General features: G+C 55.5%; 50 protein-coding genes. 16 read left to right on the forward strand and 34 right to left on the reverse strand.

The features are described 5' to 3' along the window. Positions 1-118: 118 nt before the first annotated feature. On the reverse strand, positions 119-685 hold the full coding sequence (gene gmhB, locus ADJ24_RS18455) for a D-glycero-beta-D-manno-heptose 1,7-bisphosphate 7-phosphatase (RefSeq protein ID WP_023310476.1): 567 nt from the start codon (positions 683-685) through the stop codon (positions 119-121). Between the two features lie 188 nt (positions 686-873). Here gmhB and metN point away from each other — a divergent pair, with 188 nt between their 5' ends. From metN to proS, 6 genes are all read left to right on the forward strand, one after another. Then, complete coding sequence (gene metN, locus ADJ24_RS18460; protein WP_023310475.1) at positions 874-1,905, forward strand: methionine ABC transporter ATP-binding protein MetN; 1,032 nt, start codon at positions 874-876, stop codon at positions 1,903-1,905. Continuing rightward, positions 1,898-2,551, forward strand: coding sequence for a methionine ABC transporter permease MetI (locus tag ADJ24_RS18465; protein ID WP_003856130.1), 654 nt, complete (start codon positions 1,898-1,900; stop codon positions 2,549-2,551). The genes metN and ADJ24_RS18465 overlap by 8 nt, the downstream gene beginning before the upstream one ends. A gap of 40 nt (positions 2,552-2,591) precedes the next feature. Beyond that, complete coding sequence (metQ, locus tag ADJ24_RS18470; protein WP_014168729.1) at positions 2,592-3,407, forward strand: methionine ABC transporter substrate-binding lipoprotein MetQ; 816 nt, start codon at positions 2,592-2,594, stop codon at positions 3,405-3,407. A gap of 106 nt (positions 3,408-3,513) precedes the next feature. Further along, positions 3,514-3,918, forward strand: a complete 405-nt coding sequence (rcsF, locus tag ADJ24_RS18475; protein WP_008501883.1) for an Rcs stress response system protein RcsF — start codon at positions 3,514-3,516, stop codon at positions 3,916-3,918. Beyond that, positions 3,915-4,622, forward strand: a complete 708-nt coding sequence (gene tsaA / locus ADJ24_RS18480; protein ID WP_023310474.1) for a tRNA (N6-threonylcarbamoyladenosine(37)-N6)-methyltransferase TrmO — start codon at positions 3,915-3,917, stop codon at positions 4,620-4,622. The genes rcsF and tsaA overlap by 4 nt, the downstream gene beginning before the upstream one ends. Before the next feature lie 112 nt (positions 4,623-4,734). Continuing rightward, positions 4,735-6,453, forward strand: a complete 1,719-nt coding sequence (gene proS, locus ADJ24_RS18485; RefSeq protein WP_023310473.1) for a proline--tRNA ligase — start codon at positions 4,735-4,737, stop codon at positions 6,451-6,453. Between the two features lie 47 nt (positions 6,454-6,500). Here proS and nlpE read toward each other — a convergent pair whose 3' ends face one another. Genes nlpE through ADJ24_RS18500 form a run of 3 tightly spaced genes read right to left on the reverse strand, consistent with a single transcriptional unit; the run spans position 6,501 to position 8,198 of the window. Continuing rightward, positions 6,501-7,199, reverse strand: a complete 699-nt coding sequence (gene nlpE, locus ADJ24_RS18490; RefSeq protein ID WP_023310472.1) for an envelope stress response activation lipoprotein NlpE — start codon at positions 7,197-7,199, stop codon at positions 6,501-6,503. Between the two features lie 34 nt (positions 7,200-7,233). Continuing rightward, entirely contained in the window at positions 7,234-7,656 is a 423-nt protein-coding gene (gene arfB / locus ADJ24_RS18495; RefSeq protein ID WP_023310471.1) for an alternative ribosome rescue aminoacyl-tRNA hydrolase ArfB, read from the reverse strand. Then, on the reverse strand, positions 7,653-8,198 hold the full coding sequence (locus ADJ24_RS18500) for a YaeQ family protein (protein ID WP_023310470.1): 546 nt from the start codon (positions 8,196-8,198) through the stop codon (positions 7,653-7,655). The genes arfB and ADJ24_RS18500 overlap by 4 nt, the downstream gene beginning before the upstream one ends. A 196-nt stretch (positions 8,199-8,394) precedes the next feature. On the opposite strand from ADJ24_RS18500, the gene ADJ24_RS23650 reads away from it, so the two are divergent. Continuing rightward, a complete protein-coding gene (locus ADJ24_RS23650) occupies positions 8,395-8,595 on the forward strand; it encodes a YaeP family protein (protein WP_008501889.1) in 201 nt (66 codons plus the stop codon). Next, positions 8,582-8,842 carry a Rho-binding antiterminator gene (gene rof / locus ADJ24_RS18505; RefSeq protein ID WP_008501890.1) on the forward strand — a complete coding sequence of 87 codons (261 nt, stop codon included), beginning with the start codon at positions 8,582-8,584 and terminating at the stop codon, positions 8,840-8,842. The genes ADJ24_RS23650 and rof overlap by 14 nt, the downstream gene beginning before the upstream one ends. A gap of 28 nt (positions 8,843-8,870) precedes the next feature. On the opposite strand, the gene tilS is transcribed toward rof, so the two are convergent. From tilS to rpsB, 20 genes are all read right to left on the reverse strand, one after another. Further along, complete coding sequence (gene tilS / locus ADJ24_RS18510; RefSeq protein WP_023310469.1) at positions 8,871-10,160, reverse strand: tRNA lysidine(34) synthetase TilS; 1,290 nt, start codon at positions 10,158-10,160, stop codon at positions 8,871-8,873. 58 nt (positions 10,161-10,218) lie between these two features. Next, the gene (locus ADJ24_RS18515; protein WP_023310468.1) at positions 10,219-10,608 is read right to left on the reverse strand and encodes a VOC family protein; all 390 of its coding nucleotides are present in this window, start codon (positions 10,606-10,608) and stop codon (positions 10,219-10,221) included. A gap of 65 nt (positions 10,609-10,673) precedes the next feature. After that, positions 10,674-12,806, reverse strand: coding sequence for a lysine decarboxylase LdcC (locus tag ADJ24_RS18520; protein WP_023310467.1), 2,133 nt, complete (start codon positions 12,804-12,806; stop codon positions 10,674-10,676). A gap of 100 nt (positions 12,807-12,906) precedes the next feature. Continuing rightward, positions 12,907-13,866 (reverse strand): acetyl-CoA carboxylase carboxyl transferase subunit alpha, encoded by a 960-nt coding sequence (gene accA / locus ADJ24_RS18525; protein WP_023310466.1) that lies wholly within the window; start codon positions 13,864-13,866, stop codon positions 12,907-12,909. A 12-nt stretch (positions 13,867-13,878) separates the two neighbouring features. Beyond that, positions 13,879-17,361 (reverse strand): DNA polymerase III subunit alpha, encoded by a 3,483-nt coding sequence (gene dnaE / locus ADJ24_RS18530; protein ID WP_023310465.1) that lies wholly within the window; start codon positions 17,359-17,361, stop codon positions 13,879-13,881. A gap of 38 nt (positions 17,362-17,399) precedes the next feature. Beyond that, positions 17,400-17,996, reverse strand: coding sequence for a ribonuclease HII (rnhB, locus tag ADJ24_RS18535; RefSeq protein WP_023310464.1), 597 nt, complete (start codon positions 17,994-17,996; stop codon positions 17,400-17,402). Next, positions 17,993-19,141: a lipid-A-disaccharide synthase gene (lpxB, locus tag ADJ24_RS18540; RefSeq protein WP_023310463.1), complete on the reverse strand. Its 1,149-nt coding sequence runs from the start codon at positions 19,139-19,141 to the stop codon at positions 17,993-17,995. The genes rnhB and lpxB overlap by 4 nt, the downstream gene beginning before the upstream one ends. Next, positions 19,141-19,929: an acyl-ACP--UDP-N-acetylglucosamine O-acyltransferase gene (gene lpxA, locus ADJ24_RS18545; RefSeq protein ID WP_023310462.1), complete on the reverse strand. Its 789-nt coding sequence runs from the start codon at positions 19,927-19,929 to the stop codon at positions 19,141-19,143. The genes lpxB and lpxA overlap by 1 nt, the downstream gene beginning before the upstream one ends. 3 nt (positions 19,930-19,932) lie before the next feature. After that, positions 19,933-20,388: a 3-hydroxyacyl-ACP dehydratase FabZ gene (fabZ, locus tag ADJ24_RS18550; protein ID WP_010426706.1), complete on the reverse strand. Its 456-nt coding sequence runs from the start codon at positions 20,386-20,388 to the stop codon at positions 19,933-19,935. Positions 20,389-20,490: 102 nt separating this feature from the next. Then, positions 20,491-21,516, reverse strand: coding sequence for a UDP-3-O-(3-hydroxymyristoyl)glucosamine N-acyltransferase (gene lpxD, locus ADJ24_RS18555; protein WP_023310461.1), 1,026 nt, complete (start codon positions 21,514-21,516; stop codon positions 20,491-20,493). Positions 21,517-21,519: 3 nt separating this feature from the next. Further along, a complete protein-coding gene (gene skp, locus ADJ24_RS18560; RefSeq protein WP_023310460.1) occupies positions 21,520-22,014 on the reverse strand; it encodes a molecular chaperone Skp in 495 nt (164 codons plus the stop codon). Positions 22,015-22,136: 122 nt separating this feature from the next. Next, complete coding sequence (bamA, locus tag ADJ24_RS18565) at positions 22,137-24,554, reverse strand: outer membrane protein assembly factor BamA (protein WP_023310459.1); 2,418 nt, start codon at positions 24,552-24,554, stop codon at positions 22,137-22,139. Between the two features lie 29 nt (positions 24,555-24,583). Beyond that, entirely contained in the window at positions 24,584-25,936 is a 1,353-nt protein-coding gene (gene rseP, locus ADJ24_RS18570) for a sigma E protease regulator RseP (RefSeq protein ID WP_023310458.1), read from the reverse strand. A gap of 11 nt (positions 25,937-25,947) precedes the next feature. After that, positions 25,948-26,805, reverse strand: a complete 858-nt coding sequence (cdsA, locus tag ADJ24_RS18575; protein ID WP_023310457.1) for a phosphatidate cytidylyltransferase — start codon at positions 26,803-26,805, stop codon at positions 25,948-25,950. 12 nt (positions 26,806-26,817) lie between these two features. After that, on the reverse strand, positions 26,818-27,576 hold the full coding sequence (gene ispU, locus ADJ24_RS18580) for a (2E,6E)-farnesyl-diphosphate-specific ditrans,polycis-undecaprenyl-diphosphate synthase (protein ID WP_024907522.1): 759 nt from the start codon (positions 27,574-27,576) through the stop codon (positions 26,818-26,820). Between the two features lie 186 nt (positions 27,577-27,762). Beyond that, the gene (ispC, locus tag ADJ24_RS18585; RefSeq protein ID WP_023310455.1) at positions 27,763-28,962 is read right to left on the reverse strand and encodes a 1-deoxy-D-xylulose-5-phosphate reductoisomerase; all 1,200 of its coding nucleotides are present in this window, start codon (positions 28,960-28,962) and stop codon (positions 27,763-27,765) included. 95 nt (positions 28,963-29,057) lie between these two features. Further along, the gene (gene frr / locus ADJ24_RS18590) at positions 29,058-29,615 is read right to left on the reverse strand and encodes a ribosome recycling factor (RefSeq protein WP_003856180.1); all 558 of its coding nucleotides are present in this window, start codon (positions 29,613-29,615) and stop codon (positions 29,058-29,060) included. A gap of 167 nt (positions 29,616-29,782) precedes the next feature. After that, the gene (gene pyrH / locus ADJ24_RS18595) at positions 29,783-30,508 is read right to left on the reverse strand and encodes a UMP kinase (protein ID WP_008501910.1); all 726 of its coding nucleotides are present in this window, start codon (positions 30,506-30,508) and stop codon (positions 29,783-29,785) included. Between the two features lie 150 nt (positions 30,509-30,658). After that, on the reverse strand, positions 30,659-31,510 hold the full coding sequence (tsf, locus tag ADJ24_RS18600; protein ID WP_014882627.1) for a translation elongation factor Ts: 852 nt from the start codon (positions 31,508-31,510) through the stop codon (positions 30,659-30,661). 117 nt (positions 31,511-31,627) lie between these two features. After that, entirely contained in the window at positions 31,628-32,353 is a 726-nt protein-coding gene (rpsB, locus tag ADJ24_RS18605; RefSeq protein WP_003856207.1) for a 30S ribosomal protein S2, read from the reverse strand. A 321-nt stretch (positions 32,354-32,674) separates the two neighbouring features. Between rpsB and map the strand changes: the two genes are divergently transcribed. The 4 genes from map to ADJ24_RS18625 all read left to right on the forward strand — a co-directional run bounded on the left by map (position 32,675) and on the right by ADJ24_RS18625 (position 37,566). Beyond that, on the forward strand, positions 32,675-33,469 hold the full coding sequence (gene map, locus ADJ24_RS18610) for a type I methionyl aminopeptidase (protein ID WP_023310454.1): 795 nt from the start codon (positions 32,675-32,677) through the stop codon (positions 33,467-33,469). A 63-nt stretch (positions 33,470-33,532) separates the two neighbouring features. Then, a complete protein-coding gene (gene glnD, locus ADJ24_RS18615) occupies positions 33,533-36,208 on the forward strand; it encodes a bifunctional uridylyltransferase/uridylyl-removing protein GlnD (protein ID WP_023310453.1) in 2,676 nt (891 codons plus the stop codon). 32 nt (positions 36,209-36,240) lie between these two features. Then, the gene (dapD, locus tag ADJ24_RS18620) at positions 36,241-37,065 is read left to right on the forward strand and encodes a 2,3,4,5-tetrahydropyridine-2,6-dicarboxylate N-succinyltransferase (RefSeq protein WP_008501915.1); all 825 of its coding nucleotides are present in this window, start codon (positions 36,241-36,243) and stop codon (positions 37,063-37,065) included. A 111-nt stretch (positions 37,066-37,176) separates the two neighbouring features. Further along, entirely contained in the window at positions 37,177-37,566 is a 390-nt protein-coding gene (locus ADJ24_RS18625) for a DUF3461 family protein (protein WP_008501916.1), read from the forward strand. A 69-nt stretch (positions 37,567-37,635) separates the two neighbouring features. On the opposite strand, the gene cdaR is transcribed toward ADJ24_RS18625, so the two are convergent. From cdaR to dgt, 3 genes are all read right to left on the reverse strand, one after another. Continuing rightward, a complete protein-coding gene (gene cdaR, locus ADJ24_RS18630) occupies positions 37,636-38,793 on the reverse strand; it encodes a DNA-binding transcriptional regulator CdaR (RefSeq protein ID WP_023310452.1) in 1,158 nt (385 codons plus the stop codon). Between the two features lie 146 nt (positions 38,794-38,939). After that, complete coding sequence (gene degP, locus ADJ24_RS18635; RefSeq protein ID WP_023310451.1) at positions 38,940-40,376, reverse strand: serine endoprotease DegP; 1,437 nt, start codon at positions 40,374-40,376, stop codon at positions 38,940-38,942. A gap of 131 nt (positions 40,377-40,507) precedes the next feature. After that, the gene (gene dgt / locus ADJ24_RS18640; RefSeq protein ID WP_023310450.1) at positions 40,508-42,022 is read right to left on the reverse strand and encodes a dGTPase; all 1,515 of its coding nucleotides are present in this window, start codon (positions 42,020-42,022) and stop codon (positions 40,508-40,510) included. A gap of 82 nt (positions 42,023-42,104) precedes the next feature. On the opposite strand from dgt, the gene mtnN reads away from it, so the two are divergent. The 3 genes from mtnN to ADJ24_RS18655 are packed head-to-tail and all read left to right on the forward strand — an operon-like array spanning position 42,105 to position 44,247. After that, positions 42,105-42,803 carry a 5'-methylthioadenosine/S-adenosylhomocysteine nucleosidase gene (gene mtnN / locus ADJ24_RS18645; protein WP_014882620.1) on the forward strand — a complete coding sequence of 233 codons (699 nt, stop codon included), beginning with the start codon at positions 42,105-42,107 and terminating at the stop codon, positions 42,801-42,803. Beyond that, positions 42,796-43,596 (forward strand): vitamin B12 ABC transporter substrate-binding protein BtuF, encoded by an 801-nt coding sequence (btuF, locus tag ADJ24_RS18650; protein WP_023310448.1) that lies wholly within the window; start codon positions 42,796-42,798, stop codon positions 43,594-43,596. Before mtnN ends, btuF begins: the two co-directional genes overlap by 8 nt. Before the next feature lie 27 nt (positions 43,597-43,623). Next, positions 43,624-44,247 (forward strand): TRIC cation channel family protein, encoded by a 624-nt coding sequence (locus ADJ24_RS18655; RefSeq protein WP_023310447.1) that lies wholly within the window; start codon positions 43,624-43,626, stop codon positions 44,245-44,247. Positions 44,248-44,340: 93 nt separating this feature from the next. Here the strand turns inward: ADJ24_RS18655 and erpA are convergent, their stop codons facing one another. Together erpA and clcA are read right to left on the reverse strand one after the other, a co-directional pair. Next, positions 44,341-44,688 carry an iron-sulfur cluster insertion protein ErpA gene (erpA, locus tag ADJ24_RS18660; protein WP_023310446.1) on the reverse strand — a complete coding sequence of 116 codons (348 nt, stop codon included), beginning with the start codon at positions 44,686-44,688 and terminating at the stop codon, positions 44,341-44,343. Between the two features lie 79 nt (positions 44,689-44,767). Further along, on the reverse strand, positions 44,768-46,168 hold the full coding sequence (clcA, locus tag ADJ24_RS18665) for a H(+)/Cl(-) exchange transporter ClcA (protein ID WP_023310445.1): 1,401 nt from the start codon (positions 46,166-46,168) through the stop codon (positions 44,768-44,770). Between the two features lie 177 nt (positions 46,169-46,345). Here clcA and hemL point away from each other — a divergent pair, with 177 nt between their 5' ends. Beyond that, positions 46,346-47,626: a glutamate-1-semialdehyde 2,1-aminomutase gene (gene hemL / locus ADJ24_RS18670; RefSeq protein WP_023310444.1), complete on the forward strand. Its 1,281-nt coding sequence runs from the start codon at positions 46,346-46,348 to the stop codon at positions 47,624-47,626. Positions 47,627-47,719: 93 nt separating this feature from the next. Here the strand turns inward: hemL and fhuB are convergent, their stop codons facing one another. The 5 genes from fhuB to mrcB all read right to left on the reverse strand — a co-directional run bounded on the left by fhuB (position 47,720) and on the right by mrcB (position 56,447). Then, positions 47,720-49,702, reverse strand: coding sequence for a Fe(3+)-hydroxamate ABC transporter permease FhuB (fhuB, locus tag ADJ24_RS18675; protein WP_023310443.1), 1,983 nt, complete (start codon positions 49,700-49,702; stop codon positions 47,720-47,722). After that, on the reverse strand, positions 49,699-50,589 hold the full coding sequence (gene fhuD, locus ADJ24_RS18680) for a Fe(3+)-hydroxamate ABC transporter substrate-binding protein FhuD (protein WP_023310442.1): 891 nt from the start codon (positions 50,587-50,589) through the stop codon (positions 49,699-49,701). The genes fhuB and fhuD overlap by 4 nt, the downstream gene beginning before the upstream one ends. Beyond that, positions 50,589-51,386, reverse strand: coding sequence for a Fe3+-hydroxamate ABC transporter ATP-binding protein FhuC (gene fhuC / locus ADJ24_RS18685; RefSeq protein ID WP_023310441.1), 798 nt, complete (start codon positions 51,384-51,386; stop codon positions 50,589-50,591). Before fhuC ends, fhuD begins: the two co-directional genes overlap by 1 nt. A 50-nt stretch (positions 51,387-51,436) precedes the next feature. Continuing rightward, positions 51,437-53,686, reverse strand: coding sequence for a ferrichrome porin FhuA (gene fhuA, locus ADJ24_RS18690; RefSeq protein ID WP_023310440.1), 2,250 nt, complete (start codon positions 53,684-53,686; stop codon positions 51,437-51,439). A gap of 235 nt (positions 53,687-53,921) precedes the next feature. Further along, the gene (gene mrcB / locus ADJ24_RS18695) at positions 53,922-56,447 is read right to left on the reverse strand and encodes a bifunctional glycosyl transferase/transpeptidase (protein WP_023310439.1); all 2,526 of its coding nucleotides are present in this window, start codon (positions 56,445-56,447) and stop codon (positions 53,922-53,924) included. Positions 56,448-56,578: the final 131 nt, after the last annotated feature.

The raw sequence follows: 56,578 nt of genomic DNA on the forward strand, positions 1-56,578 counted from the left end.
GTTTGTGAAGTGATTCACATCCGCCGTGTCGATGGAGGCGCATTATAGGGGGCCGCCGAGGAATGACAAGCGGAAAAATGCATTTTTATTTCAACCGCTCACCTTTTCACCAAAAAGGCTATTTTTGGTGCTTTTTAATCTCTTTTGGCAGGTCGGCCAGACTATTAATTACCCAATCCGCTGCATTTTCTGCATCTGGCGTCACTGGCTTGCCGGTGCGTACTAATATTTTGGTTCCTACACCCGCTGCCGCTGCTGCCTGCATATCTTCCAGTTTATCGCCCACCATATAAGAAGCAGACATATCAATGTGCAGGAACTCCTGCGCAGAGATGAACATCCCCGGATGCGGCTTACGGCAGTCACAGGTCTGGCGATACGCTTCTACCGTTCCCTGCGGGTGGTGCGGACAATAGTAGATGCCGTCGAGATCCACGCCTCGGTCGGCCAGCGACCAGTCCATCCATTCCGTCAGCGTTTCGAACTGCGCTTCGGTGAATTTACCGCGTGCAATACCGGACTGGTTCGTTACCACCACCAGCGCATAGCCCATCTCTTTCAGCTGGCGCATGGCATCTATTACGCCCTCGATAAACTCGAACTCATCAATCTCATGGACATAACCGTGATCCACATTAATAGTGCCGTCACGATCGAGAAAAATTGCGGGTACTGATTTTGCCACCGGTTTGCTCCTGAAAAAGGCATGTTCGACTAGTATCTCATGAATCGCAGCGCAATAAAGTGCTCATCGTACAGAGTTGGATTGATTTAGACGTCTGGATGCCTTAACATCCGTTTTGTTTACGGTCATCACCCGTATCTGGCAGAAGAAAATGCCACGGCTAACTTACATACGATAAAAATAATCTAATGATTAAACTTTCCAATATCACCAAAGTGTTCCAGCAGGGGAACCGAACCATTCAGGCACTGAACAACGTCAGCCTGCATGTTCCTGCTGGTCAAATTTATGGCGTCATTGGCGCATCGGGTGCAGGTAAAAGCACGCTGATTCGTTGTGTTAACCTGCTTGAGCGCCCAACCCAGGGCAGCGTAGAAGTTGGCGGCCAGGAACTTACCGCCCTCTCAGAGAAAGAACTCACCAAAGCGCGTCGTCAGATTGGCATGATCTTCCAGCACTTTAACCTGCTGGCTTCCCGCACCGTGTTCGGCAACGTTGCCCTGCCGCTTGAGCTGGATAACACGCCGAAAGAAGAAGTGAAGCGTCGCGTTACCGAGCTGCTCGACCTCGTGGGTCTGGGCGACAAACATGATAGCTACCCGGCAAATCTGTCCGGTGGGCAAAAACAGCGTGTGGCCATTGCCCGCGCGCTGGCAAGCAACCCTAAGGTACTTCTGTGTGATGAAGCCACCAGCGCACTGGATCCGGCAACCACGCGTTCGATTCTGGAACTGCTGAAAGACATTAACCGTCGCCTGGGCCTGACGATCCTCCTTATTACACATGAGATGGACGTGGTGAAACGCATCTGCGACTGCGTGGCGGTCATCAGCAACGGTGAACTGATCGAGCAGGACACGGTAAGTGAAGTGTTTTCGCATCCGAAGACGCCTCTGGCACAGCAGTTCATCCAGTCCACGCTACATCTGGATATTCCGGAAGATTATCTGGAGCGTTTGAAAACCGAACCCGCAGCAGACAGCGTCCCGATGCTGCGCATGGAGTTCACCGGTCAGTCCGTTGACGCTCCCCTGCTTTCCGAAACCGCGCGTCGCTTTAACGTGAACAACAACATCATCAGCGCGCAGATGGATTACGCCGGCGGCGTGAAGTTCGGCATCATGCTGACAGAAATGCACGGCACACAAGAAGAAACCCAGGCCGCGATTGCCTGGCTGCAAGAACACCATGTAAAAGTAGAGGTACTGGGTTATGTCTGAGCCGATGATGTGGCTGCTGGTTCGCGGCGTTTGGGAAACGCTGGCAATGACCTTTGTCTCTGGCTTCTTTGGTTTTGTGATTGGCCTGCCGGTCGGCGTATTGCTGTACGTGACGCGTCCGGGGCAAATCATTGAGAACGCGAAACTGTACCGTACGCTCTCCGCGCTGGTGAATATCTTCCGTTCTATCCCGTTCATTATTCTGCTGGTGTGGATGATTCCATTTACCCGCGTGATCGTCGGAACGTCTATCGGCCTGCAGGCAGCTATCGTTCCGCTGACCGTTGGCGCTGCGCCGTTTATTGCCCGTATGGTGGAAAACGCCCTGCTGGAGATCCCAACCGGTTTGATCGAAGCATCACGCGCGATGGGCGCAACGCCGATGCAGATCGTCCGCAAGGTTCTGCTGCCTGAGGCGCTGCCTGGGCTGGTGAATGCGGCAACTATTACGCTTATCACCCTGGTCGGTTATTCCGCGATGGGCGGTGCCGTTGGTGCCGGCGGTTTAGGTCAAATTGGTTACCAGTACGGCTATATTGGATATAACGCTACCGTGATGAATACCGTTCTGGTATTGCTGGTTGTTCTGGTTTACTTAATCCAGTTCTCTGGCGATCGCATCGTCCGGGCTGTTACGCATAAATAACGTTACACACAACACAAACTCTACGAGTTAAGGATAAAACATGGCGTTTAAATTAAAGACCTTCGCAGCAGTAGGCGCGCTGATCGGCTCTCTGGCACTGGTGGGTTGCGGTCAGGACGAAAAGGATCCAAACCACATTAAAGTGGGCGTTATCGTGGGTGCAGAACAGCAGGTTGCGGAAGTTGCTCAGAAAGTGGCAAAAGAGAAGTATGGCCTGGACGTGGAGCTGGTGACCTTCAACGATTACGTTCTGCCGAACGAAGCGCTGAGCAAAGGCGATATCGACGCGAATGCCTTCCAGCATAAGCCATACCTGGATCAGCAGATTAAAGATCGCGGCTATAAACTGGTGGGCGTGGGTAACACCTTCGTTTATCCAATTGCCGGTTATTCTAAGAAAATTAAATCTCTGGACGAGCTGCAGCCAGGCTCTCAGGTTGCCGTGCCTAACGACCCGACTAACCTTGGTCGTTCCCTGCTGCTGCTGCAGAAAGTGGGCCTGATCAAACTGAAAGACGGTGTTGGCCTGCTGCCAACCGTTCTGGACGTCACCGAAAACCCGAAAAATCTGAAAATTGTTGAACTGGAAGCACCGCAGCTGCCACGTTCCCTGGACGATGCGCAGATTGCCCTGGCCGTTATCAACACCACGTACGCCAGCCAGATTGGCCTGACGCCAGCCAAAGACGGTATCTTCGTTGAAGATAAAGACTCCCCGTACGTTAACCTGATCGTGACTCGCGAAGACAACAAGGACGCGGAAAACGTGAAGAAATTCGTTCAGGCCTATCAGTCAGATGAAGTTTACCAGGAAGCCAACAAAGTGTTTAACGGCGGCGCTGTTAAAGGCTGGTAATCTCACCTCAGTGTAATATCATCAGGACGGGCTTATGCCCGTCTTGTCATTTGTGCAGTCAACTGATTCAATATCTGACGTTTTGATTATCCATTGAGGAAATATTATGCGTGCTTTACCGATCTGTCTTTTAGCACTCATGCTGAGCGGCTGTTCTATGCTAAGCAGATCTCCCGTTGAACCTGTTCAAAGCACGGCAACCCCGCCAAAGACCGAACCTGCGAAACCGAAAGTGGTTCGCCCTGCGCCGGTTCGTATTATCACGAAAGCGGACGAACTCGTCGGTAAACCGTTCCGTGAACTGGGCGAAGTGAGCGGCGAATCCTGTCAGGCGACCAATCAGGACTCACCACCGAATATTCCGACAGCGCGTAAACGTATGCAGATTAATGCCGCAAAAATGAAAGCTAACGCGGTTCTGCTGCACAGCTGTGAAGTCACCAGCGGCACGCCGGGCTGCTATCGTCAGGCGGTTTGCATCGGTTCTGCGCTGAACATCACGGCGAAATGAGTGCATTTCAGTTCGAGCAGATAGGCGTTATCCACTCTCCTTATAAAGAGAAGTTCGCCGTCCCCCGCCAGCCCGGTCTGGTCACCAGCGGAAGCGGTGAGCTACACCTGATTGCGCCTTACAATCAGGCCGATGCGGTACGCGGGCTCGAGGCTTTCAGCCATTTATGGGTGGTGTTCGTGTTTCACCAGACGATGGAAGGCGGCTGGCGTCCCACCGTGCGTCCTCCTCGTCTTGGCGGAAATGCGAGAATGGGCGTGTTTGCGACTCGCTCGACCTTTCGCCCAAACCCGGTTGGAATGTCGCTGGTTGAACTGAAAGGCATACGCTGCCAGAAAGATCGGGTGATACTGGAGTTAGGTAGTCTGGACCTGGTCGACGGCACGCCGGTAATCGACATCAAACCCTATTTGCCCTTCGCCGAAGCGCTCCCGGACGCGCGCGCAAGCTATGCTCAGGACGCGCCGCAGGCGGACATGCCTGTTTATTTTACGCCAGAGATAACCGCGCAGCTCGGTCAGCTGGAGAAACGCTATCCTCGCTTACGGGATTTCATCACTGAAGTTCTGGCACAGGACCCGCGTCCGGCCTACCGTAAAGAAGAGGAAGAAGGAAAAACGTACGCCGTCTGGCTGCTTGATTTCAACGTTCGCTGGCGCGTCACCGGGGCAGGTTTTGAAGTGTTTGCCCTTGAACCCAGGTAATTTTGTTCTCCTCTCTTTTGGCATCTTTGCCACACTGGTAAACTAAACCACTTTTTTTGTGTCAGGCTGGTGTTTCAGCCTGTTCCAATCGTCGAAATGGAACCGTAACAACATGCGTACTAGCCAATATCTGCTCTCCACTCTGAAGGAGACGCCTGCCGACGCCGAAGTGATCAGCCATCAGCTGATGCTGCGCGCCGGGATGATCCGCAAGCTGGCCTCCGGGTTATACACCTGGCTGCCGACCGGCGTGCGCGTCCTGAAAAAAGTCGAAAACATCGTGCGTGAAGAGATGAACAACGCCGGTGCTATCGAGGTGTCCATGCCTGTGGTTCAGCCCGCTGACCTGTGGCAGGAGAGCGGCCGTTGGGAGCAATATGGTCCTGAACTGCTGCGCTTTGTCGATCGCGGCGAGCGTCCTTTCGTTCTCGGCCCAACGCATGAAGAAGTCATTACCGACCTGATTCGTAACGAGCTGAGCTCTTACAAACAGCTGCCGCTGAACTTCTTCCAGATCCAGACCAAGTTCCGTGACGAAGTTCGCCCACGTTTCGGCGTCATGCGCTCTCGCGAATTCCTGATGAAAGATGCTTACTCTTTCCATACCTCTCAGGAATCACTGCAAGAGACTTACGACGCAATGTACGCGGCGTACAGCAAGATCTTCTCCCGCATGGGTCTGGATTTCCGCGCTGTGCAGGCTGATACCGGCTCCATCGGCGGTAGCGCATCCCATGAGTTCCAGGTACTGGCGCAGAGCGGTGAAGACGATGTGATCTTCTCTGACTCTTCAGACTACGCGGCGAATATCGAATTTGCAGAAGCGCTGGCGCCAAAAGAACCGCGCGGCGCGGCAACGCAAGAGATGACGCTGGTTGATACGCCAAATGCGAAAACCATTGCCGAGCTGGTTGAACAGTTCAGTCTGCCTGTCGAAAAAACCGTGAAAACCCTGCTGGTGAAATCCACCGAAGGTAGCGCTTATCCGCTGGTTGCCCTGCTGGTGCGTGGCGATCATGAGCTGAACGAAGTGAAAGCCGAGAAGCTGCCGCAGGTAGCCAGCCCGCTGACCTTCGCAACGGAAGCGGAAATCCGCGCCGTGGTGAATGCGGGTCCAGGTTCACTGGGTCCAGTCAATCTGCCGGTGCCGGTTGTTATTGACCGCACGGTTGCTGCAATGAGCGACTTCTCTGCAGGTGCGAACATCGACGGTAAACACTACTTCGGCATCAACTGGGATCGCGACGTGGCGACGCCGGAAGTGGCTGACATCCGTAACGTGGTTGCAGGCGATCCAAGCCCGGACGGTCAGGGTACCCTGATGATTAAGCGCGGCATCGAAGTCGGTCACATCTTCCAGCTGGGCGATAAATACTCTCGGGCGCTGAACGCCGCTGTTCAGGGTGAAGATGGCCGTAACCAGATCCTGACCATGGGTTGCTACGGTATCGGGGTGACGCGCGTGGTGGCTGCGGCGATTGAGCAGAACTACGACGAACGCGGCATCGTCTGGCCGGACAATATCGCGCCGTTCCAGGTGGCCATTCTGCCAATGAACATGCACAAGTCTTACCGCGTGCAGGAGCTGGCCGAGAAGCTGTATGCCGAGCTGCGCGCTCAGGGTATCGAAGTGCTGATGGATGACCGAAAAGAGCGTCCAGGCGTGATGTTTGCCGATATGGAACTGATCGGTATCCCGCACACCGTCGTCATCGGCGACCGTAACCTCGACAGCGATGAGATTGAATACAAATACCGTCGCAGCGGCGAAAAACAGATGATCAAGACCGGCGACATTCTTGATTACCTGGTGAAAGCCATCAAAGGCTAAACAAAAAACCCCGCTCAGGCGGGGTTTTTTAATGGCTCAGCGTCAGCTCATTTACTGTTACAGTCTTTACCCGCAACAAACTTCGCGTCTTTATCTGCCACCAGCGTTTTCACCATCTCCCCGCTATCCGGGTTTGGCTCCAGCGTAAAGTGACCGTCAACCGTCAGCAATACCGGCTTGCTGTCATTGCCGCGTGCCACAGCGTAATCACGTTCAAGCTGCGCATTGTTTGCCACGCTGACCTTCCTGCCGGTTGCGCAGTCGGTAAAGATCGCCGCATCCGCCCTATAGAAGTACATTCCCCGCATTGCCATCGGCGTGGCAGGCAGAGCCGCTTTTACCGGCGCAAGCGTGTAGTTGAACTGGGATTCAATCGGGTTGCCTTCGCGGTCAAGCATCTCCATCCCCTCACCTTTGGCACGGAAAAAGGTTTTCTCACCGGTGGTGTCCGTCAGGACCAGCTTCTCGGCCGTACGCGCCCATGTTCCATAAGTTGCAAAAGAAGAAGGCTCTTTTGCGCCCTGATAGCGCTGGTTCATCACCCAGGTGCCGTCTTTTTGCAGGAACAGAGACGTTTCAATGCCTTCGCAGTCCGCACAAGGCAATACGCCGCGCCAGCTCTGCTGCATTGGTTTTAATTCTTCCGTTTGCGTGGGTTGTAAAACCTGCGTTTCGGAGCGGTTGTTACACCCAAAAAGCGCAAAAAGCGTACTCGCTGCCAGCGCTGACCATAATACTTTTTTCACAATGAATTCCTTATGAAAAGTGTGTTCCCTTTCGTCACTCTGTCGGGCGACGAACTTTACCGCGTAGTGCTTTCACTGTGGATTTTTGGGCCTTCGAGGACAACCGACGCTCTTTCGATGCGCGGGTTGGCCGCGTTGCCCGGCGGCTTTTTTGTACCGTCGTTAACTCTTTGATGACCGCCACCAGCCTGGCTATCGCCGCTTCCCGGTTGAGCTCCTGGCTGCGGTACTCCTGGGCTTTGATCACAATCACGCCATCGCTGGTGATCAGGTGATGGCTGGCGGCAAGCAGGCTTTCTTTATAATACTCTGGCAGGCTTGAGGCCCGAATGTCAAAACGCAAATGGATAGCCGTCGACGCCTTGTTGACGTGCTGCCCGCCAGCCCCCTGCGCACGGATGGCGGTGATCTCCAGCTCGTTGTCAGGGATGCTGACGTTTCGGGACAAGACGATCATGACGCGGGTTGCCACGCCGTTAAATGAATTTCCAGATTATTCTGAGAATCAGAGAGCCAGATGGCGCCATCCTGAATCGTCGCCTGCAAAACCATGGTCCGGCTGGCAAATTCGCTCAACTGCGCCAGCTGCTCATCGTCCAGATACCAGACCGTGAGATTTTTAAACTGTCCGCACTTGCTCTTGTTTTGCTGCCACCAGATCTCCGCAGCGCGCTGATTATACGCGAATAAGGCCACTTCAGCGGACTGGGTGCAGGCCTTCTTAATTCTGCGCTCGTCAGGCAGGCCGAGTTCGATCCACAAATCGATACCCAGATGATCGTTGCGCAGCCAGGCTTCAGGCTCGTCTTCTGCGCTTAATCCACGGGTAAACTGCAGACGCTCGTCGGCATACTTAATCCACGCCAACAGGCGCAGCATCATGCGCTCCTGGGTTTCGGAGGGGTGGCGTGCCAGCGTAAGCGACGCGTCGAGGAACTGGTTGCGATCCAGATCGGCCACATTGACCACTGCTTTATAAATTGTCGCTTTCAGCGCCATGAGAGAACTCCATTCGAATCAGGCGCACATTGTAGCGAAAACCGCGGCAAAAGGCTGTTACAGGGTGTTAAATACACCGCTATCAAGGCTCTGATATTGCTTAAATGAGTATGGTATAGTCACCTTGCTAAACCGAGTTTATCTTCGTAGGCTTAATGATATCTCACAGTAAGTCAGTGCGCTGGCGGGAGGGGATGTGAATAATTATTGTGAGTTAATTCGCAAACGGTATGCGGAAATCGCCAGCGGAGATCTGGGGTATGTCCCGGACGCGTTGGGCTGTGTATTGAAGGTGCTTAATGAAGTGGCCTCTGATGAGAGCCTTTCAGAGTCGGTCAGGGAAAAAGCAGCGTATGCTGCGGCGAATTTACTGGTGAGCGATTATGTCGATGAATGATACTTATCAACCCATCAATTGTGATGACTATGACAACCTCGAACTCGCCTGCCAGCATCATTTATTACTGACGCTGGAGCTAAAAGATGGCGAAGTGTTGAAGGCGAAAGCCAGCGATCTGGTTTCACGAAAGAATGTGGAATACCTGATAGTGGAAGACGCCGGTGCGACGCGTGAGCTGCGTCTGGACAAAATAGCCAGCTTCAGCCACCCGCAAATCGGCACCGTCGTGGTGAGCGAATCCTGATGACACTAACGGGCAGCCTGGCTGCCCGTTACGCTTTTTGCCACTCAAAACGGACACCCTCTTCTGACCACCCCTCTTCCGTGATGAAAACCCCTGCCGCAGCGATAAGCGTTTCACCGTAGAACAGCAGCGGCGTGGTGTCGCGCAGCCATGGCGGCACGTTACACTCCTGCCATATTTTCTTCAGCTTCCGTCCCCCGTTGCGCCCGACGATATGCAGCATGCCGCCAGCCTTAAAGCGCACGGTGACAGGTTCTCCGGGCTTCGGCAGCCGCACATGACCAGACGACAGAAGAGAAACGCGTCCTGCCTCACAGGGCAATATCAGGGGCGCGTCAGGAGAAAGCCAGTCGAGCACCACATCGGTCAGCGAGGGCATGGATTTTATCCACCAGAGCTCCCCCTTATAGCGTCTAACCTCAAAACCGTTCAGGTGGACGCTCGGGGAAGCATCATCCCGCGCCAGAGCGACTTCTTCCCAGATACGGCTCAGCATTGTCCTCGACGGCATCGCGGCGCGATGAAAGGCCAGCCAGCGTCGTAGCAGCGCGGCGCGACGTACCGGACTCATCGCTTTCATCGGTGCGATCGCCAGCGCCCCGTCGGCAGAAATCAGCCCAGCCAGCTCGTCGCTCAACAGCTCATCCAGCAACAACTCCTGTTCGGCGCACAGCATGGCGCTTCTTGCCGCCGCGTCGGCGAAATGCGGCCAGCGCTCGCCCAAAAGCGGGAGGACGCGCAGGCGCAGGAAGTTACGGTCATAGCCGTCATCCTGGTTACTCTCATCTTCGATCCAGTTCAGCTGATGTTCTCGCGCCCAGGCTTCCAGTGAGGCACGCGTCTCGCCAAGCAGCGGACGCAGTAACGTTGTGCCGGCAAATTCAGAACGCGCCGGCATGGCAGAAAGTCCCGCCGGCCCGCTACCCCGCTTAAGCGCCAGCAGAAAGGTTTCACACTGATCGTCCAGATGCTGGGCCGTGACCAGCGCTTCTCCAGCACGTAATGCCCCGGCAAACGCGGCATAGCGGGCTTTCCGCGCCTGCGCCTCGATGCCCAGCCCTTCCTCCGCAAGCGTCACTCGCTCAACGATGAGCGGGATCGCCCAGGCCGCACATAAGGCTTCGCAGTGCGCCACCCACGCCTCTGCGTGAGGACTCAATCCGTGGTGAATATGCATCGCCCGAAGCTGGACGTCAGGTTCCCGATCGCGCCAAAGCTTTAGACGATGCAGCAACACGGTAGAATCCAGGCCACCGCTAAACCCCACCAGCAGCTGGCGGTACGGTGAAACGGCTTGTGCGATAGCGGGTAAGGTCATAGGAGATTACACATAAAAAATGCCCGAACTGAGCGGGCATTATCACACAGGACAACCATTACTGCTGATAAAGCTCCAGGGGCAGGCCGTCCGGGTCGTTGAAAAAGGTAAAACGCTTGTCGGTGAACGGATCGACGCGTATCGCTTCGCACGTCACGCCGTGCGCCTCCAGATGTTTTACCGCGCTATCCAGGTCATCGACGCTGAAGGCAAGATGACGCAGTCCACAGGCTTCCGGGCGGGACGGACGCGCAGGCGGAAAAGGAAAAGAGAACAGCTCAATCACATATTGCCCGTTTAACGCCAGGTCGCCCTTCCAGGAGTCACGCTCCTCGCGGTAGGCCTCGCTTATGAGCGTAAAGCCCAGGATGTCGCAGTAGAAGGCCTTACTTTTCGCGTAGTCGGTCGCAATGATCGCAATATGATGAACCTGTTTTAAACCCAGCATAGCTTCTCCTTTTTATGATGCCTGAACGTTACAACCGAAAACCCGCACCTGGCAAGCGGTCACCCTTATTTTAGGACTCGCACCCAGTAAACGCCGTTCTCGTCGCGCTTCGCACCGTGGATATCCGTCTCAAAACCGGGATAGTGCCGCCCAACCGAGCAGAGCATCAGCAGGAAATCGAGCACGGCCCGACTCTCTTCGGTAATCATCTCTCCCGGCATCAGGAGCGGAACGCCCGGCGGGTATGGCAGGATCATGTTAGCCGATACGCGCCCGACCAGGTTTTCCAGCTCGACGGTTTCGACCTCCCCTTTCACCTGGCGCTGCCATGCTTTGTGCGGGGTAAACTTCATCTCCGGTAAGACATCAAACGCCTGAAGCATCAGACGCGGCAGATCGTGCTGACGGATCAGCCTGTGGATCCCCTGGGCCAGATCCTGAATGCGCATATTTCGATAGAAGTCAGGATCCTCCGCGTAGAGATCCGGCAGCATGTTTTTCACCCGCAGGTTGAGATCGTAGGCGCGCTTAAACTCCATCAGGCCGCGCAACAGCCCCATCGCCCGGGTTTTATCGATACCAATACTGAACAGGAACAGCAGGTTATAGGGGCCGGTTTTCTCCACCACTACGCCACGTTCATCAAGGAATTTCGCGACCAGCGCGGCCGGAATACCTTCATCACTCATCTTGCCCTGCTCATCCATACCCGGCGTCAGGATCGTCACTTTTACCGGGTCGAGGAACATATGGTCGCTATCGGCATCCCGGAAGCCATGCCAGTCTTCTCCGGGCGAGACGGGCCAGCATTCTGCTTCATCAATCTCTTCCGGCTGCCAGATATCAAAGAACCAGCCGTCGGCTTCATCTTTCAGTCGCTGAACCTCTTTGCGGAAATGCAGCGCGCGTTCTACCGAACGGTTGATGAGTCGTTTGCCCGGATTGCCGCGCAGCATCGCTGCGGCCGTTTCTATGGAGGCTACCAGCGGATAGCTCGGTGAGGTGGTGGTATGCATCATAAAGGCTTCGTTGAACGTGTCTTCGTCGTATTCGCCTTTGATGTGAATAAGCGAAGCCTGGGAAAACGCCGCGAGCATTTTATGGGTCGACTGCGTTTCGAAGAACACTTTCCCCGGCACGCGTTCACCGCTCATACCGCTTTTTCCGGCGTAAATCGGATGGAAATTAGTGTACGGCACCCATGCGGAATCGAAGTGGATCGACGGCACGTCCAGCGTCTTTTTGATCCAGTTCGTGTTGTACAGCAGACCGTCGTAGGTGGAGTTGGTGATCACCGCATGGACAGGCCAGCTTGCGCCAGGAATTGCCGCAACCTTACGTTCAATGGCGTCATGGGTGAACTCCCGGCGCGGAATACCGCCAAGAATACCGAGCGCGTTACGCGTGGGCGACAGCCAGAGCGGTACGACGTCGCTCATCATCAGCAGATGTGCCAGCGATTTATGGCAGTTACGGTCAATCAGCAAGGTGCTGCCAGCAGGCGCAGCGTACATCCCGACGATTTTGTTCGAGGTCGAAGTGCCGTTGGTCACCATATAGCTCTGCTCGGCGCCAAAGGTGCGGGCGATATACTCTTCGGCTTCCAGATGCGGGCCGGTGTGATCCAGCAGAGAGCCTAGTTCGGTGACTGAAATCGACACGTCCGCTTTCAGCGTGTTGCCACCGAAGAAATCATAGAACAGGCAGCCCACCGGGCTTTTTTGATAGGCCGTTCCCGCCATATGACCTGGCGTACAGAAGGTATATTTCCCCTCCTTCACGTAGGTGAAGAGCGCGCGGGTAAAGGGCGGAGTGATGTTATCGAGATATTCATTCGTGTATTGCTGAATTCGGGTCGCAATGTCTTCCGCCACGCCGAGTGAATATTCAAAGAACCACAGCGCCATACGCATATCATTGGCGCTGACGTCCATGGTTGAGTGGGTATTAATAAAGGCGTACAGCGGGAGATATTCGTTCAGCCTGTTGATATCGCTGCACAGTTCAAGATCATATTCGTCCCAGTCGAAGATCACGCCGCAGATACGCGGGTTATGCTCGATGAACTTCAGCAGATCGGCGCTGTTGTGCGGCCAGATTAGCTGATACCCGCGCGACTGCAGGGCTTGCTCCAGCTCCTTAATCGGCTCATCTTTATAAAAGACGCCGTGTGGCCCCATAACGGCAATGATATTCATGGGCTTCCTCCTTAAAAAACATTAGCTAAGCATAGTCCGGCTAAACCGCAGGTATAAAAAAAGCCGCAACAGTGTGCGGCTTTTCAGATAATTGTGAAGCTTACGCGTAACCGTAGGTCATCAGACGCTGGTAACGACGGTTGAGCAGATCGTCTTTGCTCAGCACGTCCAGGTCTGCCAGGTCAGCCAGCAGCTGCGCTTTCAGGGACGCTGCCATCACTTCCGGCTTACGATGTGCACCACCCAGTGGTTCCGGGATGATGGAGTCGATCAGCTTAAGCTCTTTCAGGCGTGGCGCAATGATGCCCATTGCTTCCGCAGCCAGCGGCGCTTTGTCGGCGCTTTTCCACAGAATGGACGCGCAGCCTTCCGGAGAGATAACGGAATAGGTGCTGTACTGCAGCATATTCACTTTATCGCCCACGCCAATCGCCAGCGCACCGCCGGAACCACCCTCACCGATAACGGTACAGATGACCGGTACCTTCAGACGAGACATCTCGCGCAGGTTGCGCGCGATAGCTTCAGACTGACCGCGCTCTTCCGCGCCCACGCCAGGGTATGCACCCGGGGTGTCGATGAAGGTGATGATTGGCATGTTGAAACGCTCAGCCATCTCCATCAGACGCAGGGCTTTACGGTAGCCTTCTGGTGCTGGCATACCGAAGTTACGACGGATTTTCTCTTTGGTTTCACGACCTTTCTGATGACCAATGATCATCACCGGGCGTCCGTCCAGACGCGCGATACCGCCAACGATAGCTTTATCGTCAGCGTATGCGCGATCGCCTGCCAGTTCGTCAAATTCGTCAAACGCCAGGCGGACATAATCCAGGGTGTACGGACGCTGTGGATGGCGGGCCAACTGGGCCACCTGCCATGCGCCGAGATCGGCAAAGATTTTGCGCGTCAGCTCTACGCTTTTCTCGCGCAGACGATGCACTTCTTCGTCGATGTTAATATCCAGTTTTTCATCCTGACGGCTTACCGCTGTCAGAGAATCGATTTTCGCTTCCAGCTCAGCAATCGGCTGTTCGAAATCAAGGAAATTCAGACTCATAGTATTCCTGTATTAGTCAAACTCCAGTTCCACCTGCTCCGAACCAATGAGGCCACGGAGATCGTTCAGTAAACGATCGCTCGGAGAGACACGCCACGTTGCACCAAAGCGCAACCGCGCGCGTGCATCCGCCCTCTGATAGTAGAGATGTACTGGAATTGTCCCCGAGCGGTGGGGTTCCAGAGACTGACGGAGTCGGTTTAAAAGCTGGTCATCAATTTGCCTGTCCGTCAGCGAGATAGCAAGCCCGCGAGCATATTTTTCCCGGGCTTCGTCAATGTCCATCACTTCGCGGGCGGTCATTTTAAGCCCCCCACTGAAGTCATCAAAGCTGACCTGTCCGCTGACGATAAGTATGCGGTCTTTTTCCAGCAATTGCTGGTATTTATCCAGCGCGTCGGTGAACAACATCACCTCCAGACGCCCGGAACGGTCATCCAGCGTACAGATGCCGATACGATTGCCGCGCTTGGTGACCATAACCCTTGCGGCAATCACGAGCCCCGCAGCCGTGGTGATTTTACCACGTTCTGTCGGATGCATGTCTTTAAGCCTGTGGCCGCCGACATAGCGCTCAATTTCTTTGATGTACTGGTTGATCGGGTGCCCCGTCAGGTACAAGCCTAACGTCTCACGCTCCCCATCCAGTACTACCTGTTCTGGCCACGGCTGGCAGTTGGAATAAGATTGCTCGATCTGCTCTGGCTCTTCCGCCAGCACCCCGAACATATCCGCCTGACCAATGGCTTCCGCTTTTGCATGCTGATCCGCCGCTTTCAGCGCGTCGCCGAGGGAATTCATCAGCGCGGCGCGATGCGGCCCGAGTCTGTCAAACGCGCCGGACATGATCAGTTTTTCCAGCACGCGACGGTTCAGTTTTCTGGTGTCGGTACGAGCGCAAAGATCGAACAGCTCGCGGAAATACCCGCCGTTGTTACGCGCTTCGATGATCGCCTCGATCGGACCTTCGCCCACGCCTTTGATCGCGCCGATCCCGTAAACGATCTCTCCGTCGTCGTTGACGTGGAAGTGGTAGAGCCCTGAGTTAATATCCGGCGGCAGGATCTTCAGCCCCATGCGCCAGCACTCGTCCACCAGGCCAACCACCTTCTCGGTGTTGTCCATATCGGCCGTCATTACCGCCGCCATAAATTCAGCAGGATAGTGCGCTTTCAGCCACAGCGTTTGATACGACACCAAAGCATAGGCGGCGGAGTGGGATTTGTTAAACCCGTACCCGGCGAATTTCTCCACCAGGTCGAAGATTTTCATCGCCAGCTCGCCGTCAACGCCGTTTTTCTTCGCCCCGTCTTCAAAGATGGAACGCTGCTTGGCCATCTCTTCCGGCTTTTTCTTACCCATCGCACGACGCAGCATGTCCGCGCCGCCGAGCGTATAGCCGGAAAGCACCTGAGCAATCTGCATGACCTGTTCCTGATACAGGATAATGCCGTAGGTGGGCTCCAGCACCGGCTTCAGGCTTTCGTGCTGCCACTGAACGTCCGGGTAAGAAATCTCTTCGCGACCGTGCTTACGGTCAATAAAGTTATCTACCATCCCTGACTGCAGCGGGCCCGGACGGAACAGGGCGACCAGTGCGATCATATCTTCGAAGCAGTCGGGCTGCAGACGTTTAATCAGGTCTTTCATGCCGCGGGATTCAAGCTGGAAGACGGCGGTGGTCTCCGAGCGCTGCAGCATATCGAAACTTTTCTTGTCATCCAGCGGGATGGCCGCGATATCCAGCGGCGGTTCGCCGTTCTTCTCGCGGCGGGCGTTAATCATCTCCAGCGCCCAGTTGATGATGGTCAACGTACGCAGGCCCAGGAAGTCAAACTTCACCAGCCCGGCGTATTCTACGTCGTTCTTGTCAAACTGGGTTACCGGGTGTTGGCCCGCTTCGTCACAGTAAAGCGGTGCAAAATCCGTAATTTTAGTTGGGGCGATAACCACGCCCCCCGCATGCTTACCGGCGTTACGCGTGACGCCTTCCAGCTTGCGCGCCATGTCGATCAGCGCTTTGACCTCTTCGTCAGCTTCGTAGATTTCCGGCAGCTGAGGTTCGGCTTCAAACGCTTTTGCCAGCGTCATGCCCGGATCGGGCGGCACCAGCTTAGAAATACGATCGACAAACCCGTACGGGTGGCCCAGCACGCGTCCCACGTCGCGGATAACCGCTTTCGCCGCCATCGTACCGAAGGTAATAATCTGCGATACCGCATCACGGCCGTACATATCGGCCACGTGCTCAATGACCTGATCGCGTTTCTCCATGCAGAAGTCGACGTCGAAGTCGGGCATCGAGACACGTTCCGGGTTAAGGAAACGTTCGAACAGCAGGTCGAATTCCAGCGGATCGAGGTCGGTAATTTTCAGCGCGTACGCCACCAGCGAGCCCGCACCGGAGCCACGGCCCGGTCCAACCGGCACGCCGTTATCCTTCGACCACTGGATGAACTCCATAACGATCAGGAAGTAGCCCGGGAAGCCCATCTGGTTGATTACCTGGAGTTCAATGTCCAGGCGTTCGTCATACTCAGGGCGACGCTTTTTACGCTCTTCTTCATCCGGGAACAGGAATTCCAGACGCTCTTCCAGGCCTTCTTTTGATTTCGCGACCAGGAAATCTTCCGTGGTCATGTCACCCGTCGGGAACTGCGGCAGGAAGTATTCGCCGAGGCGAACGGTGACGTTGCAGCGCTTGGCAATCTCTACGCTGTTTTCCAGCGCTTCGGGGATATCGGAGAAGAGCTCACACATCTCCTCCTCGCTGCGCATGTACTGTTGCGCGGAGTAATTACGCGGCCGCTTCGGATCGTCGAGCGTGAAGCCATCGTGGATCGCCACGCGAATCTCATGCGCGTCGAAATCACCCGCCTCAAGGAACCGCACGTCGTTGGTGGCCACCACGGGCAAACCGCGCTCCTCTGCGAGCGCCACCGCGGCATGAAGATAGCTCTCTTCATCCTGACGGCCGGTACGGATCAACTCCAGGTAATAACGATTCGGGAAATATTCTTCATAGAACGAGACGCATTGATCCACCAGCGCGCTATTGCCGCGCAGCAGACATTTGCCGACGTCACCCATACGGCCACCCGAGATCAGCAGCAGCCCTTCGTTCAGTTCAGCCAGCCAGTCACGGTCGATCCACGGCCCCAGCGCGCCATAGCCGCGCTGATAGGCTTTTGAGATCAGCAGCGTAAGGTTTTGATAGCCCGTGTTGTTCATCGCCAGCACGGAGATTTGCGTCATTTCATCGCCGATGAGATCGCTTTGCACGTGAAAATCTGCGCCGACGATGGGCTTCATCCCCGCGCCGTGCGCCGTTCCGTAGAACTTCACCAGGCCACACAGGTTGGTAAAATCGGTGATCGCCAGCGCGGGCATGCCAAGGGAGGCCGCCTTTTTTACCAGCGGCCCGGTCTTCGCCAGCCCATCGATCATGGAGTAGTCGCTATGCACCCGCAGGTGTACGAAACGTGGTTCAGCCATCTTCAGATTCCGCGTTACTTAATTGCTTGCGTATTGATTCAGGACACCCGTCCCAGCGCGCGCTTCACCGGGCCAAAACTGCGCCGGTGATGTTCGGTTGCGCCATGTTCAGCCAGCCTTTCCAGGTGGAAAGGTGTGGGATACCCCTTATGCTGGGCGAAACCATACTGAGGATAAGTGAGGTCCAGCGCGGCCATTTCGGCGTCGCGCGTCACTTTGGCAATGATAGAAGCTGCGCTAATTTCTGCGACCCGGCTATCGCCTTTAACGACCGCCATTGATGGCATGGGCAATGCCGGACAGCGGTTGCCGTCAATCAGAACATATTCCGGGGAAATTTTCAGACCTGCAACCGCACGCTGCATCGCCAGCATCGTGGCATGCAAAATATTCAGCTCGTCTATTTCATGCGGTTCAGCGCGCCCCAGGCTCCAGGCCAGCGCCTTCTCCTGGATCTCACTAAACAGCGCCAGACGGCGCTTTTCTGACAATTTTTTAGAGTCGTTCAGCCCGATAATCGGGCGATCCGGATCGAGGATCACCGCGGCGGTCACCACTGCCCCGACCAACGGGCCGCGACCCACTTCGTCCACGCCCGCCACAAGGCGAGTGTGAGGATAAACAAATTCCATCATTTTGCTAGCTCCAGCACCGCATCAGCCGCTTGCTCATCAGCATTACAGCGGATCAGTTGATGCAGTTCGCGGAAGGTATCGTGCATCTGGTGGCTGGTCTTGCCGTTGGCGAGCAGCGGCAGCAGCGCATCGGCAAGCGCCTGCGGCTGGCACTCGTCCTGCAACAGCTCTTTCACCAGCTCGCGCCCGGCAAGCAGGTTTGGCAGGGAGACATAATCCGTTTTCACCAGACGTTTTGCCAGCCAGAAGGTGAACGGCTTCATGCGATAGCCGACCACCATAGGGCATTTCGCCAGCATACATTCCAGCGCAGCCGTACCGGAGGCCAGCAGCGCGGCATCGCTCGCATACATCGCTTCCCGCCCTTTCCCGTCCAGAAGACGGACGTGAAGATCCGGGGCGACTTCCGCTTTGATGCGCTCAAACTGCTCGCGGCGCTTGGCATTTACCAGCGGAACAACCACTTCAAGATCCGGATAGGTCTGGCGAAGAATTTGCGCTGTTTTGAGGAAATCGGCGCTCAGCATCTCAACTTCTGCACCACGGCTGCCTGGCAGCAGTGCCAGACAGTGCACATCATGCGGGATGCCCAGCGCGTCGCGCGCCGCGTTTTTATCCGGATCCAATGGCATCGCATCCGCCATGGTATGACCGATAAAACGGCACGGAACATTAAATCTGTCGTAAAACGCTTTTTCGAAAGGCAGGAAAGCCAGCACCAGGTTGGTGGACCGTCCGATTTTGAAAACGCGTTTCTGTCGCCACGCCCAGACGGACGGACTGACGTAGTGAATCGTTTTGATACCCTGCTTTTTCAGATTCCCTTCGAGGGTAATGTTGAAATCAGGCGCATCGATACCGACAAACACATCGGGTTTGAGTTCGGTAAAACGACGGGTGAGATCGGCGCGGATGTGCAGCAAACGGCGTAGCCGTCCCAGCACCTCAACGATGCCCATCACGGCGAGCTCTTCCATTTCATACCAGGCTTCACAGCCTTCGGCCTGCATCAGCGGGCCAGCAACGCCGACAAAGCGAGCATTGGGTACACGCGCCTTAAGCGCGCGGATGAGACCGGCACCAAGAATATCGCCGGAGGTTTCTCCGGCGACCAGGGCTATCGTAAGCGGACGACTGTCGGCCATTAACGAATCAGACCCCTTGTTGAACGGTCAAAGAATTCCATGAACGCGTTCACTTCCGGGTGCTTATTCGCCAGCTCGGCAATTTCCGGCTTCGCCTCTTCCAGCGTTTTACCGCTACGGTACAGCAGTTTGTACGCGTTGCGAATGGCAGTAATCGCTTCGCGACTAAAACCACGACGCTTGAGGCCTTCGATGTTCACGCCAAACGGCGTGGCATGGTTGCCCTGCGCAATCACATACGGTGGAACGTCCTGCGCCACACCGGAGCATCCGCCTACCATCACGTGCGCACCAATGATGCAGAACTGATGGACTGCGGTCATGCCGCCAATAATTGCGAAGTCATCAACCGATACGTGTCCTGCCAGCGTTGCGTTGTTGGCAAGAATACAGCGGTCACCCACGGTACAGTCGTGCGCGATATGCGCATTAACCATAAACAGGTTATCGCTGCCCACCTTCGTCAACCCACCACCCTGTACTGTTCCACGATGAATAGTGACGCTTTCGCGAATACGGTTACGATCGCCAATTTCCAGACGGGTCGACTCACCAGCATATTTCAGATCCTGGTTAACTTCGCCGATGGAAGCGAACTGATAGATCTCGTTATTGCAGCCAATGGTCGTGTGACCATTCACGACAACGTGAGATTTCAGTACTGTACCCTCACCAATTTCGACATGGGGTCCAACAATACAAAACGGGCCAATGTGGACGTTAGCGCCAATGATGGCACCGGTTTCCACAATAGCGGTAGGATGAATAAAGGCGGATTTATCAATCACGTATCAGGACTCCCGGCTACGAGCACACATCATCGTCGCTTCGCAAACAACTTTGCCGTCAACCAGCGCTACGCCTTTGAAGCGAGTCAGGCCACGACGCGTTTTTTCAAAAGTGACTTCCATGATCATCTGATCACCAGGCACGACAGGGCGCTTAAAGCGCGCTTCATCAATACCCGCGAAGTAATACAGCTCACCTGGCTCCAGTTTGCCGACGCTTTTAAACGCCAGAATACCGGTAGCCTGAGCCATCGCTTCCAGAATCAACACACCCGGGAAGATAGGCTTACCAGGGAAGTGCCCCTGGAAGAACGGCTCGTTCACGGAAACATTTTTCACTGCGCGCAGAAAACGACCTTCTTCAAAATCCAGCACACGGTCTACCAGCAGAAACGGGTAGCGGTGCGGCAGAAGTTCTAAAATCTCTTCAATATGCAGAGTATGAGTGTCAGTAGTCAAAATACTCTTCCTGTCAAAATGTACTGATAACAATAATAACACGGCCTGCCGGTTTATTAGAAAGCCGACAGGCCGGGAAAAATAGCGTTAAACGGATGACGCTTAATCTTGTTGATCGATCTTACGCTCAAGAGACTTGAGGCGCTTGCTCATATCATCAATGTTCATCACCAGAGCTGCTGTTTTACGCCATACCTTGTTGGGTTGTAGCGGAATACCTGAGGAGTACACGCCAGGTTCCGTGATAGGACGCATTACCATGCCCATTCCCGTCACAGTCACCTTGTCGCATATTTCCATATGGCCATTAATCACGCTCGCGCCGCCAATCATGCAATAACGGCCAATTTTCAGGCTGCCTGCCATGATGACGCCACCCGCAACCGCGGTATTGTCGCCAATCACAACGTTATGCGCAATCTGGCACTGGTTATCGATGATAACACCATTGCCAATGATCGTGTCGTCAAGCGCGCCACGGTCAATGGTGGTACAGGCGCCGATCTCCACGCGATCGCCAACAATAACGCGACCAAGCTGCGGGATCTTAACCCAGTTACCGCGATCGTTAGCGTAACCAAAGCCATCAGAACCAATGACGGTGCTGGACTGGACGAGGCAATTTTCGCCAATTTCAACGTCATGATAAACGGACACGTTGGCCCATAAACGGGTCCCGGCGCCGATTTTCGTATTTTTCCCAACGAAGCAACCCGGGCCAATGACGGCGTTATCGCCCAGTACAACGCCGGATTCGATAACCGCATTCGCGCCAACGGCGACGTTGTTACCCAGCTTAGCCGTCGGATCAATCGCTGCGCTGGCAGCAATGTTCTGGGCCGGCTGCGGCGTGGTATCAAGAATTTGAGCCATGCGTGCATACGTCAGGTAGGGGTTTTTCACTACCAGCGCGCTTACAGTGGCAAATGGAAGATCGTCCTGCGTCAGAACAACAGCTGACGCCTGGCATTGAGCCAGTTGCTCACGGTACTTAGGGCTTACCATGAAGGTAATCGTGCCAGCTTTAGCAGATTGCATGGACGCAACAGCGGTGATGACGAGATCGCCATCACCGTGTAATTCTGCATCCAACTGCTGAGCTAAATCAGCCAGTCGAATTGAAGGCATTACTTATTTAACCTGTTTCAGAACATCAGCGGTGATGTCTTTAACATCTTTGCTGTTGAAAGCGACGGCGTTCGCATCAACAACCAGATCGATGCTCTGATCGGCAGCTACTGCTTTAACAGCAGTCTGAATGCGAGTCACCAGCTTGCCGCGTTCTTCGTTAGAACGACGCTGACGATCCTGCTCGAAAGCCTGAGCTTTCTGGGAGAATGTCTGACGCTGAGCCATTACGTCTTTTTCCAGTTTGCTGCGCTCGCTTGCTTTCATGGTAGAACCATCACGCTGCAGACGCTGCATTTTGGACTGAAGATCGTTTTCCATACCCTGCAGTTCGCTTGCACGGCCTTTGAATTCGTTTTCCAGAGTCGCAGAAACACCCGTTTTCTGTGCAACCTGCTGGAACAAATTACCCATGTTGACGATTGCAATTTTGTCTGCTGCCTGAGCAGAAGTTGCCATCGCTAAACCGAGACCTGCAGCTAATAACCACTTTTTCACAATTAACTCCTTACCATCCCATTGGCACCAGAAGGTACCGTTCTTTGCGTGGCAAGGCGACCGAGTTACCGATCGCCAGTTGTCAGCGCTACACTGCCAACGCATTCCTTTGCAGCGGATTATTACCAGGTTTTACCAATGTTAAACTGGAATTGCTCCGACTTATCTCCATCATATTTCTTAAACGGCTGGGCGTAAGAGAAGACCAACGGCCCCAGCGGTGACATCCATTGTAATGCGATACCGGCAGACATGCGAATATTGCTCGGATCGCTATAATCTGGAACGCCTGCCGCACGCATCTGGGCTGTATTCTGCCAGTTGGTATCCCATACCGTACCGGCATCCCAGAAGAAGGACGTACGGACAGAGTTCGCGTATTTATCACTGATAAACGGCGTTGGTGTGATGAACTCCAGACTGGCCACCGCCATTGCGTTACCGCCCACCGCATCATCAGAGCTACAGACTTCGGAGGAGGAAGACTTATAACAGTTGTCTTTGTCGTTCCCGCCGTAGTAGACCGCTTTCGGACCAATGTTATTGGACTGGAAGCCACGAACGGTGCTGGAACCACCCGCATAGAAGTTTTCGTAGAATGGCATTTCTTTGCCGCCCAGACCATCTCCATAGCCCCAACGGGTACGACCCAGGACTACCCACTTATGATCGTCATCAATCGGGAAGTAGGATGCGGTATCCAGCGTGACCTTGTAGAACTCGTTATCGGAACCCGGCACGGTAACTTTACCGTTCAGGTTGACGCGAGAACCTTCCGTTGGGAAGTAACCACGGTCAAGGCGGTTATAGGTCCAGCCGTAGTTAAAGGTGAAGTCATCCGCAGCGAAACCGTTATTATCACTGGACTTACTTGCCGACTGACCAATAGAGTCCAGGTAACGCCACATTGCCACCTGCGGTTGCATGTTGGACAGGTCGTTATGCACGTAGCCCAAGCCTGCACGCAGGGTGTTGTATTCGTTAACCGGGAAGCCAAGCGTACCGTCTACACCGTAACTCTTGTTGGTGTATGAAGACAGGTCCGCGTCATCTGCTTTAAAGTCGTTATAGAAGATACGACCGCCCAGGCTCACACCGTCTACGGTGAAGTATGGGTTAGTCACAGAGAACTCAGAGTAGGTCTGGTAGTCGTTTTTGGTGCCGTTAATACCGACAGAGTAACCCGTACCCAGCCAGTTATCCTGCTGCACGCCGACCTGGAAGCTGACGCCGCTTTCAGTACCGTAGCCCACACCGAAGTTAAAGCTACCGGTGTTGCGCTCTTTCACTTTATATACGACATCAACCTGATCCGGGCTGCCCGGTACGCGCTGGGTATCGGTATCCACCGTTTCAAAATAGCCCAGACGGTTCAGACGCTCTTTACCCTGATCAACGAGGTCGCTTCCCAACCATGCGCCTTCCATCTGACGCATTTCGCGACGCAGAACGGAATCTTTGGAGGTATCGTTACCGACGAAGCGGATCTTACGCACGTAGAAACGGTTGCCCGCATCCACATTCACGTGCAGCTTAACGGTTTTATCCGCGTCATTGATTTCCGGCTGAGTCTGTACGCGCGGATAGGCATAACCATAGCGGCCGAGCAGCTTCTTAATGCTGTCTTCCATTTTGGTTACTTTGGAACCGCTGTACAGATCGCCCGGCTGAATTTTGGTCAGCGATTCGATTTCAGCAGAATGCCCCGCAAGGTTACCACTCACTTCAACACCAGAAAGCTTGTACTGCTCGCCTTCGGTGATGTTAACCGTAATGTAGATGCCTTTCTTGTCCGGAGTCAGACTGACCTGAGTCGAGTCGATGTTGAAACGCGCATAGCCACGATCGAGATAGTAGCTGCGCAGGGTTTCAAGGTCGCCCGCCAGTTTTTGTTTCTGGTATTTGCGATCGCCTACCACGTTCCACCATGGCACTTCATCGCGCAGCTGGAAGGTGGAGATCAGTTCGTCGGTGCTGAACGCGTGGTTGCCGACAATGTTGATCTGCTGGATCTTCGCAGAAACACCTTCCTGGAAGACCAGCTTCAGGTCAACACGGTTACGCGGCAGCGGAGTGACAACCGCTTTCACGCTGGCGCTGTATTTACCGACGCTGTAGTAGAAGTCTTCCAGACCTTTTTCAATGTCTGAAAGGGTTGTGCGGTCCAGGGACTCACCCACACGAACACCGGATGCTTCAAGGTTCTGCTTGAGCATGTCATCTTTCACCGACTTGTTACCGGAGAAAGTGATACTGGCGATCGTCGGACGTTCTTTTACCTGTACCAGCAGCGTATCACCATCGCGCAGGACGCGGACGTCCTCAAAGTTGCCGGTGGCAAACAGAGCACGGATGGTGTTACTGATATCATCATCATTAACCGTATCGCCGGGGCGTACAGGCATACTGAGGAGGGCCGCACCAACGGCGACACGCTGGAGGCCTTCGAAATGAATGTCTTTCACTACGAACCCGTCAGCACCGTATACGGTGGCGCTGCTAAACAGCAGCGACGCTATGAGCAACTTTTTCATCGCCATCGTTATTATGCGTTCTTCCTAACACTCTCTTACAACCGAGAGAAATCATTGAAAAGTGCAAGCCCCATTAACAGCACCAGCAAAATCGAGCCAATGCGATAACTAAAGTCTTGAACTCGCTCGGATACCGGTCCGCCTTTTAGCTTTTCAATCGCCAAAAACAGCAGATGACCCCCGTCTAAAACGGGAAGCGGGAACAGGTTGATTATCCCAAGGTTCACGCTAATGAGCGCGAGGAACATGAGATAGTAAATCACCCCGAATTCCGCTGACATCCCAGCCCCCTGAGCAATCGAAATTGGCCCACTGAGGTTGTTCAGTTTCACATCACCGGTTATCAATTTCCCCAACATGTTGACCGTCAGCTTCATCAGTTGCCATGTTTTATCCGTGGCTTCAAGGATGGCGCTGAACGGCCCATACTGGCGTATTGTCTTGTACTCATCTGGCAGCGGGATCACTTTCGGCACAACGCCTGCGAACCCTTCTGCCTTTTTGCCGACCGACTTCGTATCCGGGATCAGCGTCAGCGAAAGCGGACTGCCCTGCCTTTCAACTTCCAGCGCGAGAGACGTTCCCGGATTATCGCGCACCAGAGTAACAAAGGTCATCCACTCTGTTAATGGTTGACCATCGACTTTAACGATCCTGTCGCCCGCTTGCAAACCCGCTTTGCTCGCCGCCGAATTTGCCTGTACTTCGGCCAATACCGGCTCGATCTGCGCGCCGCGTGGACGAATGCCCAGCGCAGCGACGGGATCTTCTTTGTCTGGCTCGAAACGCCAGTGACGTAAATCGAGTACTTTGTCCTGACGCGTATCTGAACCAAACGGCGATACGCTGATGGTGGTCTGCGGATCGCCAATTTTAGCTACCAGCTGCAGTCGCACGGCATCCCAATCAGGGGTTTCGATGCCATCAATCGCTTTAAGTTCCATCCCGGATGTAATTTGCGCACTCGCCGCGATGGAATTGGGGGCAATTTCACCCACCACCGGACGTACGCCAGGGACGCCGATGATAAACACCAGCCAGTAAGCGAAAATCGCAAAGATGAAGTTGGCTACCGGTCCGGCAGCAATGATGGCGGCGCGTTGTCCAACGGTTTTATTGTTGAATGCGCTGTGTCGCAGCTCAGGAGCGACAGGCTCGACGCGTTCGTCGAGCATTTTCACGTAGCCGCCCAGCGGGATAAGGGCGATGACAAATTCCGTGCCGTGGCGGTCGGTGCGCGTCCAGAGTGATTTCCCAAAGCCGATGGAAAACCGCTCTACGCGCACGCCACAGCGGCGAGCAACCCAGAAATGGCCAAATTCATGCACGGTAATCAGTACACCCAGTGCAACAATGAACGCCGCCAGATTCCAGAGAATGCTCAGCATAAAACCTTCCGTTAAATCGTCCCGAATACCAGTAAAAGCAAACACGCAAACACTGGAACAGCCGCTGTCAGGCTATCAATGCGATCCAGTATACCGCCATGCCCTGGAATCAGGTGTCCACTGTCCTTAATCCCTGCTTCACGCTTAAACATACTTTCGGTTAAATCACCGAGCACGGAGGCAAGCGCAGCAAAAATCGAGCACACCAGCAGTATTGACGGTGCCACTTCAAGATTAGCCCAGACGCCGTAGCCCCAGGAGATGATCGCAGCCGTAAACAGGCCGCCGATGAATCCTTGCCAGGTTTTGCCCGGGGAAACCTTCGGTGCCAGCTTATGTTTGCCAAACAGTTTACCAAACATATAGGCCCCGGAGTCAGCCCCCCAGACCAGAATCATCACATAAAGCAGCCAGATCGCACCGCTGTAGTGGTTTTCGTCGTAGTGCCAGGCTCGCAGCGCAACCATACCCCAGAAAAAAGGAATAATTGTGAGCAAGCCAAAAATCAGTCGCAGCACTTTTGAATTACGCCATAATGCCGCGGAACCCGGATAAAAAAGAACCAGCAACAGCGCGGCAACCCACCAGGCCAGCGATATCCACAAGGAACCGGCAACCAGGGGCTGATGAATATCATGGTGATATTCAGGCAACGTAAACAGCATTATGGCCAGGATAAAGCCACAAAGTACCGCAAGCCATACTCGCTGAGTGCGCGAGGTAAAGCCGCTAAACTGTCCCCATTCCCACGCGGCGAGCATGCACACCACCAGCGTGACAATAGCGAATCCCACCGGGGGCAGTAAAAACAGCGCCGCTATGACAATGGGTATTAATACAAAAGCGGAAATCAGGCGATACTTCAGCAAAAGCTACCCCCATCAGGCTTTGTCGCCACCAGGCTCGGTGCCGCCGAAACGACGCTCTCGATTGGCAAAGGCATGCAGCGCACCTTCAAAGTCTTGTTCATCAAAATCGGGCCAAAGAACATCTGTAAAGTAAAGTTCGGCATAGGCAATTTGCCATATCAAAAAGTTACTTATGCGATGTTCTCCCCCTGTCCTAATTACCAAATCCACAGGTGCCTGTTCATTCATGCAGATTTGCTTGCTCAGCGCCTCTTCATCAATTTGGTCGGGCCTCAACAGCCCTTCCTGAACCTGTTCGGCCAGATGCCGAACGCCCTGGATAATATCCCAGCGTCCACCGTAATTCGCCGCAATATTCAGCGTAAGACCGGTATTATTTTCCGTCAGCGCTTCAGCTTTACGAATCCGTTCCTGCAAACGTGAGTTAAAACGACTGGTATCGCCAATGATGCGCAGGCGAACGTTGTGGCGGTGCAGGCTTTTTACTTCGCTGTCTAGCGCCCACACAAACAATTCCATCAACGCAGTCACTTCCTGCAGAGGTCGATTCCAGTTTTCACTGCTAAAAGCATAGAGCGTTAACGCATCAATGCCGTTGTTAGCGGCAAAAGAAACGGCGCGGCGAACGGATTTCGCCCCCGCTTTATGCCCAAAGGCTCGTATCTTCCCTTGTCTTTTCGCCCAGCGGCCATTGCCATCCATAATGATTGCTACATGACGGCAGCCATGAGCTGGCAAATTTTCGCTTATTGGTTGATTCGCAGACAACATAACGCGTTTTTTGTCCCTGAAAAGGATTTAACGGTACTCAGGAATACTGAAGCCTATACATAAAAAAGCCGTGTCAAACCACGGCTCACCTGACCACATTAAGTCAAATACCTGCGATCAGGTGGCGCAGACTATATCACTGAAGCCCAACGCTAACAAATAGCACGACGACTAGTGCTTGCTTTATCACCAGCTTGCGAGACGTGTCACCTGTTGACGCGCAATATTACGCGCAGCTGCATCCACCGCCAGCACCTCTTCCACGCTTTGTGGTTCGCGCAAATCCATCATCTCCAGCACCGATAAATTTAACGACGCGATATCGGTAAAACGAATTTGCTGATTCAGAAATGCCTCAACGGTAATTTCATTGGCTGCATTAAGTGCCGTCGTCGCCGCCTGCCCCTGGTCAAAGGCATTCATCGCAAGCTTCAGACAAGGATAGCGGTCGTAGTCTGGTTCACTGAACGTCAGGGAACTTAGCTTGCAGAAATCAAGCGGCTTCACGCCGGATTTCACTCGATTTGGCCACGCCATTGAATGGGCAATCGGCGTACGCATATCCGGCTCGCCCAGCTGTGCCAGCACGCTGCCATCCTGATAACGCACCATCGAGTGAATCACCGATTGCGGGTGAATCAGTACTTCCATCTGTTTCGCTGACGCATTAAACAGCCAGCGTGCTTCAATGTATTCCAGACCTTTGTTCATCATGGTGGCAGAATCAACGGAGATTTTACGCCCCATCGACCAGTTCGGATGACGGCACGCCTGATCGGGTGTCATTGCACGCAGTTCAGACAGTGGCGTTTCACGGAACGGGCCACCAGACCCGGTAAGCAGGATAGACACCACGCCATTCTGCTCCAGGTCAGCGTACCCCAGGTTCTGTTGAAAAGGTTGCGGTAAACTCTGAAAAATCGCGTTGTGTTCGCTGTCGACCGGCAAAAGACGCGCGCCGCGCTGCTTCACCGCATCCATAAACAGGCGTCCGCAGGTGACCAACGACTCTTTATTGGCCAGCAAAACATCCTTACCGGCATCAATCGCGGCAAGCGTCGGCAGCAGCCCTGCCGCGCCGACAATGGCCGCCATCACCTGATCCACCTCGTCCAGCGCCGCCATCTCGCAGGCCGCCTGCTGGCCACTCAGCACTTCGGTTCGGCAGCCCTTTTCACGCAGCTGTGCTTTCAGCAGACGCGCGCTCTCTTCGTCATCCATCACCGCATAGCGGGGCGCAAACTCCAGGCACTGTTCGACCATTCGCTGCACATTCTTACCGGCCACCAGCGCTGTCACGTTGTAAAGTTCAGGATTATGGCGAACGACGTCGAGAGTGCTGCAACCGATAGAGCCGGTTGAGCCGAGGAGTGTTAAATGCTTCATGGGATGCCCGAAAAAAGTTAGACCAGATAAAAGCAAAACGCCGCCAGCAAGACCTGAAGTCCCTCTGAACGGCGTTTATCAGTGTACGACAGAAATCAGAACTGCATCAGTTCCGCTTCTTTTTCTGCCAGCGCCGCATCAATTTTCTTGATGGCCGCGTCGGTCATTTTCTGAATGTCGTCCTGAGAACGACGATCGTCATCTTCGCTGATCTCTTTTTCTTTCAGCAGTGCTTTCACTTTATCGTTCGCGTCGCGACGTACGTTACGCACGGATACACGACCCTGCTCAGCTTCGCCACGAACGACTTTGATCAGATCTTTACGACGCTCTTCCGTCAGCGGAGGCAGTGGAACACGGATGTCTGCGCCCGCAGAGCTTGGGTTCAGTCCGAGGTCAGAGGCCATAATCGCTTTCTCAACGGCCGGGCTCATAGAGCGGTCGAAGACGTTGATTTTCAGCGTACGGGTATCTTCAACCGTCACGCTCGCAAGCTGGCGCAGAGGGGTTGGCGTACCGTAATATTCTACGATGATGCCATCCAGCAGGCTTGGGGAAGCACGGCCAGTACGGATTTTGCTGATTTGGTTTTTGAACGCTTCTACGCATTTGTCCATGCGTACTTCAGCATCTTTTCTGATGTCGTTAATCACGTTACGAATCCTTGAAAACTTGTCTCAGGCAGACTATCCGCCAGCACAGCGCTACAGGTGTGCTAAGTATAGTCGCGTTTAATTCATGACAACGCCAAAGGCGCGCCCGGGTAAGATACCACTACAAAATAAAGCGGAATCTTACCTGTATTTATCGTCAACGGAAATTATTCCGTGATCAAAGTGCCTTCTTTTTCGCCCATGACCACGCGACGCAGTGCGCCAGGCTTATTCATGTTGAAGACACGGATCGGCAGTTTGTGGTCGCGAGCCAGCGTGAAGGCGGCAAGATCCATCACTTTCAGCTCTTTATCCAGCACTTCGCTGTAGCTCAGCTGATCGTACATGGTGGCAGAAGGATCTTTTGCCGGGTCGGCAGTAAACACGCCGTCTACTTTGGTCGCTTTCAGTACCACATCGGCTTCGATCTCGATACCGCGCAGGCAGGCGGCGGAATCGGTTGTAAAGAACGGGTTACCCGTACCGGCGGAGAGGATCACCACGCGGTTGTTGCGCAGCAGGCTGATGGCTTCTGCCCAGCTGTAATTATCGCATACGCCATTCAGCGGAATCGCGGACATCAGGCGGGCGTTCACATAGGCGCGATGCAGTGCATCACGCATCGCCAGGCCATTCATCACGGTTGCCAGCATACCCATGTGGTCGCCCACAACGCGGTTCATCCCCGCTTTCGCCAGACCAGCACCACGGAAAAGGTTGCCACCGCCAATGACCACGCCAACCTGGATACCCAGTTCGACCAGTTCTTTGATTTCCTGTGCCATGCGATCAAGGATGCTTGCGTCAATACCGAAGCCTTCCGATCCCTGCAGCGCTTCGCCACTCAGCTTAAGCAGAATGCGTTTGTACACGGGTTTTGCATTGGTAGCCATGTTTCTTTCCTGAGACTGTCAACGATTAAGATGGGGGTTAATTCTGGCGACATGATATGCCGCAAATCAGCACAGCGATACTGGAGCCTGTCTGATTTCCTGTGACGGGTGACAAAAAGAAGCCGCCCTCAGGCGGCTCCTTTTCAAACATTAAGACTGCTTGGACATTGCAGCAACTTCTGCTGCGAAGTCAGTCTCAACTTTCTCGATGCCTTCGCCCACTTCGAAGCGGATGAAGCCAGTTACGTCAGCGTTGTGCTCTTTCAGCAGCTGAGCAACAGACTTGCTTGGGTCCATTACGAATGGCTGGCCAGTCAGAGAAACTTCGCCGGTGAATTTCTTCATGCGGCCTTCAACCATTTTCTCTGCGATTTCTTTTGGCTTACCAGACTGCATCGCGATGTCCAGCTGAACCTGGTACTCTTTCTCTACCACTTCAGCAGACACGTCTTCTGGCTTAACGAATTCTGGTTTGCTTGCAGCGATGTGCATTGCCAGCTGTTTAACCAGTTCTTCGTCAGCGCCTTTAGCCGCAACCAGAACACCGATACGTGCACCGTGCTGGTAAGAGCCCAGAACGTCGCCTTCCAGAGAAGATACGCGACGAATGTTGATGTTCTCACCGATTTTAGCAACCAGCGCAACACGTTCTTCTTCGAACTGTGCTTTCAGAACTTCAACGTCAGTGATTTTACCCGCAACAGCTGCGTCCAGAACTTTGTTAGCAAATGCCTGGAAACCGCCATCTTTAGCAACGAAGTCAGTCTGGCAGTTAACTTCCAGAATGATGCCGTAGTTGCCGTCGATCTTAGTGATGATCACGCCGTCAGCAGCAACGTTGCCTGCTTTTTTAGCTGCTTTGATCGCACCGGATTTACGCATGTTTTCGATTGCCAGCTCGATGTCGCCGTTCGCTTCAGTCAGCGCTTTTTTGCAATCCATCATGCCTGCGCCAGTACGCTCGCGCAGCTCTTTTACCAGGGATGCGGTAATTTCAGCCATTCTTAAATCCTCGGGAGATGTGAACTGCCCGGCCGGGGGCCAAACAGTGTAAATTGAAAAAAGGGGCCGGTAATGGGCCCCTATTCATACACGGTACTAATAAGGGGTAAAACCTTATTATTCAGCTTCTACGAAGCTTTCTTCCGCCTGAGAAGCCAGATCCTGGGAACGGCCTTCACGAACGGTAGCAGCTACAGCGCTCAGGTACAGGCTAACAGCACGGATTGCGTCGTCGTTACCCGGGATAACGAAGTCAACACCGTCCGGATCGGAGTTGGTATCAACGATAGCGAATACCGGGATACCCAGGTTGTTAGCTTCTTTGATTGCGATGTGCTCGTGGTCTGCATCGATTACGAACAGCGCGTCTGGCAGGCCGCCCATATCTTTGATACCGCCCAGGCTGTTTTCCAGCTTGTCCAGTTCACGAGTGCGCATCAGCGCTTCTTTCTTAGTCAGCTTGTCGAAAGTACCGTCCTGAGACTGGGTTTCCAGATCTTTCAGGCGTTTGATGGACTGACGAACAGTTTTCCAGTTGGTCAGCATGCCGCCCAACCAGCGATGGTTCACGAAGAACTGGTCGCAGCTGTTAGCAGCATCTTTCACAGCTTCGCTTGCAGCGCGCTTAGTACCAACGAACAGAATCTTACCTTTACGGGAAGAGATCTTGTTCAGCTCAGCCAGGGCTTCGTTGAACATTGGTACAGTTTTCTCAAGGTTGATGATGTGAACTTTGTTACGTGCGCCGAAGATGAAAGGCTTCATTTTCGGGTTCCAGTAACGGGTCTGGTGACCAAAGTGAACACCAGCCTTGAGCATGTCGCGCATGGAAACAGTTGCCATGTTTAAAACCTCTATATTGAAAGTTGGGGTTATGCCTCCACGTATCCCATATTACCGACCCCGAAGGGCACCCCGGAATATGTGCCGATACGTGTGTGTTGTTACACAAAGTGAGATTTTTCGCTTCCGTCCAGCCTGTGTATCTGAGATGGATCGGAAGTCCGGCGCGCTTTATACCACAAAACACGACCAGAAACCAACAGTTGTTGGCGGAGTGTGCTGTTAATGATTCTCAATTTGGCACGGAGCGTGCCTGACTGATACCATTGACGACACTTAGACTAGTATTGTCGAAAAAATCGACACCGATGGACAGATTACATGGCTATCTCTATTAAGACACCTGAAGAAATTGAAAAGATGCGCGTCGCCGGTCGTCTGGCCGCGGAAGTGCTGGAAATGATCGAGCCGTTCGTGAAGCCGGGCGTCAGCACCGGTGAGCTGGACCGTATCTGTAACGACTATATCGTAAACGAGCAGCACGCGGTTTCCGCCTGCCTCGGCTACCACGGTTTTCCGAAATCCGTCTGCATCTCTATTAATGAAGTGGTGTGTCACGGTATTCCGGACGATGAAAAACTGCTGAAAGATGGCGACATCGTCAACATCGACGTAACCGTCATTAAAGACGAATACCACGGTGACACCTCAAAAATGTTCATCGTTGGCAAGCCGACTATTCTTGGCGAGCGTCTGTGTAAAGTGACGCAAGAGAGCCTCTATCTGGCGCTGAAAATGGTTAAACCGGGTATTCGCCTGCGTACCATCGGTGCGGCAATCCAGAAGTTTGTGGAAGCAGAAGGTTTCTCCGTGGTGCGCGAGTACTGCGGTCACGGCATTGGTCGCGTCTTCCATGAAGAACCGCAGGTCCTGCACTATGACGCAGATGACGGCGGCGTGGTGCTGCAAAAAGGCATGACCTTTACCATTGAGCCGATGGTCAACGCGGGTGACTATCGCATCCGTACCATGAAAGACGGCTGGACGGTGAAAACCAAAGACAGAAGCTTGTCTGCGCAGTACGAGCATACTATTGTGGTAACAGACAACGGCTGCGAAATTATGACGTTGCGCAAGGATGACACCATCCCGGCGATACTGACGCACGATGAATGATAAAAAAGCCGGCAAATGCCGGCTTTTTTAATGGCTATAGCTTTTTCTTATGGGTGGCGCACGATGAGTAATCTTTTACCCGAACAGTATGCTAACACAGCACTTCCCACCCTCCCCGACCAGCCCGATAACCCGGGCGTCTGGCCGTCGCACGAGCTGACCTGCGCGCATATTAAAGCCCATATGGATGTTTTCCATCGCTGGCTGGGCAGCGCGTTCGACGCAGGCGTGTCGGCCGAGCAGCTCATTGAAGCGCGCACTGAATTTATCGACCAGCTGCTGCAGCGCCTGTGGATCGATTACGGGTTTGGGCAAATCAGCGACGTTGCGCTGGTTGCCGTCGGAGGCTATGGCCGCGGTGAGCTGCATCCGCTTTCCGATATCGATCTCCTGATCCTAAGCCGCAAAAAGCTGCCGGACGAACAGGCGCAAAAAATTGGCGAACTGCTGACGCTGCTCTGGGACGTAAAGCTGGAAGTCGGCCACAGCGTGCGCACCCTGGAAGAGTGTCTGCTGGAAGGGTTATCGGACCTGACCGTCGCCACCAACCTGATTGAAACCCGCCTGCTGATCGGTGACGTCGCTCTGTTCCTGGAGCTGCAAAAACACATCTTCAGCGACGGCTTCTGGCCGTCAGAAAAGTTCTTTGCCGCGAAGGTCGAGGAGCAAAATCAGCGCCACCAGCGCTACCACGGCACCAGCTATAATCTTGAACCCGATATAAAAAGCAGCCCCGGCGGCCTGCGCGACATCCACACCCTGCAGTGGGTCGCCCGCCGCCATTTTGGCGCCACCTCGATGGACGAGATGGTCGGCTTCGGCTTTTTAACCGAGGCCGAGCGTAACGAGCTGAACGAGTGCCTGCACCTGCTGTGGCGCATCCGGTTTGCCCTGCATCTGGAAGTCACCCGCTACGATAACCGCCTGCTGTTCGACCGCCAGCTCAGCGTGGCGCAGCGTCTGAATTATCAGGGCGAAGGCAACGAGCCGGTTGAGCATATGATGAAGGATTTCTTCCGCGTCACCCGCCGGGTGACCGAACTGAACCAGATGCTGTTGCAGCTGTTCGACGAGGCCATACTGGCCCTGACGGCGGACGAAAAGCCGCGCCCGATTGATGACGAATTCCAGCTGCGCGGCACGCTTATCGATCTGCGCGACGAAACGCTGTTTATCCGCGAGCCGGAAGCGATTCTGCGGATGTTCTACACCATGGTGCGCAACAGTACCATTACCGGCATCTACTCCACCACTCTGCGCCATCTGCGCCATGCGCGCCGTCATCTGACGGAGCCGCTGTGCTATATCCCTGAAGCCCGTTCGCTGTTCCTGAGCATGCTCCGCCACCCGGGCGCCGTCAGCCGCGGCCTGCTGCCAATGCACCGCCACAGCGTGCTGTGGGCCTATATGCCGCAGTGGTCGCACATTGTCGGGCAAATGCAGTTCGATCTGTTCCACGCCTACACGGTGGATGAACACACGATCCGCGTGATGCTCAAGCTGGAAAGCTTTGCGAAAGAAGAGACGCGCTCCCGCCACCCGCTCTGCGTGGAGCTGTGGCCGCGCCTGACCCATCCGGAACTGATCCTGATTGCCGCCCTGTTCCATGATATCGCCAAAGGTCGCGGCGGTGACCATTCGGTGCTGGGCGCACAGGACGTGCTGAAATTTGCCGAACTGCACGGCCTGAACTCGCGTGAAACGCAGCTGGTGGCCTGGCTGGTGCGCCATCACCTGCTGATGTCGGTCACCGCGCAGCGTCGTGACATTCAGGATCCGGAAGTGATCAAGCAGTTCGCTGAAGAGGTTCAGACGGAAAACCGTCTGCGCTATCTGGTCTGCCTGACGGTGGCCGATATCTGCGCCACCAACGAGACCCTGTGGAACAGCTGGAAGCAGAGCCTGCTGCGCGAGCTGTACTTCGCCACCGAAAAACAGCTGCGTCGCGGGATGCAAAACACCCCGGACATGCGCGAGCGCGTGCGTCATCACCAGCTGCAGGCGCTGGCGCTGCTGCGGATGGATAATATTGATGAAGAGGCGCTGCATCAGATTTGGGCCCGCTGCCGCGCCAACTATTTTGTCCGCCATAGTCCAAACCAGCTTGCGTGGCACGCGCGGCATCTGCTCAAGCACGATCTGTCCCAGCCGATGATCCTGCTGAGCCCGCAGGCCACCCGCGGCGGGACGGAGATTTTCATCTGGAGCCCGGACCGACCTTACCTGTTTGCTGCGGTCTGCGCCGAGCTGGACAGGCGTAACCTGAGCGTTCATGACGCGCAGATTTTCACCACCCGCGACGGCATGGCGATGGACACCTTTATCGTGCTTGAGCCGGACGGCAGCCCGCTCTCGTCGGACAGGCATGAAGGGATACGTTTTGGTCTGGAACAGGCGATTACCCAGCGCAGCTGGCAGCCCCCGCAGCCGCGTCGCCAGCCGGCGAAATTGCGCCACTTTACCGTCGATACCGAGGTCAATTTCCTGCCGACCCACACCGACCGTAAATCGTTCCTGGAGCTGATCGCGCTCGACCAGCCGGGGCTGCTTGCTCGCGTCGGCCAGGTTTTTGCCGATCTGGGAATTTCGCTCCATGGGGCCCGAATTACAACGATTGGCGAGCGAGTAGAAGATTTATTTATAATCGCGACAGCGGACCGGCGTGCCCTTAATAATGACCTGCAGCTTGAAGTGCAACAACGGTTGACAGCAGCCCTCAATCCAAACGATAAAGGGTGATATGTTTTTTAGTGAAATGGAAAGAGTAAACAATGCAGCAGTTACAGAACGTTATTGAGTCCGCTTTTGAGCGTCGCGCCGAGATTACCCCGGCAAATGTGGATACCGTGACCCGTGAAGCGGTAAACCAGGTGATTTCCCTTCTGGATTCCGGCGCGCTGCGCGTGGCAGAAAAAATCGACGGTCAGTGGGTCACTCATCAATGGCTGAAGAAAGCCGTGCTGCTCTCTTTCCGTATCAACGATAACCAGGTTATCGACGGAGCTGAAAGCCGCTACTTCGATAAAGTGCCAATGAAATTCGCTGACTACGACGAAGCGCGTTTCCAGAAAGAAGGCTTCCGCGTGGTACCGCCTGCGGCGGTTCGCCAGGGTGCGTTCATCGCACGTAACACCGTGCTGATGCCATCCTACGTGAATATCGGTGCCTACGTTGACGAAGGCACCATGGTCGACACCTGGGCGACCGTCGGTTCCTGCGCGCAGATCGGTAAAAACGTTCACCTGTCCGGCGGCGTGGGCATCGGTGGTGTTCTGGAGCCACTGCAGGCTAACCCGACCATTATCGAAGACAACTGCTTCATCGGCGCGCGCTCTGAAGTGGTTGAAGGCGTGATCGTTGAAGAAGGCTCCGTGATCTCCATGGGCGTTTACATCGGTCAGAGCACCCGTATTTACGACCGTGAAACCGGCGAAGTTCACTACGGTCGCGTTCCGGCGGGCTCCGTGGTGGTTTCCGGCAACCTGCCGTCAAAAGATGGCAAATACAGCCTGTACTGTGCGGTTATCGTGAAGAAAGTGGATGCGAAAACGCGCGGTAAAGTGGGCATCAACGAATTGCTGCGCACCATCGATTAATCGGGTATAACAAAAAGCGGGGGCAACCCCGCTTTTTTTATATCTGAGGGTGGCGAAAATAGATTTTTTCGTTAATTATTCAAAGGTTATGTTGAGATCAAGGGTACCGCTATGTACGATAATCTGAAAAGTCTGGGCATTACCAATCCTGATGAAATTGATCGTTACAGCCTCCGTCAGGAAGCCAATAACGATATTCTGAAAATCTATTTTCACAAGGACAAAGGAGAGTTTTTCGCCAAAAGCGTGAAGTTTAAATATCCACGCCAGCGTAAGACCGTTGTGGCTGACGGTGTAGGACAGGGCTACAAAGAAGTACAGGAAATCAGCCCTAACCTGCGCTATGTGATCGATGAACTCGATCAGATCTGCCAGCGCGACCGCACCGAAGTCGATCTCAAGCGTAAGATCCTTGACGATCTGCGTCACCTTGAAAGCGTTGTAACAAATAAGATCAGCGAGATTGAAGCGGATCTTGAGAAATTAACGCGCAATAAATAAGTCAGGTGCGGTCTGATGCCCTCACCCCGGCCCTCTCCCACTGGGAGAGGGTGAAAACCGCATACAACATTATCTCTGCTCGTCCAGCTGAAGCGCCACATACAGCAGCAGCCTGTCGTCAAAGTTTCCCAGATCCAGCCCCGTCAGCTCTGAAATCCGGTTTAACCGATACTCAAGCGTATTGCGGTGAATAAACAGCGCCTTCGAGGTCGCCAGCGGCTGCACGTTATGGCGGAACCACGCCTGCAGCGTCCGGCGCAGCAGGCCGTTGTTGTCCATGGCTTTCAGACGCGCCAATGGCCGCGCCAGCTCATTGGCCTGCCAGCCCCCGCGCAGGCTGTCGAGCAGCACCGGCAGCATCAGATCCTGATAGAAATAGCTGCGGCTCTCCGGCATCCGCTGCTTGCCCACCATCATGGTGGTGCGCGCGGTACGCCAGGAGCGGGCGATACTGCCCGGCCCGGTAAAGTAGTTGCCCAGCGCAACGCGAAAACGCAGCTGGCCATTCTCCTCCATCCGGGAGATCAGCTGCTCCACGCGACGACGATGATCGTCGGCATCCCAGCGGCCGAACGCATTGAGCGCGGGCTTGAGCACCACCATTTCCGTCAGAGAAACGATCGCTACAAGGTTGTCGCGCTCCGGCGTCGCCAGCGCATTTTGCAGCTGCTGCAGCTCGGCCATCGCGCTGTCCACGCCAAGCTGGCCGCTATCGACCTCAATGACCGCTACCACGCGCGGCTGGTTGAGATCGATCCCCAGACGCTGCGCCCATTCGCTGAGCGCAGGCGTATGCTCTTCCGCCTGAATAAGGTTCATCACCAGCTCTTCACGCAGGCGGCTGTCCTGGGCAAGCAGGTGCATCAGGCGCGACTGCTCCAGCATCATCTCTGCCGTCATACAGACTAGCTCACCGTATTTTCGCAGTGACTCGGGCTCGCCGGTGAGGCCGATTACCCCCACAATTTCGCCTTCAAGACGCAGCGGTAAATTGATGCCCTGACGTACGCCGTGCAGGTGTTTCGCTACCGCATCGTCGATATCCACGACCCGCCCCTGAGAAAGCACCAGCAGCGCGCCTTCGTGCAATTCCCCAATACGCTCGCGATCGCCGCTGCCAATAATGCGCCCGCGGGCATCCATTACGTTGATATTGGTATCAATGATGCGCATGGTGCGCGCCACGATATCCTGCGCCATTTTTGTATCAAGATGCCAGCCAGCCATGTAATCCTCCCGTGAGCAGAGCTCAAGCATAGGGAAGTTCAGCGACGGCTGCATTGTGCGAATGCACAAAGAGAGAGGGAGAAGTATGGAGTTGTGGCAAGAATCACAGAAACGAGAAAGCCCCTGCGAACAGGGGCTTAAGAGAATTACTGCATCAGCAGATAAAGAGAGGTATCACCACGCTGAATATTCAGCGCCAGTACGGAAGGCTTGCTCTCAAGAATTTTGCGCAGTTCAGCGATGTTTTTCACCGGCTGCTGGTTAGCGCCCATGATCACATCGCCTTTTTTCAGGCCGATACGGGCTGCCGGTGAATTCGCTTTCACGTTGTTCACCACCACGCCTTTGTCTGCGCCTTTGTTGCTCATCTCGGCACCTTCAATCCCGCTGAAGATGGTGCTGGAATCCACCTGATTCTGGCTGCTCTGCTGCAGCTCCAGGCTCACGTTAACCGGCTTACCGTCGCGCAGCAGGCCGAGGGTCACTTTACTGCCAATCGGCATCGAGCCCACTTCGGCACGCAGGGCAGCAAAGCTGCTGATCGGCTTACCGTTCAGGGAGGTGATCACATCCCCCGCTTTAATGCCCGCTTTCGCCGCGGAGGAATTCGGCATCACCTGGCTGACGAATGCCCCGCGCTGAGCGTCAACTTTCATCGCCTTAGCCAGTTCGGAGTTCAGCTCCGTACCGAGGATACCCAGCTCGCCGCGTTTCACCTGGCCATACTGCACCATCTGCGAGGTCAGGTTTTTCACCATGTTACTTGGGATAGCAAAACCGATACCGATGTTGCCGCCGTCCGGAGCCAGGATAGCGGTGTTGATACCGATCAGCTCACCGTTCAGGTTCACCAGCGCACCGCCGGAGTTACCGCGGTTGATCGCCGCATCCGTCTGGATGAAGTTTTCGTAGTTTTCCGCGTTGAGGCCGCTACGACCCAGCGCAGAGACGATACCGGATGTCACGGTTTCACCCAGGCCGAACGGGTTACCGATCGCCACGGTATAGTCGCCCACGCGCAGCGCGTCAGAGTCAGCGATTTTAATCGCCGTCAGGTTTTTCGGATCCTGAATCTGGATCAGCGCAATGTCGGAGCGCGGGTCTTTACCCACCACTTTGGCGTCAAACTTGCGGCCATCGCTCAGCTGAACCTTAATGCTGTTCGCGTTATCGACAACGTGGTTGTTAGTGACGACGTAGCCTTTCGCCGCATCAATAATTACCCCCGAGCCAAGCGCCATGAATTTCTGCTGCTGGCCGCCGCCCTGGCTGTCATCCCCGGCACCGCCGCCCTGACAGAAAGGAGAGCTCTGGAATGGCGAACCGTCCTGGCAGAACGGCGAGTTGTCGCCGAAGAACTGCTGGAAGTTACGCGGCATACGCGGCGTATTGACGGTCGTGCTGCCCTCAACGTTAATACTCACCACCGATGGCATCACTTTTTCGAGCATCGGTGCCAGGCTTGGCATCTGCTGCGCGGTTGCTGCCGACGACGCGGTCTCGGCTGCAGTAGCAGTCAGAGGAGACAGCGCTAAACCTAAACTCAGAGCCAGTGCACTCATTGCTAATGTGGTTTTTTTCATGTTTCTCAATCTCGATTTACAGGTAACGCAAAATTGCTGTGTAACTCAGATTCGTTTTATACCGCTTAGTTCCGGCGATAAGTTTATGGAAAAGGTAAAAATTTATTGGCCGTCTTTACAAAACTCCGGAATTATTCCACCGCCATCAGCTTGCGGTATTCATCCCAGGCATACAAATCCGTCATGCCGCTGATATAGTCCTGGATAAGACGGCAGCGATAATAATATTCCATCACCGGCCATTCGGGAGAGTTGCGTTCCAGCTTGCCAATTGCTTCGACATACGCCAGACGATGCCGGGTAGAAAGTTTCTGATAAAGCCGCGATTCGATGGGTATTCTGCGCACGCGCTCGTGTTCCACCAGTTCGCTGAATTCATCGACCGACAGCTGAAGCAACGGGGAATAAATTTCCAGTAACCCACTGATTACCCGATAGCCCTGCAGCTCCAGCTGCTCGACATCCGGATGGCTGAATACATGTCGCATCGCCACATGTTTATAAAGCTCAAGGAGTTGACTGAAACTGCTGTCATCTTCCAGCAGCGCGTGGTTGAATTCCCCGCTGAAAATGAGCGGCAAATTATCAATAAAACGCGACGCCGCATACGGCACCAGTTTATTTAATGTATTGACCCGCAAATACATAAAGAACTGGTCTTCCGTACTGCGGCTTAATGTATTTGAGCGCGATTTTTCCCAGGCATTTTCGACAACCTGCGCAAACAGCGAACCTTTTTCATGGGTGCCCCAGGCCGCATAAAGATGCTGATAAAGCTCCTCGACGCTGAAGATTCTTTTCTCCACGGCATCTTCCAGATCGGCCACGCAATAGGAAATATCATCCGCGGCTTCCATAATCCAGGTCAATGGAAAGCGGCCGTTTGGCGTCAATGAAAGTTCTTTACGTAACCGTTCAATATAGGCCTCTTCGGAAAGGTAATAGCCCGGTTTTTTCATTAAATAGCTGTGGGACGGGGGCGTATCCCCCATCCACCACGCGGGTCGCGTGTATTTCAGAATGCAGCCAACCTGTGCCCAGGTCAGGTTCATGCGCATCAGGGAATGGACCAGCCGGATCCCCTGCGCGTTGCCCTCGAAGTGACACAAATCCTGGCGCACTTTGCGGCGCAGGTCGTTCAGCCGCTCTTCACCTTCACGCAGGCGTAAATCGCGTACGATGCAGCGGTCATCGCTGAGGGGCTGGCTTACCGCATCCGAAGGATAAAGCCGCTGCTTAAACCAGTCATTGATCGCCGCCTCACCAAAGTGGCCGAAAGGCGGGTTGCCGATGTCATGCATCAGGCAGGCCATCTCAACGATGCTCTCGAAGGGCCCCGTCAGCTCGTCCAGACCATAGGCTTCCAGTAAACGCTGCTCTTTGAGACGGCTCAAAATCTCTTTGGCAATGTAGCGCCCGACCTGCTGCACTTCCATCGAGTGGGTTAAGCGCGTGCGTACCGCAGCGTTACGCTCCAGCGGGAACACCTGAGTTTTTTGCTGCAGACGGCGGATGGCAGGCGAGTTAACGATCCGCCCGCGATCGCTCTCGAAGATACGCAGGATCTCATGTTCGCTCTTGTCGCCCTGCGGCGAACGGAAACGTCGGTGCCAGTTAATTTTGGTACGAAAATCGATTGGTGACATGTGCTCCCCCGCGTGAGAATGCGTTTCCCCTTAACCGCATGATAGACTATGCATCTTAACAAGGCACATCGCGAGTAAATCTATGAAAATCGGCATTATTGGTGCAATGGAAGAAGAAGTTACGCTGCTGCGTGACAAAATTGAGAACCGTCAGACCCTCTCTCTGGGAGGTTGTGAGATCTACACCGGCCAGCTGAACGGTGTTGACGTGGCTCTGCTGAAATCAGGCATCGGTAAAGTGGCTGCTGCGCTGGGTGCAACCCTGCTGCTTGAGCGCTGCAAGCCGGACGTGATCGTGAATACCGGCTCTGCGGGCGGCCTGGCGCCGACGCTGAAAGTGGGCGATATCGTTGTCTCCGACGAAGCGCGTTACCACGATGCCGACGTCACCGCGTTCGGTTACGAGTACGGACAGCTCCCGGGCTGCCCTGCTGGTTTTAAAGCTGACGACAAGCTGATTGCGGCGGCAGAGACCTGCATCGCAGAACTCAACCTCAACGCGGTACGCGGTCTGATTGTCAGCGGTGATGCCTTCATCAACGGCTCCGTTGGGCTGGCGAAAATTCGTCATAACTTCCCTCAGGCGGTTGCCGTTGAGATGGAAGCGACCGCGATCGCTCATGTCTGCCATAACTTCAGCGTACCCTTCGTGGTGGTTCGCGCCATCTCTGACGTGGCAGACCAGCAGTCCCACATCAGCTTCGACGAGTTCCTGACCGTTGCGGCAAAACAGTCCACCGTGATGGTGGAGCGCCTGGTGCAGAATCTGGCACGTGGCTAAACATACCGTCAGGGCGCTGGCCGCCCTGCTTCTTCTCGCACCGCTGTGGCTCTATGCGTTACCGCGCGTGATTACTCTCTCTCCCGCAAATACTGAACTGGCGTTTGCCGCCGGGATCACGCCCGTTGGCGTGAGTAGCTATTCGGATTACCCACCGCAGGCCGCGGGTATTGAACAGGTGGCAACCTGGCAGGGGATGAACCTTGAGCGCATCGTGGCGCTTAAACCGGATCTCGTGCTGGCCTGGCGCGGCGGCAACGCCGAGCGGCAGGTCAACCAGCTCACCTCGCTTGGCATAAAGGTCATGTGGATTGATGCCGTCAGCATTGAGCAGGTCGCTCAGGCGCTACGCGCCCTGGCACCCTATAGCCCTACGCCTAAAAAAGCCGAGGCTGCGGCGAAACAGATGCTGAGCGCCTACGCCGCGCTGAAATCCCGATACGATACCCCTGTTAAAAAGCGCATCTTCCTGCAGTTTGGCAGCCAGCCGCTTTTCACCACCGGAAAAGGGTCGATTCAGAACCAGGTGCTGGAAGTCTGCGGCGGTGAAAACATCTTTGCTGCCAGCCGGGTACCCTGGCCGCAGGTGAGCCGCGAACAGGTCCTGGCGCGCCAGCCGCAGGCCATCGTCGTGGTCGGAAATGCGAGCGAGATTCCTAAAATTGAACAATTCTGGCAAAGGCAGCTAAAAATTCCGGTGATCCCGCTCAACAGCGACTGGTTTGAACGCGCCAGCCCGCGTATTATCCTCGCCGCAAAACAGCTCTGTGCCGCGCTGGCAGAGAGTCACTAACATAAGACCCTTTTCGAGGATTTAACGATGCTCGTTTATTGGCTGGATATTCTTGGCACAGCCGTTTTTGCTATCTCCGGCGTTCTGCTCGCCGGAAAACTACGCATGGATCCGTTTGGCGTGCTGGTGCTGGGCGTCGTGACCGCCGTCGGCGGCGGGACTATCCGCGATATGGCGCTGGCGAATGGCCCGGTTTTTTGGGTGAAAGATCCTACCGATCTGGTGGTCGCGATGGTCACCTGCCTGTTAACCATTGTGCTGGTTCGCCAGCCCCGCCGCTTACCCAAGTGGATATTGCCGGTACTGGATGCCGTGGGTCTGGCCGTGTTTGTCGGTATTGGCGTCAATAAGGCGTTTAATGCCGGTACCGGTCCGATGGTGGCAATCTGCATGGGCGTATTAACCGGCGTGGGCGGAGGGATCATTCGCGACATTCTGGCGCGTGAAGTGCCGATGATCCTGCGTACTGAAATTTACGCAACGGCCTGCATTGTGGGCGGGATTGTTCACGCTACCGCGTACTACACCTTTGCCCTCCCGCTGGAAAATGCCGCGATGCTGGGGATGGTCGTGACGCTGGTGATACGCTTAGCGGCGATACGCTGGCACCTGAAGCTGCCGACGTTTGCGCTGGATGATAATGGCAGGTAAAAGCAAAACGGTAACCGCAAGGTTACCGTTTTGAGTATTTACGCCCTATCCCTGTGAGAAAGGGACGGAGTAACGGCATCAGCCCGCACTCTCTTAGATGCTGAACGAAGATCCACACCCGCAGGTGCTTGTCGCATTCGGGTTAGTGACCACAAAGCGCGAACCTTCCAGACCCTCGGTGTAATCCACCGAACCACCCACCAGATATTGCAGGCTCATCGGGTCAACCACCAGCGCGACGCCCTGTTTCTCGATAGTCATATCGCCATCGTTAACCTGATCGTCAAAGGTAAAACCATACTGGAAGCCGCTGCAGCCGCCACCGGTAATATAGACACGCAGTTTCAGATCCGGATTGTCTTCGTCGGCAATCAGGACTTTCACTTTGTTGGCTGCTGCTTCGGTAAATTCGAGCGGTACAGCTACTACGTCATCACTCATCTTATGCTCCCATGAATACTGCTATTGGGTAAAATTCACCCAATTCTTTGTCTCATTATCTAATACCCTGGTAATTCATTCAAGTATTCTGCGTGGCTGCCCGTTCAGCCTCTTGTTTCGCCAGGGTACGTGCGAGGATGGTGGAGTATAACGGTTTTCCACCCAGGAACTGGGCTAATAGTGTCGCGCCGAGGCAGGTAATGATCATTGGCAAAATGAGCTGGTAATTGTCCGTCATCTCCAGCACCAGCACGATCCCGGTCAAGGGCGCACGCAGGGACGCGGCCAGCAGCGCCCCCATTCCGGCCACCGCAAAGGTCCCGGCTTCAAGGTGATAGGCGGGAAAGCCCACTTCAGCCGCCATACCAAATGCGGTCCCGAGCAGCGTACCCAGCGCCAGCATCGGGGCAAAAATCCCCCCGGGCGCGCCGGAAGAGAAGCACAGTACCGTCGTGATAACCCGGGAGATAAACATAAACAGCAGCAGACCCACGCTGAAATTCCCCGCCGCCGCAATGGGAATCAGCCCGAACCCGCCGCCTGCGGCATTCGGCTCGATAAACCCGAGTACGCCACACATGCCGCCCAGCAGACCACCCATCAGCACCCATTTCGTGGTGTTCCCGCCGTGAATGCGCTGGAACATATCCTGAGTGCGCAGGATAAAGGTGTTAAACAGCGGCCCCACCACGCCAAAAATCATGCCGAGGATCAGGTAAAGCCACAGGGTATTGACCGGCGCGTTGGTGAGTTTACCCACCTCAATGACCGCGCCCTCGCCATTAAAGATGCGAAACACGATGCTCGACATAATGACGCCGGTAAACACCGCTTTAATCGAGATCAGGTTGTAGCGGAACTGCGCGCGCATCTCTTCAATAATAAACAAAATGCCCGCCAGCGGCGCGTTAAACGCGGCGGAAAGCCCAGCCGCCGCGCCGGTTGCCAGCAGCGTATGGCGCGCTTCGGCGCTTCGCATCCGAAACAGATCGCCCACCATGCGGCCGACGTTCCCCCCCAGCTGTACCGTGGGTCCTTCCCGTCCAAGCACCATTCCCGCGCCCAGAGTCCCCATGCCGCCGATGAACTTAACCGGAATCACCCGCCACCAGCGCACCGGACGCAGCTCCTCGAGCGCGCCCTCAATTTCCGGGATGCCCGATCCCCCCGCCTCCGGCGCGAATTTACGCACCAGAAAATACCCCACCATGGCAAACAGCGCGGACAGCCCGAATGCCCACACCCAGACCAGCCATTCGCTGTCGGCGAAACCGGCCACGGTGCCCACTCGCCAGTTGAGTACGGCATTAACCGCTTTTTCAAACGCTACGCCAACCAGGCCCGCGAGAGTACCCACCACGGCAGCGGCCAGCAGGATCGCCAGCGGCGTTTTATCGCGATTGAGCAGCCGCCGAATGCTGATTCGGTGCTGGGCGCGCGTAAACTGTTGTTCTTCAAAAGACGGAGAATCTGATTTCATGTCCTGTTCTTATTTGTCACACAAAAAGCCGCAAGGATTTTACCAGAGACGGTCCCACCGTCTCCTGAAAATTACTTAACAAATCTTAAAGCATTGCCCGGCTAAAAATTTCATAACCTTCCTCGAATCACATAGAATAGTGGGCTTAACCATTTTATTCGAACCAGGAACGACGCCATGAGCAAGTCTGAAAACCTCTACAGTGCAGCCCGCGAGCTTATTCCGGGTGGCGTGAACTCACCTGTGCGCGCCTTCACCGGCGTGGGCGGTACGCCGCTGTTTATCGAACGTGCTGACGGCGCGTATCTGTATGATGTCGATGGCAAAGCCTATATCGATTATGTAGGTTCCTGGGGACCGATGGTGCTGGGTCACAACCACCCTGCCATTCGTAACGCGGTGATTGAAGCCGCCCAGCGCGGCCTGAGCTTCGGTGCGCCAACCGAAATGGAAGTGAAAATGGCGGAGCTGGTGACCGAGCTGGTGCCTACCATGGACATGGTGCGTATGGTGAACTCCGGTACCGAAGCCACCATGAGCGCTATCCGCCTGGCGCGCGGTTTTACCGGTCGCGATAAAATCATCAAGTTTGAAGGCTGCTACCACGGTCATGCGGACTGCCTGCTGGTGAAAGCCGGTTCCGGCGCGCTGACGCTCGGCCAGCCGAACTCGCCTGGCGTACCGGCAGATTTCGCGAAGCACACCCTGACCTGCACCTACAACGATCTTGCTACCGTTCGCGCGGCGTTTGAGCAGTATCCGCAGGAGATCGCCTGCATCATCGTTGAGCCGGTTGCCGGCAACATGAACTGCATCCCACCGCAGCCTGACTTCCTGCCGGGACTGCGTGCCCTGTGCGACGAGTTCGGCGCGTTGCTGATCATCGATGAAGTCATGACCGGCTTCCGCGTGGCGCTGGCGGGTGCCCAGTCTTACTACGACGTCGTGCCGGACCTGACCTGCCTCGGCAAAATCATCGGCGGCGGCATGCCGGTCGGCGCATTCGGTGGTCGTAAGGACGTGATGGAAGCCCTGGCGCCAACCGGTCCGGTTTACCAGGCGGGCACGCTCTCCGGTAACCCCATCGCCATGGCGGCGGGCTTTGCCTGCCTGACCGAGGTGGCACAGCCGGGTATTCACGAAACCCTGACCGACCTGACCACGCAGCTGGCAAACGGTCTGCTGGAAGCCGCAGAAGAGGCCGGTATCCCTCTGGTGGTCAACCACGTGGGCGGCATGTTCGGGATTTTCTTCACCGATGCGAAAACCGTGACCTGCTATCAGGACGTGGTGAAGTGCGACGTTGAACGCTTCAAGCGCTTCTTCCACCTGATGCTGGAAGAAGGCGTGTACCTGGCGCCGTCCGCGTTCGAAGCGGGCTTTATGTCCGTGGCGCACAGCGAAGAAGATATCAATAACACCATCGACGCGGCGCGCAAGGTGTTTGCGAAGCTGTAAGATGTGCGGCTTGATGCCCTCACCCCACCCCTCTCCCACGGGGAGAGGGAGCAAACACAAAAACGGCAATCTAAGGATTGCCGTTTACTTTTATTACCGGCTTTGCTTTCTCAACAGATAAATAAAGTACGGCGCACCGATAAAGGTCGACAGCAGACCCGCCGGGATCTGATACGGGAACAGCACCATTCTTCCGCACCAGTCCGCAAACACCAGCATCATCCCGCCCGTCAGTGCCGACATCACAATATGCGGCATCGTCCGGCGGAACCCCATCATTCTGGCAATGTGCGGCGCCATTAATCCGACAAAACTCAGCGGTCCAATCGTCAGGGTTGCCACAGCCGTCAGGCACGCCGCCAGCAGCAGCAGGGCCACGCGCGCTGGCGTCAGCGCCATTCCCACCGCGCGCGCGGTTTCGCCGCCGAGCGGCAGAATGGTCATCCAGCGGCGGCACAGCGGCACCATCGCCAGCAGCACGAGCATCGAGATCCCGGACCAGACCACCTGGCTGCCGGTGGCGTTGTAGGTTGAGCCGGAAATCCAGGTCAGGATCTTCGCCATACGCGGATCGCCGCTGGCCTGCAGCATCATCAGCAGCATGGTAAACGCGGTGCTGAGCGCCATCCCGGCCAGCAGCATGCGGTGCGGTGAAAATCCGCCGCGACCGGCGGCAATAAGGATAATCATCAGCGTGACTGCCGCGCCGATACTGCCGGCAGGCATCAGCCAGCCAAACGCATTCCCCGGCACAAAGAACAGCATCAGCACCACGCCAAAGGCGGCGCCAGAGCTGATCCCGAGCACTTCCGGGCTTGCCATCGGGTTGCCGGTCAGACGCTGAATAATGCACCCCGCCACCGCCAGCATCACCCCTGCGATCAGCGCAGCGAAGATACGCGGCCAGCGCCACTGCACCAGTTCATTGAGTAAATCACCCGTTGCCCAGTGCCAGCCCGAGGCATCGCGTCCGAATGAGAGCGCCGCAAACGAAGCGATAATCAGCACCGCCAGACCGGCAAGGCTAAACCACAGCACCGACCGACGTTCAGCGTAAACTTTATCGCCGGCGTCCATCGCCGGTGCGCTCATGCTGCGCAGGCGCGGGAGCAGCCACAGCAGCAGCGGCGCCCCGATAAGCGCGGTCACCGAGCCGGTGGACACTTCCCTCCAGACCTGCGCCAGCCAGAGAACAAGCTGATCGGAAAGCCAGAGGATCAGGGCCCCAATCAGCGGCGCCAGCATCAGACGCGCCAGCAGGCGACGCGCCCCGAGCATTTTCGCCAGCAGCGGCGCAAACAGGCCGATAAACCCGATGATGCCGACCGCGTTTACCAGCAGGGCGCTTAATACAATCGCCAGCGTCAGCGCCGCCAGACGAGCCAGCGACAGCGCCAGCCCCAGGTTACGCGCCACGCCATCATCCAGCCCCATGAGCGTCAGAGGGCGCAGGAGCAGCAGCGTCAGCACGACGCCGCCAGCCAGCTGCGGCCACAGGTGCAGGACAACGTTCCAGTCGGTCTGGGTGAGCGTGCCGGTACTCCACAGGAACATGCTTTGCAGCCGATCGTGATGGAACAGCACCAGCAGCTGGTTAATCGCCCCGCAGTACAGGCTCACCACCAGCCCGGCCAGAATAAGCGTTACAGGAGAAAGGCGCTTGCCCCAGGCCACGCCAAAGACCAGCGCGCCCACCACGCACGCCCCCGCGAGTGCCGCAAACTGCGAGGTTAACGCTCCCGGCAGCGCCCACAGCGTGGTGATGGTGATCCCAAGCTGCGCGCCGGTCGCGACGCCGAGCGTGGTTGGCTCTGCCAGCGGGTTACGTAAAACCTGCTGGAACAGCACGCCCACCAGCCCTAAGCCGGCCCCGACCAAAAGGGAGATCGCCAGACGCGGCAGCAGGCTGTAGTGGAACAGCATCTGCTGAATATTGTCGATATCCGGCGAGGCCAGAGCGGCCCCCCACTGCGCGCGTGGTAAGGCCGCGGAGAGGTTGAATCCGGTTAATACCAGCGCAACCAGAAAAAGCAGGGATAACAGCAGCGCCGGGAAGCGGGCGATACGCGTACTCATGCTTTACCTCCCAGGGCGTTATCCAGCACGCGGGCAAAATGCATGGCCGACAGCGTCGCACCGTAGAACCAGACCGCCGGGACGCGCTGGAAGCGCTTCTCGCGTACAAACGGCATCGCCTGCCAGAGCGGGGTCGCCATCAGGGTTTGCATGTCGCGTTCGTTACCGTGGTCGAAACAGAGCACGTCCACATCGCGAAACGCCGCCAGACGATCGATACCCACGGCGGTACTGCCCCAGAAGGTCATCTCCCCTTCCCAGGCATTGCGAATGCCGAAGCTGTCCAGCACCTCCTGGAACAGACAGTTTTTACCGAAGACCAGCATATGGCGGGCATCCAGCAGCGTCACCATCAGCAGCGGACGATCGCCCCGGTGAGCAAAGCGCGGCTTCAGGGAGTCGATCAGGGCATCAAATTCGTCGAGATGCTTTTTGGCCTCCGCTTCGCGGTTGAGGAAATGCGCCATCTCGTTAATCGAGTTTTTCGCCACGGCCAGCGGTTTTTTACCGTCGCTGAAAGCAAATCCACGTCCTGGCGCAATGCGCGCCATGGTCTCCTCTGACGGGCCGTAGCCCGCGGACCAGAACAGGAACGAGGGTTTCATCTGGGTGAGCAACTCAAGGTTTGGCTCCGTTCGCAGACCGACGTCGATTACCGAGTCCGGCAGCTTTGGCTCGTTCACCCAGAGGTTATAGTTAGGAATGTCCGCCACGCCATAGGGCGTGACGCCGAGCGCCATCATCAGTTCGACCGGCAGCCACTCCAGGGCCACAATACGGTGCGGATCGACGGCGGCGGCACGCGCCGTATTCATTTTTAACAGCAGCGGCGAGAGCGCCATCGCCGTCAGCAGGCGACGGCGGCTAATGCGTGTGTTATTCAGCATCAGTAGACAAAGCTCACCGGTGCAGCCCCGGCCGGGTGAGGCAGAATACCCATCGGAATACCGTAAATATGTTCCAGCGTTTCGCTGCGCATCAGCTCTGCCGGTGTCCCCTGGGCAATCATCTCGCCCCCGCGCAGCGCGACGAGGTAGTCACAATAGCGCGCGGCCATGTTGATATCGTGCAGGACCGCAATGACCGTCAGGCCACGCTGCTGGCTCAGGCGATGCACCAGCGCCAGGACGTCGACCTGATGGGCGATATCCAGCGCAGAGGTCGGTTCATCCAGCAGCAGACAGCGGCTGTCCTGCGCCACCAGCATCGCAATCCACGCGCGCTGACGTTCGCCGCCGGACAGGCTATCCACCAGACGGTGTGCCAGCGGTTTTAGCCCGACAAGCGCAATCGCCTCTTCCACCTTCTCTCTGTCGGCGACGCCGAAGCGCCCAAGCGCACCGTGCCACGGATAACGCCCAATAGCCACCAGCTCACGCACCGTCATCCCTTCCGCCTGCGGCAGCTGCTGCGGCAGATAGGCCACTTTGCGGGCAAAGGCTTTACTGTTCCAGCTCTCCAGCGGTTGGTCATCCAGCAGAATATCGCCTTCTGAAGGCGGCTGATGGCGCCCCAGCATCTTGAGCAGCGTGGATTTACCGGAACCGTTGTGACCAATCAGTCCCGTCACTTTACCGGCCGGAAACGTCAGAGAGAGCGGATGCAGCAGCGTGCGCCCGGGTACGCGAAAGGAGAGATGGTTGAGCGTAAAGGTGGTGTCGGGTTGCGTTTGAATGTCCTGCATATCAGCCAACTTAAATAAAAAGGGCACGGCGAACCGTGCCCGAAGAGAGATTAGAAGCGGAAGGTCGCGGTGGCAACAACCTGACGTTCAGCACCCCAGAAGCAGCCGTAGGTATTGAAGCAGCTGGCAACGTACTCACGATCGAACAGGTTGTTCACGTGCAGCGCCACGTTTGAGCCAGCCATGCCAACGCGTGCCAGATCGTATCTGACCAGCGCATCGACAACGGTGTAGCTGCCCACCTTGAAGGAGTTCGCCGGATCGCCATAGCTTGAGCCTGTGTAACGCACGCCGGTACCCAGCGTCAGACCAGACAGCGCACCGTCAAACAGGGTGTAATCGCCCCACAACGATGCCATGTGTTTTGGCACCTGAGCAGGCGTGTTGCCTTTGTAGGTGGTGTCCGTGGTGTATTCCGCATCGGTGTAGGTATAAGACCCCACCAGGTTGACGCTCGCAGACAGGGCCGCTTTCGCTTCCAGTTCTACGCCACGCGCGCGGATTTCACCGCCCTGAACCGAGAAGAAGGAGCCCGCCGGGTCCGCCATCAGGTTGTTGGTTTTGGTCAGCTGGTACAACGCGCCGGTGACGACGATCGGACGATCGTTCGGCACGTATTTCACGCCCGCTTCGTACTGTTTGCCTTTAGACGGCGAGAACAGCTTGCCCTGGGCATCGGTCTGCGAAGCCGGTTCAAACGATTCGCTGTAGCTAAAGTACGGAGTTACGCCGTTATCAAACAGATAGTTAACGCCACCGCGCCAGGTGAACTGGGTATCATCACGTTTGGAGGTGGTGTTCGTCACGCGGTTGTAGGATTCCTGATCGGCCCAGTCATAACGGCCGCCCAGGGTTACCAGCACTTTATCCCACTGCGCCTGATCCTGAACGTACAGCCCCGTCTGTTTCTGACGGTTGAGGATCTGATATGGACCGGAGGTCGCGGGATCTTTTGAGCTGAAATCAAAATCGCTGTTCACCGGATTGTAGAGATCCAGCAGCGGAACAGAGTCGTCGTAACCGAACCAGGAGTTGATGTCATTTCGCATGCGCATAAAGTCAACGCCGGTCAGCAGGACGTGGTCCACCTCGCCGGTTGAGAATTTGCTCTGCAGCTGGGTATCAACGGTAAAGTTCTGCAGCTTTTCGTTATCGACAACGTATTTACGCGCCAGATAATGGCCTTTGTCCGATGGCGCTAGCGCGGCACACTGTTTGTTGCCGCTGTTTGCCGGGTCGGTACAGACGCCATAACCGTATACGCTGTTTTGCGAGGTTTTGTTCTCGGCAAAGCGCAGGTTCTGACGCACGGTAAAGGTATCGTTGAACTCGTGGTCGAAGCTGTATCCCACCATTTTCTGGTTACGGGAATAGGTATTGTTCTTCGCGCCTTCGTTGAAGTTCGTCGGCAGACGACCGCCGTTCGGCAGCGGCTCAACCGTTCCCTCTTTTGGCAGCCAGCCGTAGTAGCCCGTTTCAGGCTCGTTCTGGAAGTAGGAGAGGAACGTGAAGGTGGTTTTATCATCCGGACGCCAGGAGAACGATGGCGCGATGGCGTAACGCTGCTCTTCCGCACGCTCCTGCTGGGCATTATTAGAACGCGCAACGCCCGTTAAGCGATAAGAGTAAACGCCGTCGTCGTCGATCGCATCGCTAAAGTCAAACCCGGTCTGGAACAGGCTATCCGTGCCGACTTTGAACTGGATCTCTTTCAGCGGCTCGGTTGTTGGGCGCTTACTGACCATGTTCAGCAAGCCGCCCGGGCTGCTTTTGCCGTACAGAACGGAAACCGGACCGCGCATGATCTCGGCGCGCTCCAGCATATAAGGATCAATCACCGCGTCGTTATAGAAGTTCCCCTGCATTTTCATGCCGTCGAGGTAGTTATTCTGCGTCTGACCATCGGCCGCGAAGCCGCGAATGATCAAATAGTCATAGGTGTTAGACGCGCCGCGCGTGCCTACCGCAACGCCCGGCGTATAGCTCAGGGCTTCTTTCACCGAGCGCGGCTGATGCAGCGCCATCTCTTCGGCCGTGACCACAGAAATAGACTGCGGAACCTTTTGAATAGGGGTATCCGTTTTGGTTCCGGTCGCGGATTGCCGTGCGGCGATGGTCGCAGCAGGCCCCCAGGCACTTTCCTGTGCCGCAGGTGCTGCGGTTACCGTAATGGTTTCTTCTTTTTTCGGGGTTTCGGCCGCGTGAGCATAAGCAGACATGCCGGCAACCGCTGTGGCGACGACGACCGCGAGCTTACGCAGCGACGTATTCATTGGCTGAGCAGTATTGGAAAGCGCCATGTTGAATCTCTGATGTGAAAGTGAATGATAACGTAAACGAGAATTATTATTATGAGCGCCAGAATAATATGCGAAACGCTGGTTGCATAGCAAGCAGTAAGCGGCCCTATGAGAATTAAGGGTTTAAGAAATCATCAAGAGAAAACGAAGGGTTAATCAGAGTTAAAGCGAGGGTTAACGAAATGAGGTCTACGGGTAAAAAAAGCCCCCTTCCCGGGAAGAGGGCTTTAAAAGGTTAGTTACCGCCGAACATGTCTTTAATCCAGCCCGCGACACCGTCGCTGTCTTTCTTCTCATTCTGCTGCTGCGGCTGTTGCTGCTGCGGCTGCTGTGGTTGAGAAGACTGGTCGAACGGGTTACCCGTTGGCTGTTCTGGCTGGCTTTGCTGGCACAGCGAGTCCGGGTTTGCGGTCCAGACAGGCAGCGTACGCATTCCACCGCCGCAGACGAAGTTACCGGAGCTGTCCACGCCCATATCAACGATATCTTCCGGCGCGACCAGATTCAGCGGCACAGGAGACTGATTCGCCAGATAGCGCTGGTAAATCGACATCGCCCCGCTCGCGCCGTACAGCTTGGTCGGCTGGTTGTTGTCGCGGCCTACCCAGGTGATCACCACTTCACGGCCATCAATACCGGCAAACCAGGTATCGACGTTGTTGTTGGTGGTCCCGGTTTTACCCGCCAGATGCAGACCCGGATACTTCGCGCCCAGCTGACGGCCGGTACCGCGCTGCACGACCTGCTGCATCGTCCACAGCGTCATATAGGCGGCCTGAGCAGGAACGGCACGCTCCGCCTGTGGGAAGCTCTGATACAGCACGGAGCCATCTTCGGCAATCACTGAGCGCAGGGCAGACAGCGGCGCGCGGTTGCCCCCGCTGGCAATGGTCTGGAACGCCTGCGCCACTTCGATCGGCGTCAGGTTAAGCGCGCCGAGGATCATCGCCGGCACCGGGTGCAGCTGATCTTTCGACACGCCCAGTTTTTGCCAGGTATCGACAATCGCCGGCAGTCCCAGCGACATGCCCAGGTTCACCGTTGGCACGTTCATGGAACGGGTCAACGCATCCACCAGCATGACCTGGCCGCTGAACTGTTTATCATCGTTCTGCGGTGACCAGACCTGGCCATTAGGCTGGCGCAGGGAGATCGGCGCATCCGCAATCCAGGTATTCAGGCGATACTGATTTGGCTGGCTCAGGGCTGTGAGGTAGGTTGCCGGTTTTGCCAGAGAGCCGATTGAGCGACGCGCCTGCATGGCGCGGTTGTAGCCTGCAAACTGCGGCTCGGCACCGCCCACCATGGCGCGAACTTCACCGGAGTTACGGTCAACCACCACCATCGCGGTTTCCAGATCGCTCAGCTTACGCTGTTTCTTCAGCGCCGGAATGCCCTCAACGGCCGCTTTTTCGGCCGCATCCTGCGCCACGGAGTCAAAGGTGGTGAAGATCTTCACGCCGGAGAGATCTTTGACCTTATCACCGAGCTTGCTTTGCAGCTCCTGACGCACCAGCTGCATAAACGCAGGCTGAGGCGAAATCACGCCACCGCGCGGCTGAACGCCGAGCGGACGCGCGCTCAGCATGTCGTACAGCTCCTGGTCAATCACCTGCTGCTGTTGCAGCAGACGCAGAACGAGGTTACGACGCTCCAGCGCCAGTTTCGGGTTACGCCACGGGTTATAAATGGACGCCCCTTTCACCATGCCCACCAGCAGCGCCTGCTGGTCCAGGCTCAGCTCTTCTACCGGACGGCCAAAGTAGTACAGGCTCGCCAGAGGGAAGCCGCGGATTTCGTTATCGCCGCTCTGACCGAGGTACACCTCGTTCATGTACAGCTCAAGGATACGATCCTTGCTGTAGCGCGCATCCATCAGCACGGCCATGTAGGCTTCGTTCGCTTTACGCCAGTAAGAGCGTTCGCTGGAGAGGAACAGGTTTTTCACCAGCTGCTGGGTCAGCGTACTCGCTCCCTGCACGGTACGACCGGCAGTCAGGTTAGCCAGCACCGCACGACCAATCGAGTAGAGGCTAATGCCATCGTGCTCGTAGAAGTGACGGTCTTCGGTTGCCAGCAGGGTATCAACCAGCAGATCCGGGAAGCCGTTACGCGCCACGAACAGGCGCTGCTCGCCGTTTGCTGACGAAAGCATGGTGATCAGACGCGGATCGAGGCGGAAGAAACCGAACTGACGGTTGTTATCCATGTTCTCGATGGTGTCCAGACGATCGCCGTCAAAGGTCAGACGCGCGCGCACCTGCCCCTCTTTGCTGTCCGGGAAATCAAACGGACGACGGATCATCTCAATGCTGTTGGACTGCACGGTAAATTCGCCAGGACGGGTCATTTTAGACACCTGACGATACTGGGTGGCTTCCAGCAGTTTGACCATCTCGTTCTTGGTGATGGACATATCTGGCTCAAGGTTCACCATACGGCCATACACTGCCGCAGGTAGCTGCCAGACTTTACCGTCGATACGGCTGCGGATCTTCTGATCCAGATACACGCCGTAAATCGCCATCAGCACGACAAAAACAATAAATAGCTTCAGCAGCAGCCAGAACCAGCCGCGTTTGCCCCGAGGCTTACGCCCTTTGCCTTTTCCATTACGCGGCATCGGTTCTTCATCCTCATAATCGTCTTCATAGTCATCGTCATAGTCCTCATCTCTGAGGCGACGACGGCTTACCTTTTCTTTCGCCGGACGCGTTGGTTTTCCCTTACGTCCTATTGGCTCGCGGTCATTCCCCGCCATGCTTTTTCTCCGCAACTTTCAGGCGCAAAGGCCAGATTTTCTTTTCTTTCACAGGCCTGTGAAAGAAGAAATCTCTCAAAATTTGTTTTCTCCCTCTCCCCGTGGGAGAGGGCCGGGGTGAGGGCATCAGG

The organism is Enterobacter sp. 940_PEND, assembly GCF_001059415.1.
GTDB lineage: Bacteria > Pseudomonadota > Gammaproteobacteria > Enterobacterales > Enterobacteriaceae > Enterobacter > Enterobacter cloacae_M.

What these genes read in the sequence shown, in the direction of transcription:
- metN (WP_023310475.1), top strand. Translation starts at nt 874, where the DNA reads ATGATTAAACTTTCCAATATCACCAAAGTGTTCCAGCAGGGGAACCGA.
- ADJ24_RS18465 (WP_003856130.1), top strand. Translation starts at nt 1,898, where the DNA reads ATGTCTGAGCCGATGATGTGGCTGCTGGTTCGCGGCGTTTGGGAAACG.
- metQ (WP_014168729.1), top strand. Translation starts at nt 2,592, where the DNA reads ATGGCGTTTAAATTAAAGACCTTCGCAGCAGTAGGCGCGCTGATCGGC.
- rcsF (WP_008501883.1), top strand. Translation starts at nt 3,514, where the DNA reads ATGCGTGCTTTACCGATCTGTCTTTTAGCACTCATGCTGAGCGGCTGT.
- tsaA (WP_023310474.1), top strand. Translation starts at nt 3,915, where the DNA reads ATGAGTGCATTTCAGTTCGAGCAGATAGGCGTTATCCACTCTCCTTAT.
- proS (WP_023310473.1), top strand. Translation starts at nt 4,735, where the DNA reads ATGCGTACTAGCCAATATCTGCTCTCCACTCTGAAGGAGACGCCTGCC.
- arfB (WP_023310471.1), bottom strand. Translation starts at nt 7,656, where the DNA reads ATGATCGTCTTGTCCCGAAACGTCAGCATCCCTGACAACGAGCTGGAG.
- ADJ24_RS18500 (WP_023310470.1), bottom strand. Translation starts at nt 8,198, where the DNA reads ATGGCGCTGAAAGCGACAATTTATAAAGCAGTGGTCAATGTGGCCGAT.
- rof (WP_008501890.1), top strand. Translation starts at nt 8,582, where the DNA reads ATGTCGATGAATGATACTTATCAACCCATCAATTGTGATGACTATGAC.
- tilS (WP_023310469.1), bottom strand. Translation starts at nt 10,160, where the DNA reads ATGACCTTACCCGCTATCGCACAAGCCGTTTCACCGTACCGCCAGCTG.
- ADJ24_RS18515 (WP_023310468.1), bottom strand. Translation starts at nt 10,608, where the DNA reads ATGCTGGGTTTAAAACAGGTTCATCATATTGCGATCATTGCGACCGAC.
- ADJ24_RS18520 (WP_023310467.1), bottom strand. Translation starts at nt 12,806, where the DNA reads ATGAATATCATTGCCGTTATGGGGCCACACGGCGTCTTTTATAAAGAT.
- accA (WP_023310466.1), bottom strand. Translation starts at nt 13,866, where the DNA reads ATGAGTCTGAATTTCCTTGATTTCGAACAGCCGATTGCTGAGCTGGAA.
- dnaE (WP_023310465.1), bottom strand. Translation starts at nt 17,361, where the DNA reads ATGGCTGAACCACGTTTCGTACACCTGCGGGTGCATAGCGACTACTCC.
- rnhB (WP_023310464.1), bottom strand. Translation starts at nt 17,996, where the DNA reads ATGATGGAATTTGTTTATCCTCACACTCGCCTTGTGGCGGGCGTGGAC.
- lpxB (WP_023310463.1), bottom strand. Translation starts at nt 19,141, where the DNA reads ATGGCCGACAGTCGTCCGCTTACGATAGCCCTGGTCGCCGGAGAAACC.
- lpxD (WP_023310461.1), bottom strand. Translation starts at nt 21,516, where the DNA reads ATGCCTTCAATTCGACTGGCTGATTTAGCTCAGCAGTTGGATGCAGAA.
- bamA (WP_023310459.1), bottom strand. Translation starts at nt 24,554, where the DNA reads ATGGCGATGAAAAAGTTGCTCATAGCGTCGCTGCTGTTTAGCAGCGCC.
- rseP (WP_023310458.1), bottom strand. Translation starts at nt 25,936, where the DNA reads ATGCTGAGCATTCTCTGGAATCTGGCGGCGTTCATTGTTGCACTGGGT.
- ispU (WP_024907522.1), bottom strand. Translation starts at nt 27,576, where the DNA reads ATGTTGTCTGCGAATCAACCAATAAGCGAAAATTTGCCAGCTCATGGC.
- ispC (WP_023310455.1), bottom strand. Translation starts at nt 28,962, where the DNA reads ATGAAGCATTTAACACTCCTCGGCTCAACCGGCTCTATCGGTTGCAGC.
- pyrH (WP_008501910.1), bottom strand. Translation starts at nt 30,508, where the DNA reads ATGGCTACCAATGCAAAACCCGTGTACAAACGCATTCTGCTTAAGCTG.
- tsf (WP_014882627.1), bottom strand. Translation starts at nt 31,510, where the DNA reads ATGGCTGAAATTACCGCATCCCTGGTAAAAGAGCTGCGCGAGCGTACT.
- rpsB (WP_003856207.1), bottom strand. Translation starts at nt 32,353, where the DNA reads ATGGCAACTGTTTCCATGCGCGACATGCTCAAGGCTGGTGTTCACTTT.
- map (WP_023310454.1), top strand. Translation starts at nt 32,675, where the DNA reads ATGGCTATCTCTATTAAGACACCTGAAGAAATTGAAAAGATGCGCGTC.
- glnD (WP_023310453.1), top strand. Translation starts at nt 33,533, where the DNA reads ATGAGTAATCTTTTACCCGAACAGTATGCTAACACAGCACTTCCCACC.
- dapD (WP_008501915.1), top strand. Translation starts at nt 36,241, where the DNA reads ATGCAGCAGTTACAGAACGTTATTGAGTCCGCTTTTGAGCGTCGCGCC.
- ADJ24_RS18625 (WP_008501916.1), top strand. Translation starts at nt 37,177, where the DNA reads ATGTACGATAATCTGAAAAGTCTGGGCATTACCAATCCTGATGAAATT.
- cdaR (WP_023310452.1), bottom strand. Translation starts at nt 38,793, where the DNA reads ATGGCTGGCTGGCATCTTGATACAAAAATGGCGCAGGATATCGTGGCG.
- degP (WP_023310451.1), bottom strand. Translation starts at nt 40,376, where the DNA reads ATGAAAAAAACCACATTAGCAATGAGTGCACTGGCTCTGAGTTTAGGT.
- dgt (WP_023310450.1), bottom strand. Translation starts at nt 42,022, where the DNA reads ATGTCACCAATCGATTTTCGTACCAAAATTAACTGGCACCGACGTTTC.
- mtnN (WP_014882620.1), top strand. Translation starts at nt 42,105, where the DNA reads ATGAAAATCGGCATTATTGGTGCAATGGAAGAAGAAGTTACGCTGCTG.
- ADJ24_RS18655 (WP_023310447.1), top strand. Translation starts at nt 43,624, where the DNA reads ATGCTCGTTTATTGGCTGGATATTCTTGGCACAGCCGTTTTTGCTATC.
- erpA (WP_023310446.1), bottom strand. Translation starts at nt 44,688, where the DNA reads ATGAGTGATGACGTAGTAGCTGTACCGCTCGAATTTACCGAAGCAGCA.
- clcA (WP_023310445.1), bottom strand. Translation starts at nt 46,168, where the DNA reads ATGAAATCAGATTCTCCGTCTTTTGAAGAACAACAGTTTACGCGCGCC.
- hemL (WP_023310444.1), top strand. Translation starts at nt 46,346, where the DNA reads ATGAGCAAGTCTGAAAACCTCTACAGTGCAGCCCGCGAGCTTATTCCG.
- fhuB (WP_023310443.1), bottom strand. Translation starts at nt 49,702, where the DNA reads ATGAGTACGCGTATCGCCCGCTTCCCGGCGCTGCTGTTATCCCTGCTT.
- fhuD (WP_023310442.1), bottom strand. Translation starts at nt 50,589, where the DNA reads ATGCTGAATAACACACGCATTAGCCGCCGTCGCCTGCTGACGGCGATG.
- fhuC (WP_023310441.1), bottom strand. Translation starts at nt 51,386, where the DNA reads ATGCAGGACATTCAAACGCAACCCGACACCACCTTTACGCTCAACCAT.
- fhuA (WP_023310440.1), bottom strand. Translation starts at nt 53,686, where the DNA reads ATGGCGCTTTCCAATACTGCTCAGCCAATGAATACGTCGCTGCGTAAG.
- mrcB (WP_023310439.1), bottom strand. Translation starts at nt 56,447, where the DNA reads ATGGCGGGGAATGACCGCGAGCCAATAGGACGTAAGGGAAAACCAACG.